The organism is Polaromonas sp. OV174, from assembly GCF_900112285.1.
GTDB lineage: Bacteria > Pseudomonadota > Gammaproteobacteria > Burkholderiales > Burkholderiaceae_C > Polaromonas.
Genome location: NZ_FOKZ01000024.1, coordinates 1 through 55,073, shown reverse-complemented (window position 1 = coordinate 55,073; position 55,073 = coordinate 1). Strand labels below are relative to the sequence as shown.

Annotated in this window: 57 protein-coding genes and 3 pseudogenes (1 of these 60 running past the window's edge); 42 read left to right on the top strand and 18 right to left on the bottom strand. The window is 61.7% G+C overall.

Annotated elements, in window-relative coordinates; all coding sequences use genetic code 11:
• Nucleotides 1-936: the 5' portion of a Fic family protein gene (locus BM160_RS18295; protein ID WP_092007609.1), read on the bottom strand. 192 nt of this gene lie to the left of the window's left edge; the window shows 936 of its 1,128 coding nt (coding positions 1-936); the start codon lies at nt 934-936; its stop codon lies beyond the left edge, outside the window.
• 242 nt (nt 937-1,178) lie between these two features.
• Nucleotides 1,179-1,751, bottom strand: a complete 573-nt coding sequence (locus BM160_RS18290; protein ID WP_092007608.1) for a flavin reductase family protein — start codon at nt 1,749-1,751, stop codon at nt 1,179-1,181.
• Between the two features lie 155 nt (nt 1,752-1,906).
• On the opposite strand from BM160_RS18290, the gene BM160_RS18285 reads away from it, so the two are divergent.
• From BM160_RS18285 to BM160_RS18275, 3 genes are all read left to right on the top strand, one after another.
• The gene (locus tag BM160_RS18285) at nt 1,907-2,287 is read left to right on the top strand and encodes a VOC family protein (RefSeq protein WP_092007607.1); all 381 of its coding nucleotides are present in this window, start codon (nt 1,907-1,909) and stop codon (nt 2,285-2,287) included.
• A gap of 97 nt (nt 2,288-2,384) precedes the next feature.
• On the top strand, nt 2,385-3,194 hold the full coding sequence (locus tag BM160_RS18280) for a tRNA-uridine aminocarboxypropyltransferase (RefSeq protein WP_092007606.1): 810 nt from the start codon (nt 2,385-2,387) through the stop codon (nt 3,192-3,194).
• Between the two features lie 196 nt (nt 3,195-3,390).
• Nucleotides 3,391-3,645, top strand: a complete 255-nt coding sequence (locus BM160_RS18275) for a hypothetical protein (protein WP_092007605.1) — start codon at nt 3,391-3,393, stop codon at nt 3,643-3,645.
• A gap of 25 nt (nt 3,646-3,670) precedes the next feature.
• Here BM160_RS18275 and BM160_RS18270 read toward each other — a convergent pair whose 3' ends face one another.
• Nucleotides 3,671-4,369: an aspartate/glutamate racemase family protein gene (locus BM160_RS18270; protein WP_092007604.1), complete on the bottom strand. Its 699-nt coding sequence runs from the start codon at nt 4,367-4,369 to the stop codon at nt 3,671-3,673.
• Nucleotides 4,370-4,437: 68 nt separating this feature from the next.
• On the opposite strand from BM160_RS18270, the gene BM160_RS18265 reads away from it, so the two are divergent.
• Entirely contained in the window at nt 4,438-5,004 is a 567-nt protein-coding gene (locus BM160_RS18265; protein ID WP_092007603.1) for a DUF1439 domain-containing protein, read from the top strand.
• Nucleotides 5,001-5,501 (top strand): GNAT family N-acetyltransferase, encoded by a 501-nt coding sequence (locus tag BM160_RS18260; protein WP_092007602.1) that lies wholly within the window; start codon nt 5,001-5,003, stop codon nt 5,499-5,501. The genes BM160_RS18265 and BM160_RS18260 overlap by 4 nt, the downstream gene beginning before the upstream one ends.
• 61 nt (nt 5,502-5,562) lie before the next feature.
• Here BM160_RS18260 and BM160_RS18255 read toward each other — a convergent pair whose 3' ends face one another.
• Entirely contained in the window at nt 5,563-6,009 is a 447-nt protein-coding gene (locus tag BM160_RS18255; protein WP_143093285.1) for a hemerythrin family protein, read from the bottom strand.
• 261 nt (nt 6,010-6,270) lie between these two features.
• Here BM160_RS18255 and BM160_RS18250 point away from each other — a divergent pair, with 261 nt between their 5' ends.
• A complete protein-coding gene (locus BM160_RS18250) occupies nt 6,271-7,254 on the top strand; it encodes a PDR/VanB family oxidoreductase (RefSeq protein ID WP_255368995.1) in 984 nt (327 codons plus the stop codon).
• 19 nt (nt 7,255-7,273) lie between these two features.
• On the opposite strand, the gene BM160_RS18245 is transcribed toward BM160_RS18250, so the two are convergent.
• Nucleotides 7,274-7,963 (bottom strand): Crp/Fnr family transcriptional regulator, encoded by a 690-nt coding sequence (locus BM160_RS18245; RefSeq protein ID WP_092007599.1) that lies wholly within the window; start codon nt 7,961-7,963, stop codon nt 7,274-7,276.
• Nucleotides 7,964-8,273: 310 nt separating this feature from the next.
• On the opposite strand from BM160_RS18245, the gene BM160_RS18240 reads away from it, so the two are divergent.
• The 11 genes and pseudogenes from BM160_RS18240 (at nt 8,274) to BM160_RS18200 (ending at nt 17,605) form a co-directional block, all read left to right on the top strand.
• Nucleotides 8,274-9,032 carry an SDR family NAD(P)-dependent oxidoreductase gene (locus BM160_RS18240; protein ID WP_092007598.1) on the top strand — a complete coding sequence of 253 codons (759 nt, stop codon included), beginning with the start codon at nt 8,274-8,276 and terminating at the stop codon, nt 9,030-9,032.
• Nucleotides 9,033-9,122: 90 nt separating this feature from the next.
• Nucleotides 9,123-10,148: a Bug family tripartite tricarboxylate transporter substrate binding protein gene (locus BM160_RS18235; protein ID WP_177219068.1), complete on the top strand. Its 1,026-nt coding sequence runs from the start codon at nt 9,123-9,125 to the stop codon at nt 10,146-10,148.
• Nucleotides 10,149-10,238: 90 nt separating this feature from the next.
• Nucleotides 10,239-10,374: pseudogene (locus BM160_RS23170) on the top strand (IS481 family transposase); the annotation flags it as partial.
• Between the two features lie 6 nt (nt 10,375-10,380).
• Nucleotides 10,381-10,633 (top strand): annotated as a pseudogene (locus BM160_RS23165) (IS481 family transposase); the annotation flags it as partial.
• Between the two features lie 321 nt (nt 10,634-10,954).
• On the top strand, nt 10,955-12,397 hold the full coding sequence (locus tag BM160_RS18230) for an NAD-dependent succinate-semialdehyde dehydrogenase (RefSeq protein WP_092007596.1): 1,443 nt from the start codon (nt 10,955-10,957) through the stop codon (nt 12,395-12,397).
• A 139-nt stretch (nt 12,398-12,536) separates the two neighbouring features.
• On the top strand, nt 12,537-13,832 hold the full coding sequence (locus tag BM160_RS18225; protein ID WP_092007595.1) for a cytochrome P450: 1,296 nt from the start codon (nt 12,537-12,539) through the stop codon (nt 13,830-13,832).
• A 19-nt stretch (nt 13,833-13,851) separates the two neighbouring features.
• Nucleotides 13,852-14,076 carry a ferredoxin gene (locus BM160_RS18220; protein ID WP_092007594.1) on the top strand — a complete coding sequence of 75 codons (225 nt, stop codon included), beginning with the start codon at nt 13,852-13,854 and terminating at the stop codon, nt 14,074-14,076.
• A 24-nt stretch (nt 14,077-14,100) separates the two neighbouring features.
• Complete coding sequence (locus BM160_RS18215; RefSeq protein ID WP_092007593.1) at nt 14,101-14,424, top strand: 2Fe-2S iron-sulfur cluster-binding protein; 324 nt, start codon at nt 14,101-14,103, stop codon at nt 14,422-14,424.
• Entirely contained in the window at nt 14,421-15,677 is a 1,257-nt protein-coding gene (locus tag BM160_RS18210; RefSeq protein ID WP_092007592.1) for an NAD(P)/FAD-dependent oxidoreductase, read from the top strand. Before BM160_RS18215 ends, BM160_RS18210 begins: the two co-directional genes overlap by 4 nt.
• A 381-nt stretch (nt 15,678-16,058) precedes the next feature.
• A complete protein-coding gene (locus BM160_RS18205) occupies nt 16,059-16,454 on the top strand; it encodes a GFA family protein (protein ID WP_092007591.1) in 396 nt (131 codons plus the stop codon).
• 5 nt (nt 16,455-16,459) lie between these two features.
• Nucleotides 16,460-17,605 carry a winged helix-turn-helix domain-containing protein gene (locus BM160_RS18200; protein ID WP_143093284.1) on the top strand — a complete coding sequence of 382 codons (1,146 nt, stop codon included), beginning with the start codon at nt 16,460-16,462 and terminating at the stop codon, nt 17,603-17,605.
• A gap of 282 nt (nt 17,606-17,887) precedes the next feature.
• Here the strand turns inward: BM160_RS18200 and BM160_RS18195 are convergent, their stop codons facing one another.
• From BM160_RS18195 to BM160_RS18180, 4 genes are all read right to left on the bottom strand, one after another.
• On the bottom strand, nt 17,888-18,256 hold the full coding sequence (locus BM160_RS18195; protein ID WP_177219066.1) for a LysR family transcriptional regulator: 369 nt from the start codon (nt 18,254-18,256) through the stop codon (nt 17,888-17,890).
• Nucleotides 18,257-18,490: 234 nt separating this feature from the next.
• A complete protein-coding gene (locus BM160_RS18190; protein WP_255368994.1) occupies nt 18,491-19,672 on the bottom strand; it encodes a Rieske 2Fe-2S domain-containing protein in 1,182 nt (393 codons plus the stop codon).
• Nucleotides 19,673-19,776: 104 nt separating this feature from the next.
• A complete protein-coding gene (locus BM160_RS18185) occupies nt 19,777-20,766 on the bottom strand; it encodes a Bug family tripartite tricarboxylate transporter substrate binding protein (protein ID WP_092007588.1) in 990 nt (329 codons plus the stop codon).
• Nucleotides 20,767-20,791: 25 nt separating this feature from the next.
• Nucleotides 20,792-21,658 (bottom strand): fumarylacetoacetate hydrolase family protein, encoded by an 867-nt coding sequence (locus BM160_RS18180; protein ID WP_092007587.1) that lies wholly within the window; start codon nt 21,656-21,658, stop codon nt 20,792-20,794.
• A gap of 265 nt (nt 21,659-21,923) precedes the next feature.
• Here BM160_RS18180 and BM160_RS18175 point away from each other — a divergent pair, with 265 nt between their 5' ends.
• Complete coding sequence (locus BM160_RS18175) at nt 21,924-22,937, top strand: porin (RefSeq protein ID WP_092007586.1); 1,014 nt, start codon at nt 21,924-21,926, stop codon at nt 22,935-22,937.
• 181 nt (nt 22,938-23,118) lie between these two features.
• On the opposite strand, the gene BM160_RS18170 is transcribed toward BM160_RS18175, so the two are convergent.
• Nucleotides 23,119-24,135, bottom strand: coding sequence for a formylglycine-generating enzyme family protein (locus tag BM160_RS18170; RefSeq protein WP_092007585.1), 1,017 nt, complete (start codon nt 24,133-24,135; stop codon nt 23,119-23,121).
• 81 nt (nt 24,136-24,216) lie between these two features.
• Nucleotides 24,217-25,116: a LysR family transcriptional regulator gene (locus BM160_RS18165; RefSeq protein WP_092007584.1), complete on the bottom strand. Its 900-nt coding sequence runs from the start codon at nt 25,114-25,116 to the stop codon at nt 24,217-24,219.
• A 125-nt stretch (nt 25,117-25,241) separates the two neighbouring features.
• Between BM160_RS18165 and BM160_RS18160 the strand changes: the two genes are divergently transcribed.
• A complete protein-coding gene (locus BM160_RS18160; protein ID WP_092007614.1) occupies nt 25,242-26,108 on the top strand; it encodes a pirin family protein in 867 nt (288 codons plus the stop codon).
• 124 nt (nt 26,109-26,232) lie between these two features.
• Here the strand turns inward: BM160_RS18160 and BM160_RS18155 are convergent, their stop codons facing one another.
• On the bottom strand, nt 26,233-26,880 hold the full coding sequence (locus tag BM160_RS18155; RefSeq protein ID WP_092007583.1) for a TetR/AcrR family transcriptional regulator: 648 nt from the start codon (nt 26,878-26,880) through the stop codon (nt 26,233-26,235).
• Between the two features lie 113 nt (nt 26,881-26,993).
• Between BM160_RS18155 and BM160_RS18150 the strand changes: the two genes are divergently transcribed.
• The 7 genes from BM160_RS18150 to BM160_RS18120 all read left to right on the top strand — a co-directional run bounded on the left by BM160_RS18150 (nt 26,994) and on the right by BM160_RS18120 (nt 32,292).
• Nucleotides 26,994-27,467, top strand: a complete 474-nt coding sequence (locus BM160_RS18150) for a VOC family protein (protein ID WP_092007582.1) — start codon at nt 26,994-26,996, stop codon at nt 27,465-27,467.
• Nucleotides 27,468-27,602: 135 nt separating this feature from the next.
• Nucleotides 27,603-28,040: a VOC family protein gene (locus BM160_RS18145; protein WP_092007581.1), complete on the top strand. Its 438-nt coding sequence runs from the start codon at nt 27,603-27,605 to the stop codon at nt 28,038-28,040.
• Between the two features lie 46 nt (nt 28,041-28,086).
• On the top strand, nt 28,087-28,572 hold the full coding sequence (locus BM160_RS18140) for a DUF1579 domain-containing protein (RefSeq protein ID WP_092007580.1): 486 nt from the start codon (nt 28,087-28,089) through the stop codon (nt 28,570-28,572).
• A 46-nt stretch (nt 28,573-28,618) separates the two neighbouring features.
• Entirely contained in the window at nt 28,619-29,332 is a 714-nt protein-coding gene (locus BM160_RS18135) for a DUF899 family protein (RefSeq protein ID WP_092007613.1), read from the top strand.
• A gap of 121 nt (nt 29,333-29,453) precedes the next feature.
• Nucleotides 29,454-30,404 carry an ABC transporter ATP-binding protein gene (locus BM160_RS18130; protein ID WP_092007579.1) on the top strand — a complete coding sequence of 317 codons (951 nt, stop codon included), beginning with the start codon at nt 29,454-29,456 and terminating at the stop codon, nt 30,402-30,404.
• Nucleotides 30,401-31,162 (top strand): ABC transporter permease, encoded by a 762-nt coding sequence (locus BM160_RS18125; RefSeq protein WP_092007578.1) that lies wholly within the window; start codon nt 30,401-30,403, stop codon nt 31,160-31,162. Before BM160_RS18130 ends, BM160_RS18125 begins: the two co-directional genes overlap by 4 nt.
• A 44-nt stretch (nt 31,163-31,206) precedes the next feature.
• Nucleotides 31,207-32,292, top strand: coding sequence for a pirin family protein (locus BM160_RS18120; RefSeq protein WP_092007577.1), 1,086 nt, complete (start codon nt 31,207-31,209; stop codon nt 32,290-32,292).
• An 83-nt stretch (nt 32,293-32,375) separates the two neighbouring features.
• Here BM160_RS18120 and dkgB read toward each other — a convergent pair whose 3' ends face one another.
• Together dkgB and BM160_RS18110 are read right to left on the bottom strand one after the other, a co-directional pair.
• Nucleotides 32,376-33,179 carry a 2,5-didehydrogluconate reductase DkgB gene (gene dkgB, locus BM160_RS18115; RefSeq protein WP_092007576.1) on the bottom strand — a complete coding sequence of 268 codons (804 nt, stop codon included), beginning with the start codon at nt 33,177-33,179 and terminating at the stop codon, nt 32,376-32,378.
• 27 nt (nt 33,180-33,206) lie between these two features.
• Nucleotides 33,207-34,409, bottom strand: coding sequence for an MFS transporter (locus tag BM160_RS18110; protein WP_092007575.1), 1,203 nt, complete (start codon nt 34,407-34,409; stop codon nt 33,207-33,209).
• A 110-nt stretch (nt 34,410-34,519) separates the two neighbouring features.
• On the opposite strand from BM160_RS18110, the gene BM160_RS18105 reads away from it, so the two are divergent.
• Together BM160_RS18105 and BM160_RS18100 are read left to right on the top strand one after the other, a co-directional pair.
• On the top strand, nt 34,520-35,410 hold the full coding sequence (locus BM160_RS18105) for a LysR family transcriptional regulator (protein WP_092007574.1): 891 nt from the start codon (nt 34,520-34,522) through the stop codon (nt 35,408-35,410).
• A gap of 36 nt (nt 35,411-35,446) precedes the next feature.
• Nucleotides 35,447-36,592, top strand: a complete 1,146-nt coding sequence (locus tag BM160_RS18100; RefSeq protein WP_092007573.1) for a DUF3616 domain-containing protein — start codon at nt 35,447-35,449, stop codon at nt 36,590-36,592.
• Nucleotides 36,593-36,620: 28 nt separating this feature from the next.
• On the opposite strand, the gene BM160_RS18095 is transcribed toward BM160_RS18100, so the two are convergent.
• Nucleotides 36,621-37,367, bottom strand: coding sequence for an IclR family transcriptional regulator (locus BM160_RS18095; protein ID WP_092007572.1), 747 nt, complete (start codon nt 37,365-37,367; stop codon nt 36,621-36,623).
• Nucleotides 37,368-37,547: 180 nt separating this feature from the next.
• Between BM160_RS18095 and BM160_RS18090 the strand changes: the two genes are divergently transcribed.
• The 10 genes from BM160_RS18090 (at nt 37,548) to BM160_RS18045 (ending at nt 48,302) form a co-directional block, all read left to right on the top strand.
• Nucleotides 37,548-38,327 carry an enoyl-CoA hydratase/isomerase family protein gene (locus tag BM160_RS18090; RefSeq protein ID WP_092007571.1) on the top strand — a complete coding sequence of 260 codons (780 nt, stop codon included), beginning with the start codon at nt 37,548-37,550 and terminating at the stop codon, nt 38,325-38,327.
• Entirely contained in the window at nt 38,324-39,946 is a 1,623-nt protein-coding gene (locus BM160_RS18085; RefSeq protein WP_092007570.1) for an acyl-CoA mutase large subunit family protein, read from the top strand. Before BM160_RS18090 ends, BM160_RS18085 begins: the two co-directional genes overlap by 4 nt.
• Nucleotides 39,943-40,359, top strand: coding sequence for a cobalamin B12-binding domain-containing protein (locus BM160_RS18080; protein ID WP_092007569.1), 417 nt, complete (start codon nt 39,943-39,945; stop codon nt 40,357-40,359). The genes BM160_RS18085 and BM160_RS18080 overlap by 4 nt, the downstream gene beginning before the upstream one ends.
• Nucleotides 40,356-41,483, top strand: coding sequence for a CaiB/BaiF CoA transferase family protein (locus tag BM160_RS18075; RefSeq protein WP_092007568.1), 1,128 nt, complete (start codon nt 40,356-40,358; stop codon nt 41,481-41,483). The genes BM160_RS18080 and BM160_RS18075 overlap by 4 nt, the downstream gene beginning before the upstream one ends.
• Before the next feature lie 31 nt (nt 41,484-41,514).
• Nucleotides 41,515-42,420: an ArgK/MeaB family GTPase gene (locus BM160_RS18070; RefSeq protein ID WP_092007567.1), complete on the top strand. Its 906-nt coding sequence runs from the start codon at nt 41,515-41,517 to the stop codon at nt 42,418-42,420.
• Between the two features lie 16 nt (nt 42,421-42,436).
• A complete protein-coding gene (locus tag BM160_RS18065) occupies nt 42,437-43,402 on the top strand; it encodes a Bug family tripartite tricarboxylate transporter substrate binding protein (protein ID WP_092007566.1) in 966 nt (321 codons plus the stop codon).
• Nucleotides 43,403-43,561: 159 nt separating this feature from the next.
• On the top strand, nt 43,562-44,809 hold the full coding sequence (locus BM160_RS18060) for an ABC transporter substrate-binding protein (protein ID WP_092007565.1): 1,248 nt from the start codon (nt 43,562-43,564) through the stop codon (nt 44,807-44,809).
• 70 nt (nt 44,810-44,879) lie between these two features.
• Nucleotides 44,880-45,971: an isopenicillin N synthase family dioxygenase gene (locus BM160_RS18055; protein ID WP_092007564.1), complete on the top strand. Its 1,092-nt coding sequence runs from the start codon at nt 44,880-44,882 to the stop codon at nt 45,969-45,971.
• A gap of 134 nt (nt 45,972-46,105) precedes the next feature.
• Nucleotides 46,106-47,539 (top strand): aldehyde dehydrogenase family protein, encoded by a 1,434-nt coding sequence (locus BM160_RS18050; RefSeq protein ID WP_092007563.1) that lies wholly within the window; start codon nt 46,106-46,108, stop codon nt 47,537-47,539.
• A gap of 10 nt (nt 47,540-47,549) precedes the next feature.
• Nucleotides 47,550-48,302 (top strand): SDR family oxidoreductase, encoded by a 753-nt coding sequence (locus BM160_RS18045; protein WP_092007562.1) that lies wholly within the window; start codon nt 47,550-47,552, stop codon nt 48,300-48,302.
• A gap of 187 nt (nt 48,303-48,489) precedes the next feature.
• On the opposite strand, the gene BM160_RS18040 is transcribed toward BM160_RS18045, so the two are convergent.
• On the bottom strand, nt 48,490-49,104 hold the full coding sequence (locus BM160_RS18040; RefSeq protein ID WP_092007561.1) for a helix-turn-helix domain-containing protein: 615 nt from the start codon (nt 49,102-49,104) through the stop codon (nt 48,490-48,492).
• A gap of 129 nt (nt 49,105-49,233) precedes the next feature.
• Between BM160_RS18040 and kbl the strand changes: the two genes are divergently transcribed.
• The 4 genes from kbl to BM160_RS18015 all read left to right on the top strand — a co-directional run bounded on the left by kbl (nt 49,234) and on the right by BM160_RS18015 (nt 54,210).
• Nucleotides 49,234-50,448, top strand: coding sequence for a glycine C-acetyltransferase (gene kbl, locus BM160_RS18035; protein WP_092007560.1), 1,215 nt, complete (start codon nt 49,234-49,236; stop codon nt 50,446-50,448).
• Nucleotides 50,445-51,449, top strand: a complete 1,005-nt coding sequence (locus BM160_RS18030) for an NAD-dependent epimerase/dehydratase family protein (protein ID WP_092007559.1) — start codon at nt 50,445-50,447, stop codon at nt 51,447-51,449. The genes kbl and BM160_RS18030 overlap by 4 nt, the downstream gene beginning before the upstream one ends.
• Before the next feature lie 638 nt (nt 51,450-52,087).
• Nucleotides 52,088-53,164 (top strand): NAD/NADP octopine/nopaline dehydrogenase family protein, encoded by a 1,077-nt coding sequence (locus BM160_RS18020; RefSeq protein WP_092007557.1) that lies wholly within the window; start codon nt 52,088-52,090, stop codon nt 53,162-53,164.
• Between the two features lie 65 nt (nt 53,165-53,229).
• Nucleotides 53,230-54,210 (top strand): Bug family tripartite tricarboxylate transporter substrate binding protein, encoded by a 981-nt coding sequence (locus BM160_RS18015; RefSeq protein ID WP_092007556.1) that lies wholly within the window; start codon nt 53,230-53,232, stop codon nt 54,208-54,210.
• 174 nt (nt 54,211-54,384) lie between these two features.
• Here BM160_RS18015 and BM160_RS18010 read toward each other — a convergent pair whose 3' ends face one another.
• Complete coding sequence (locus BM160_RS18010; protein WP_092007555.1) at nt 54,385-54,615, bottom strand: hypothetical protein; 231 nt, start codon at nt 54,613-54,615, stop codon at nt 54,385-54,387.
• 216 nt (nt 54,616-54,831) lie between these two features.
• A pseudogene (locus BM160_RS18005) lies at nt 54,832-55,073 on the bottom strand (group II intron reverse transcriptase/maturase); the annotation flags it as partial.

The window sequence follows — 55,073 nt, the reverse complement described above, 5'->3', positions numbered from 1 at the left end:
GTTCATGGGAGTGCCGGCCCAGCGTTGCCAAAACTGGGCCTTGTCCAATACGCCAGCCAGCAGGCCGTCTGCGCCCTGCACGGCGCGCAGCAGGCAGGCCAGAAACCAGCTCAGCCACGGCGTTACATCCAGCGTGCCGCGCTGAGTCGTTTCGAACTGGTCGTAGTAGTCCTTGCGTTCGCGCTGTATCTGGGCGCTAAAGCTGTAAAAGCGCTGGCGGCTTCCTTCGGCACGGGCCAGCGCCATGTCGCCCACGGCTCGGCTGACGCGGCCGTTGCCGTCGTCAAACGAGTGCAGGGTGACGAGCCACAGGTGGGCCAGCCCGGCGTGGATGAGTGCATCGCCCGCCACGGGGGCGTTGAACCAGTCCAGAAAGGCTCGGGTCTCGTGCTGCAGCGCTGAAGCAGGCGGGGCTTCGTAGTGCACCTTTTCGCAGCCCACCGGGCCAGAGACCACTTGCATCGGGCCTGCCGCGTCATTGCGCCACGCACCCACCTGAATGCGCAGTCGCCCGCTGTAGCCGGTGGGAAACAGTGCGGCATGCCAGCCGAACAGACGTTCGGACGTGAGCGCCTGGGCGTAGTGCTGGGTGGCGTCCAGCACCATGTCTACCACGCCGTCGACATGGCGGTCGGACGGGGCGAGCGCGCCAATGTCCACGCCCAGCCGCCGGGCGATGGAAGAGCGCACGGCATCCAGGTTCAGCGCTTCGCCCTCAATGGCGCTGGTAGTGATGACTTCTTGCGTAAGAGCCTGCAAGGTCGCTTGGTCGCGCTGTGCCAGCCCCAGCTCGGCCATGCGGCCCGCCAGATGACCCTGGGCGCGGTGCACCTGTGCCAGCGGCGCGGCCAGCGCAGCGGCGTCCCAGCGCCACTGGGGCCAGTCGGGGCGTTGCCAGAGGTAGGTGCGGTGGCGGGTTGGCTTTTCGGTCCACATGCGGTGATCATGGACTTATTCACCGCAAATTGTGCGGTGAATAAGCATCCCAATCGCCGCAAGGCTGCGCGCAGCTACTCGGGGCTGGATGCGTAGTGGACGGTGACGCGTCAGACGATACTCCTGATTTCATAGCTGCCAGCGCTCGCCCCATAAGCGCCAGAGGCCAATTTGATGTGGTTCCTTAGGCATACTCCGGCGTCGCGACTATGCGACATGAGCAGTATCCTGAAAAATGCGGCTCACACCTTCACCGACGCCCCTGTCGCATAAAACTGCCCGCCGGCCACGTAGTGCAGGGTGCGCAATGCCTCGGGTGCTTCGTCGAAATGCCAGTGGCCGTCTTTGAAGACGCGCTCATCGGCCCAGGCGGCCACCACTTCCCCGATAAACAAGTCATAGGCCTGCTGGTTGTGCGGCTCGGGGATGAGGCGACACACCAGCCAGGCGGCACAGCCGCGCACCAGCGGCACGCTGTGCTGGGGCGCGCGAAACAGTTCCACGCCGTGCTGGGCCAGCTTGTCGGGCAGGGTCTTGGCGCTGTCGGTGCCCACGGCAACGGTGAGCGCGGCCATGGGCACGGTAGGCAGTTGCAGGGCAAACAGGCCGCTGGCCTCGACCAGTTCGCGGGTGCGGGTGGCTTTGTCGAGCACCACAGTGACCTTGGGCGGGGTGAAGTCGAGCGTGCAGGCCCAGGCGGCCGACATGACGTTATCGACGCCGCCATGGCTGGCCGACACCAGCACGGTGGGGCCGTGGTTGAGCAGACGATAGGCTTTTTCGAGTGGGACGGGGGTGAAATGGCTGGGCTGCATGGTGTGAATGGGTGAGCTGAGTAAGGCTGATTCAAGGTGCCAGCTTAGGTGAAACTACGTGCTGCGGTTAGACCGGATGGTCAGGCGGTTGGCATCGCCGCTAACATGGGCCGGGACTTATTTCGCCCGATGTCGGGCTTTAACGGAGGATGAAAATGTTCAGTCATGTGATGCTAGGTGTGAATGATTTGGAAGTGTCGCGGAAGTTTTACGATGCGCTGCTCGGCACGCTGGGCATAGCCCCCGGGGTTGCCAACAAAAATCGCTATTTCTACCGCAGCGCGGGCGGCACCTTCGCCATCACCACGCCCATCAATGGTGAGGCTGCTTGCCACGGCAATGGCAGCACCATAGGGTTTGCCGCGCAATCGCCCGAACAGGCCGATGCCTTTCATGCCGCTGGCGTGGCCAATGGCGGCACCACTTGTGAAGACCCACCGGGCTTTCGCGAAGGCCCAGCGGGCAAGCTCTACCTGGCCTATGTGCGCGACCCCGACGGCAACAAGCTCTGCGTGCTGCACCGCCCGGCCAAATAAGGCGCTGTGGCCGCCATCGGCCGCGGCGGGCGGCAAAGGGCTGGCGGCTAAATTGAGCTTAGGCGTTAAAGTGCGTGTCCCGCCGCTGAATGACGCCATGCTCCACGCCTCTGCCCCCCAAGCCCCTCTCGCCCCTCAAGCCGTCCCTCACGCGCTGCCCCATGCGGTTTCCCGCCTGCGCACCACGCGCCTGGCGCGCAGCTCCAAACCCTTTCTGGCCCGTGGCGGCCCCAGCGGCGAGCGCTGCGCCGGTTGCCGCCTGCTGCCCAGCCACTGCCTGTGCGCCTTGCGCCCGGCCCTGCCGGTGCGGGCCGGGGTCTGCCTGATCATGGCCGACGTCGAGCCGCTCAAACCCAGCAACACCGGCTGGCTGATTGCCGATATGGTGGCCGACACCTTTGCCTTTGGCTGGGCGCGCACCGAGGTCGACCCGGCGCTGCTGGCCCTGCTGGCCGATCCGCAGTGGCAACCCTACCTGGTGTTTCCGGGGGAGTTTGTGGCGGCTGAGCGGGTGGTTACCGACACGCTGATCGCCTCAGCAAAAGGCCAGGCGGGCAAGCGCCCGCTGTTTGTGCTGCTGGACGCGACCTGGCCCGAGGCGCGCAAGATGTTTCGCAAAAGCCCTTACCTGGACAGCTTTCCGGTGCTCAGCCTGCAGAGTGAACAGCTGTCGCGCTACCGCCTGCGCCGCTCGCAGCGCGACACTCACTTTTGCACCTCGGAAGTCGCCGCCCTGTGCCTGGAGCTGGCCGGCGAGCCGCATGCGGCGCAGACGCTGGAGGCTTATCTGGATGTGTTCACCAACCACTACCTGCGGGCCAAGAACCAGCAGCCAGTGGACCTGGAGGACGCGGCGCACCAGCGCCTGAGCGGCTTGCGTTGGCCGGCTGCTGCCAGCCCCTTGTGAAGGCGAGCCCTGGGCGGCCCGCCAATGCTACTGTTTTTATAGCTGCCGCCGCATGCCAGTAGAGCGCCAGAGGTCGATTGGGTTTGTAACAACCAGGCCTCTAGCGAGCGGCGACAATCAGACTCAGGGCGCCAAGCGCCAACTCATCCAGGCATGGCCCAAGGGCCAGCCGCCACCCAACCCAAAGAGCCACCCCATGACCGACGACCTGAACCGACAGAACGAACTGAAGAAAATGGAGTTGTGCGATTCCTGCGCCGGCATCCAGCGCAACTGGCGCAAGGCCCCCGGCCACCCCGAGCTGGTGCAGGGCAACAACCGCCAGGAACGGCGCGGCGGCGCGCTGGTCACCGTCACCAGCTACCGCTGCGACCGCTGCGGCACCGCCTGGGACTACGAGAACGACAAGGCCAACCTCAAGGCCGGCTGGTCGGTGGTGGGGCGGCGCTAAACCGCGCTTGGCGGCGCTGCTTTATTTATGCCTGCGCCTGCACCGCCCGGCGCAAGGCCGCCCGCGCCAGCAGGCGGGTGGAATCCAGCGTCGGCAGCACGGCGTTGGCGTCGTTGATGATGAGGGGAATCTCGGTGCAGCCCAGGATGACGGCGTCGCAGCCTGCGCTCTTCATGCGGCTGATCAGCTGCTGAAAATAAACCACGCCCTCGGGCTTGATGAGGCCGCACACCAGCTCGTCCATGATGATGCGATTGATCTCCTCGCGCTCCGCCGGCTCAGGCCGCAAATAGGCCAGGCCCTGGGCGGCCAGCTTGTCCGGGTAGACCTCGCTGTTGACCAGCCAGCGCGTTCCGGTGATGCCCAGGCGGCGATAACCGCGGCTGGTGGCTTCTGCGGCCACCACTTCGGCGATATGCAGCCAGGGCAGCGGCGAGCGCGGCGCCACATGGGCAAAGGCCTGGTGAATGGTGTTGTCGGGGCAGATCAAAAAATCGGCACCGGCGCTGGCCAGCTTGTGGGCCGACGCCAGCATCAACTCGGCCACGCCCGGCATGTCGCCGCGCTCCAGGCAATCCACATAGTCGGCCAGCGAGGGCGTGTGCATGGAAACCTCGGGATGGGCGTGCGGGCCGAGCAGCTGCGCGCCTTCGATGCAAATGGTTTTGTAGCAAAGCGCTGCGCCTTCGGCGGAGCAGCCAACGATTCCGATGTGCTGGGTCATGGCTTGATCTTAGCTATACACGGCTGGCGCACAATGCACGGCTGCCACCCAACACAGGAATGAAACGGATGAAGCGTAGACGCTTGTTGACCCTGAGCTGCCGGCTGGCGCTGGCCGGTGCCGGCTTGTCAGCCCTGCCCGCCGCGCACGGCCAGCCCAGCTTCAGCGTGTCGGCCGAGCAGCTGCAGCAGGCCGTGGCGCGGCGCTTTCCGCTGCGCTACCCGGTCGGCAAGCTGCTGGATTTGACCCTGCAGGCGCCGCGTCTGCGCCTGCTGCCCGAGCTGAACCGGCTGGCTGCCGAGATGGCGGTGCAAGCCGCCGGGCCGGCGCTGCGGCGCAGCTATAGCGGCAGCTTCGATGTGGATTTCGCGCTGCGCTACGAGGCCAGCGACCAGACCGTGCGCGCCTACCAGCTGCGGGTGAAGGCCCTGAATTTTCCCGACCTGGCGCCCGGCCCCAGCGAGTTGCTCAAGGCCTACGGGCCGGCGCTGGCCGAGCAGGCCTTGCAGGAAGTCGTGCTGCACCAGCTGCGGCCGCAAGACCTGGCACTGCCCGACGCCATGGGCCTGCAGCCGGGCAGCATCACGGTCACCGACAAGGGGCTGGTGATTGACTTCGTCAACAAAGCGCCATGACGCCCCATCCATCGACCTCTGCTGGCACGGCCGGCTTGCGCATCCGAAACTTTCGCGCTGGCGATGAGGCGGCGCTGCGGGCCGTCTTTCATGCCTCGATTCACGGCCTGGCGGGCCGGGACTACAGCCCCGAGCAGCTCAACGCCTGGGCGCCGCTGGACTACGACGCCGCGCCGTGGGGCGAACGCATGCGCGCCAACCAGCCCTTTGTCGCCGAGATCGATGGCGAGGTGGTCGGCTACGCCGACCTGCAGGCCTCGGGCTATATCGACCACTTCTTTGTGGCCGCGACCCATGCCGGGCGTGGCGTCGGTGCGGCACTGATGGCGCACATCCACCAGGCAGCGGCGCGTGGCGGCATCACGCGGCTGTTTGCCGATGTCAGCCTGAGGGCCGAGCCGTTTTTCAGCCGCCATGGTTTTGTGCTGGAGGCGCGCCAGCAGGTCGAAAGGCGGGGCGTGGTGCTGCGCAATGCGCGCATGTACAAGCTTCTTTAGCTATGTCGGAATACGAAAACGACAAGGCCATGCCCAAGGCGGGCTGGTCGGTGGTGGGGCGCTAGGCGCCCGGCTTGCGCCGCAGCAACGTCATAGGAACGCCGCCAAATCGGGCCTTGCTGCGAACCGCCGCCAGGTTCGCGTCCATTTCACTCACATGCTCCGGCAGCCAGTGCAGGAGTTCGAGCGAAAGACTGGAGACCAGTCGCTGCGCGGTCGCCGGTGTCGTCGCCGTTTCGCCGAGGATGAGATGCACTTCGTCCAGGGACTTGAGGACTGCGGCATGCTCGTCCAGATGGCACTCGGCGTTGTTGCCGCCCAGGCGGCGCAGATCCGCATCCTCGCGGCCAAAATGCTCCCGCATCTCGGTGCGCAAGCTGTCCAGGGCCGCAACCGCCTCGCTGCTGGAGGCATCGAACAGCGCACCCACCAGACGGAACAGCTCTGCGTGCTCCCGGTCCAGATGGGCATCGCCCAGATTCATCGGCTGAAATGATTGGATATTCATGTCGACGAGATCCCCTAGCGGCCCAGATTGAAAGCGGTGTTCGTCATGTTGATCCTCGTGAAGTGAATCGGCTGTGACGCAGTATTGGCTGCGCACGGGCTTACAGCAAGCGGCGAAGTGAGGACATTGTTCTGTTTGTTGCCTTTGGCGTTTGGGGCTCGGAGGACGCCGTGCAGGCTCGATCGGCCAATTGCAACTTTGGAAACGGTTGCGCCCTGTCTGGGTTGGACTAACGACTTCGCGTCGCCAAGAATGCTACTCATGAACACACTTCAAGCAAGGCTGCATTCGATCGAATGGCTCGCCTCCGGAATCCTCGGCTTCGATTTCAGGCCGGTAGGTGAACATCGGTGGCCCACCGCTCCGGCGGGATCCCACATCGACGTGCACCTTCCCAACGGGCTGGTGCGCAGCTACTCACTGGTCAATGCACCGGGTGAACGCCATCGCTATGCGATTGCGGTAAACCGCGACGAATCCGGCAGAGGCGGCTCCAACTACATGCACGAGCAGCTGCGGGTCGGGCAGGTGTTGTCCATCTCTGAGCCGCGTGACAGTTTTCCGCTGAACGAAGCGGCTTCGCATTCGGTGTTCATCGCCGGCGGCATCGGCATCACCCCGCTGTGGAACATGGTCCAGCGCCTGTCGCAGATCGGGGCGCCGTGGACCTTGCACTATTCAACGCGAACGCCCGAAGGCACGGCGTTTGTCGACACGATCGCCGTGCTGGCGTCGCAGGCGGGGGGCCGGGTGCACATGAACTACGACGGCGGGATGAGCTGCAAGCGGCTGGACCTTGGGGCCATCGTCGCCGCTGCCCCGCCCGATGCGCATGTGTACTGCTGCGGCCCCATCCGTATGCTGGAAGCATTTGAATCCGCCTGCGCGCAGCGGGACCCTGCCCTGGTGCATCGCGAGTATTTTGCCGCGCCGGCGGCGGCGCAGCCGGCGGCGGCGCAGCCGGCGGGCGTCACGGACCAGGAATTTACCGTGAAGCTGACGAGGACCGGCAAAACGATTCCTATCAGTGCCGACATGTCTATCCTCGACGCGGTCCTGAAGGCCGGCGTGGATGTTTCCTACTCCTGCATGAGCGGCATCTGCGGGGCCTGCGTGACCAACGTCCTGGACGGCGTTCCGGATCACCGCGACCTGGTCCTGTCCGATGCCGAGAAAAACTCGGGGGAGACGATGATGATCTGCTGCTCCCGCGCGAAATCGCCGGAACTGACGCTGGACCTGTAAACGGGCGATATGAACGAGGCTAGTTCGAGTCCGGCGCCATCTGAGCCAGCTTGTCGTTGTCGAGGATAGAAATCCGGCCGTACTCGACCCGGATCACACCTTCCTCCGCCATGTCCTTCAGCGCCCGGTTAACGACCTGCCTTCGCGTGCCCAGCATGGTGGCGATTTCATCTTGCGACAGATTGACCGCGGAGCCGCTGCGCCCACTCACGCTGCGGGCGTCGATGGATTTCAGCAGGCCCGCCACCCTGGCCTGTATCGTCTCGACGGCGGCGCTGGCATGGAGCCTCAAGGCCCGAAAATGGCGCTTTTCCTGCGCGGCGAAGAGGGAGAACGACAAGCGCCCGTTGCTGGCGATCATCTCGCGCAGGAGTTCGGCGGGGATTCGGACCAGCACGGTTTTTTCCTTGCAGGTCGCGTTGAAAAAATGCGGAACATGGGAAAGAACTGGCCCCAGCCCGTGGAATTCACCTGCCAGATGGAGCCCCGCCGTGAAAGTGCGCCCGGAGGACATTTCCCGGGTTAGATACATAGAGCCCGCAACCAGGATGGTCAGGTACTTGGCCGGGTCCGCGGTGTGATGGACGCAGGTGCCGGGCTCGACCACCAGCACCTCGGCGTGGGCGATGAGACGGGCGATCGCTTCGTCGGGCCAGTCGGAAAAAAGTTCGGACTGTGTGATCGCCAGCCGTACCAGGGTGTCATTCATTGGGCCCGGCCTCCTCGCCGGTGCGATTCAAAAGCAGCCCACCCCGACGCGAGGAGGATTTTTACTTTTTAACACAGCGGCAAAGCGGTGGCTTTCTCCCCTCCGGCCACGCAGGCTTGCGATGGCCCCGAGATCTACCAAACCCCTATCACCACGCCTTGATAAGCCATTGATTTTGTTCAATTTTTAAGCGGACACTACTAATGCAATATTTGCAATTTACTTCGATTTCACCGGGCGCTACAGTCGTTTTCCAGCCTGAGCCATTGGGGCGCGGGGAAGTCTACGAAAGTAGAAAAGGAATGAACCGATGAACAATGTAAAAACAGACAGCAAGGGCGCGGTGGTGGTAACAGGTGCAGCGCAAGGCATCGGCTACGCGATTGCCGAGCGTTTTGCGGCCCTGGGCCAGCGTGTGGTGATTGCCGATCTGCGTGGTTCCGAAGCCGCGGCGAAGAAGCTGGGCCACGGTGCGCTGGGTTTCGATGTGAACGTGGGCAATGCCGAGCAGGTCGATGCCATGATGGCATTTGCGGCCGAACAATGCGGCGGCGTGTCGGTCCTGGTCAATAACGCGGGCATCTACACCTCGCTCACCAAAAGGCCGTTCGAGGACATCGATCCCGAGGAATGGAAGCAGGTTTTCAACGTCAACGTCGAAGGCGTGTGGTTCTGCTGTCGCGCCGCGTCGCGCTACATGAAACCGGCGGGCAACGGCAACATCGTCAATATCGCCTCTGCGGTCGTGTCCAAAGGCACTGCCGGTTTCCTGCATTACGTGGCCAGCAAGGCGGCGGTGGCCGCGATGACGCGCACCCTGGCGCGCGAACTCGGTCCGTTCGGCGTGCGTGTCAACACCGTGTCGCCGGGCTTTACGCAAAGCGATGGCGTCCTGGCGGGTGGCGCGGCGCGTGAAAAGCAGAGCGCGGACATCCGCCTGCAGCGCCTGGTGCAGCGCGACATTTCGCCGGACGATATCGCTGGCGCGGTGCTGTACCTGGCGGGGCCGGATGCCGGCATGTTGACCGGTCAAAACATAGTCGTCGATGGCGGCATGACCATGAACTGAAGGTAAGCGAAAAAGTAATGTGCTACGACTTTCGCCGTGTCGCTAGCGGCCCTGCGGCGCATGATATACGGCGATATTTTTGGAGACTCCATGTCTGATCGAATGACGACCGACTGTGACGCAAGCACAGCTCAAACTTCAACCCTTGCGCCTGCGGGAATGTCCCGTCGTGACCTCCTTGCCTTGGGGTCGCTCCTTGGCCTTGCTCCCTTCGCGGCATTCGCCGACACCTACCCAAGCCGCCCGATCGGCCTCATCGTCGGCGCCCCGCCCGGTGGGTCTGTCGACTTCGGTGCCCGGGTCCTGATGCGGCCGCTTTCGGAAGTACTGGGCGTGCCGATCATCGTCGACAACAAGCCAGGTGCCACGGGCGTCATCGGTGCGAAGTTCGTCGCCAAGGCGCCAGCGGATGGCTATACCCTGCTGATCGCCACGCCAACCAGCGTCCTCATCGGGCCGCAGACAATGCCTGGGGATTCCTACAATACCCTCAGGGATATCGTGGGCATCAACATGGTCGCGAAGAACCCCTTGGCCATCGCGATCAATCCGGCCTTGAAGATCGACAACCTGAAGGATCTGGTCGCGCTGTCCCGCACGCGCCCGGTCACGCTCGGCCAGTCCGGCTCCGGGGGCTCCTTCGATTTGTTGATCAAACAGCTGGCCAAGGTCACAGGCGGCAATTTCGACAGCATCCCTTACAAAGGCATGGGGCCCGCCATCACCGATGCGATTGGAGGCCAGCTCGATGGCGTGGCGTCGGACCTGGGCCCGTGTCTCCCCTTCCATCAGAGTGGGAAGCTCAAGCTCGTGGCGGTCACCTCGGACAAGCGTCTTGCATCGTTGCCGAACGTTCCCGCGGCCACCGAGAGCTATCCGGCCTTGGTCGCCTACAACTGGCTCGGCCTATTTGCGCCCGCGAAGACGCCCCCGGACATCATCAACAAGGTCAATGCCGCGCTGATGAAGATCCTCGCCCGCGACGACGTTAAGGCGCAATTCACTCAAGCCGCCAACATCGTCTCGTCGATGAAAGGGCCCGCTGAGTTCCAGGCGTTCGCCACGAGCGAGTACAAACGCATGGGGGCGATGCTGAAAGAGCAAGGCATGATCTAGAGCCAGGTGTAGTTGCCCAGGGGCTTGTTCACCCGAGGTGAAGGAGGATGGAGCTTCTGACCCCTCCCAAACCCCTTCAGGACACCCCGGATGAGCATCCACAAGAATGCCTCCATGACGCCTTGACGTCCAAAGGTCGAGCCCATTTGGCTCGATAAATTGATCGGATGGGGCACAAGTCAGCGGCTGCAGCTGCTGGCTTGTGCCCCGCACGGCTACCAAATGGCTATTGAAGCGAGCCAGTTCCGGTGAGCTGCTGCACACAAAAACCAAGAACCCGCACCGCGTTGACAGCCGGGCGACCTGATCCAGAACACGCCTAAGGCGGGATTACAGACCCTGCATGGGGCCATTGATGACTACTCGCAGCTAGGCTTTGGCCTGCTGCTGGCCGATGAGAAACCACCAGCGCCTGCGCTGTCCTGCTGGCTGCCTTGCGCTGCTACAAGGTGTTGGGCGTGCGCCTTGCCCAGATGATGACCGACAAGGTCATGCCAAATTTCACCGGCCACACTATCTACCCCCAGGGGTGCAGTCCAGCACCGGGAGTCTTTTGCCGCGCCAGCGTCAGCACAGACGGTGAAGGCCAGACCGAAAACCACGCCTCTGGAAGTAGTACTTATGGCTGACATTGAGGCAGACCGTCGCATCTTGGCTTCCTTCATTCATCGCCAATCAGGAATTCGCGCAGCAGCTTCCGAGAGTGGCGCCAAACCGAAACAAACCAGACAATCGCTCAATCTAGATCCTTGCAATGCTTGCAGGCGGTAGCAATACTAGCCTCCACAACTGCGAAAGAAAGCATCATGGACTTGACCTATCCTCGTATCGGGCTGCATATCGACGGCCAATGGATCTACGACCGCCCCGCCTGTACCGAGGTCGTCAATCCGAGCAACGAGATTGCCCTTGGTAGCGTACCGGGCGCGACGTCCGAGGATCTCGCGCTCGCGCTGTCCGCTGCGGAACGGGGATTTCGCGTCTGGCGCGACACACCGCCGCTGAAGCGGGCCCAGGTGATGCTGCGGGCTTGCGCACTGGTGCGCGAGCGTGCCGAGGCTATCGCACAAATCATCACCCTGGAGCAGGGCAAGCCCATCGCCGACGCACGCAATGAAGTGGCGCGTGCCACGGCCTTCATTGAATGGGATGCGGCGGAGGCGCAGCGCCTGTACGGCAGCATGGTTCCGGCCGGGCCGCAAATGCAGCAGATGATTCTGAAGTTCCCCATCGGGCCAGTCGCTGCCTTCACCCCCTGGAATGTGCCTCTGGGCTCTCCGGCGCGCAAGATCAGCGGCGCGCTCGCCGCGGGCTGCTCGGTGATCATCAAGGCCGCCGAGGAAACCCCGGGCACGGCCTGCGCCATCGTGCAATGCTTCATCGATGCCGGCCTGCCGCCCGGCGTGCTGAATCTCGTTTTCGGCAATCCCGCCTTGATTTCCTCGACGCTGATCGCCTCGCCGGTCATCCGCATGGTGACTTTCACCGGCTCGGTGGCTGTCGGCAAGCACCTCACCCAGCTGGCCGCTGCCGTCATGAAGCCCGTGCTGATGGAGCTGGGCGGTCATGCACCGGTGCTGATCGGCGCCGACGTGGATGCGGCGGCGCTGGGCCGGCTCGCCGGCAGCGCAAAAATGCGCCTGGCCGGGCAGGTCTGCGCTTCGCCAACGCGCTTCATCATTCACCGCAAGTCCTACGCCGCTTTCGTCGATGCATTTGCACGGGTCGCGAGCGATCTGCGCGTGGGCGATGGTTTCGAGTCCGGCGTTCAAATGGGACCGCTGATCAATGACCGGCGCCTCCAAGCCATCGACGCCCTGGTGCAGGATGCCGTGGCCTGTGGCGCACGCCTCGCTGCCGGTGGCAAGCGCGTGGGCGAACGTGGCTTCTTTTACGCACCGACCGTGCTCGCCGACGTGCCGGCCCAGGCCAAGGCCATGTCCACCGAACCCTTTGGCCCGCTGGCGCTGTGCGTTGCTGTCGACGACCTGGACCAAGCCATCGCGCTCGCCAACAGCCTGTCCGTAGGCCTTTCCGCCTATGCCTTCACCAATTCGCTGGAAGAGGCGGAGCGTCTGACGCGTGAGCTGGAGTGCGGCACCCTGTCGATCAACCACTTCGGCATGCCCGGCACCGACACGCCTTTTGGCGGCGTCAAGGAAAGCGGTATCGGACGCGAAGGTGGACCGCAAAGCCTGGAGGCTTACACCTCCACCAAAACGGTGTTGCAACGGACCGCGCGAGTTTGAGCGCAAGGGGCGCAAGGGAGGAAAAAACTTGCGCCGCCCATTCATGCCAAAGAAGAAGAAAGCAGAGCCGACGTTGGCAGACACAACGGTTTTGCTGCGAATCCCCCAGATCTGCTTGACCAGTTCGTCAAAGGCCTGATTGACCGCCGAGGCGGTTAACGCGGCATCGATGGTGTTAAAAAAGGAAATGAAAATGCTAGTACAAGGTTCCGAACCACAAACGACTTTAGGCCTCGACGACATCAATCTCGGGGATCCCGACTTCTGGCTTAGAGATGACTTCTATGGCGCGCTCGCGTTGTTACGCAAGGAACGGCCGATTTCGTGGCACGAGCATCCAGAGGCAGGCAAGGGCTTTTGGGCACTCCTTGACCATGAAGACATCTCCGAAGTTGACAAGGACTGGGAGGCATTCAGCAGCAAATATGGTGTGCGTGTGTACCATGATGCCGGCACCAAGGTCCGGCCTGGCACGGGCGCGTTGATCGAACTCGATCCACCCAACCATACCGTCAACCGCAAACGCGTGAGCAAGGCGTTTACGCCGCGCCAGGTGGGCAGCCTGGAGGGTTCCGTGCGGGAGCACGCTCGCCGGCTGGTGTCTCAACTGTCCGAAGGACAAGAGATCGATTTTGTCGACGATTTGGCGGCGATTCTTCCTTTCGAGATCATCTGTGACCTGGTTGGCGTCGACCCCGCAGACCGGTCGCATCTGCTTAAGTTGTCGACGATAGGCCGCTCCGAGCATGAACCGGAATATGTCGACAAACCTGAGATTCCACAGCAAGCCGTCAATGAGCTTCGCGAATACGGCGTCAATCTCGCAGCAAAGCGTTTGCTCGACCCCAAGGAAGATCTGATTTCAGAACTGGCTCAGGTTCAGGTCGACGGTAAACCGATCGACAAGGAAGAGTTGGGCGGATATTTCGGTCTGATGATCTCTGCCGGCAGTGGCACAACGCGTTCAGCGCTTTCGCACGGGATGCTGGCGTTCACGCAGTTCCCGGACCAGCGCCGCCTGTTCATCAGCGATCCTATGGGGCTCGAGAGGACGATGGCAGAAGAGGTCATTCGCTGGGCGACTCCGCTCAAGCATCAGGGTCGTGTTCTGACCCGGGACATCGACTTCAAAGGCGTCCAGATGAAGAAGGGGCAGAAGATCAGCATGTGGTTTGTCGCGGCAAACCGTGATCCAAGCCTCTTCACAGATCCGTTCAAATTCGACATCACGCGAGAAATCAATCTGCACCAGAGCTTCGGTGCAGGTGGCCCCCACTTTTGCATGGGTGCGCACATTGCACGCCGTGAAATCTGGGTGCTGTTCCAGGAGTTGTTTGCCCGCTTTCCCAACGCGGAGGTCATTGCAGACCCTGTTCGCGAACGGTCACTGCAATCGAATGGTTTCAAAAACATGAAAGTGCGTCTTTCGCGTTGAATCCGAGTAGGAGAAATATATGACCGAGCAAAAATGGACGGTGACCGTCGACCCCGAGATTTGCGACGGGTATGGCGTGTGCCAGCGCATCGAAAAATCGATCTTTCAGCCCGCTGAGGACGATGACGTCGTGCGCATTGTCTCTCAGCCTGAAACGCCGGAAATGCTCGAGCGTGTCAAGCTGGCCGTTCGCCGATGCCCAAAGCTGGCGCTGAAACTACTGCCGCGCGATAGTGCGGAGTAATTAACTTCATGGAAGTGAAATATCATGCCTAACGTAATTTTTATAGATGCCAGCGGCAAGTCGAAAACCATCGATTGCACGGTGGGAACCAGCCTGATGAAGTCCGCGCAACTCAACGGGGTCTCGGGTATCTATGCCGAATGTGGTGGCCAGCAGATGTGTGCGACATGCCATGTCTACGTTGCCGAAGATTTTCTGCATACTCTGCCAGAGGTATCCGTCGATGAAGACGAAATGCTCGAAGCCACGGCATCGGATCGACTGCCCAACAGCCGGCTGTCGTGCGCGATCATCGTCAAGCCGGAGCATGAGAACATGGTCATTCATCTTCCCAAGTTTCAGCGATGAACACCGTCCTTATCGTCGGCGGCGGGCATGGTGGCGTTGACGTCGCATTCGGCCTGCGCGAACGTGGTTACACAGGGCCCATCACCGTGCTGGACAAAAGTGGCTTTGTCCCCTACGAGCGCCCCCCCATGTCCAAGTCATGGCTCAACGGGGACGGCGGTCCGGCCGAGCTTATGTTGCGTGGCCATGACGCTTTCTCGGATGCCAATATCGAACTGATGCTTAACTGCGAGGTGTTGAGCATCGACAGGGATCGAAAGGTCGTAAAGACCAGCCATGGAAGCCTCGAATATTCGACGCTGGTGCTGGCTCTTGGCTCCAGTCCGCGACAACTCCGGCTTTCGGGCGCCACACTGGCTGGCATGCACCACCTGCACACGCTAGAGCAGGCCAGCGCGCTCAGAGACGAGCTTGCGTCCGCCACCAGCGTGGGCGTCATCGGTGCCGGTTTCATCGGGCTGGAAATCGCGTCATCCGTGGCAAAACGTGGGGTTCCCGTGACGGTCATAGAGACTGCGGGACGCCCGATGCCCAGAACCGCGAGCGAGGTCACCTCAGCTTACATGCGCGCCCAGCACGAAGATGCCGGCACGGCTTTCCGCTTCAACGCGTCTGTTCAGGAAATAGTCGGCCCATCAGGTCGAGTTTCTCGGGTCAAGCTATCGGATGGGACGCACGTAGAGGCAGACCTGGTGGTGATGGGTATCGGCGCCCTCGCAAATGGCGGATGGGTGACAGATTTCGGCCTCGATTTTGACAACGGAATCGTCGTAGACCGCACCCTGCGCACCAAGGATCCGGACATCTTCGCGATCGGCGACTGCGCGCGCTTCCTGGATGATGAAGGGGGCGCCACGCGGCTGGAATCCATCGGCAATGCCGCCGACCATGCGCGGCGAGTCGCAGCAAGCATTGCAGGCACGCCCGTGCCCGTACCGGATGTCCCATGGTTCTGGACCCTGCAAGCCGGCGTTCGGCTTCAGATGGCCGGCCGAGTCGACCGTGTGGAGGAATGGTTGCTGACGGGTTCTATTGAGTCGAACTCGTTCAGCGTGCTGGGTTGGAGGAACAGCCAACTGGTTTATGGCGAATCCATCAACAGTCCAAGCGATCACGTCACCATCCGCAAGCTCCTTGCCGAGAATACGGCCCCAACGCTGTCGGAACTGCGGCCTATCGCTGAAATGGGCTTGAAGGCTGCGATCAAGTCCTTGGCAAAAGATAAGGTAAGTCCTCCCCAAATGGCGCGTTAAACGCTTACCAATCCGGGCGACCCGTCCGGCCAGAAACGCCCGATGAAGCTCATCGGGCGCTTTCAATTGTGGGATTGGTACGGTCTTTCCTGGTTCTAGTACTGCAACCCGGAAGTAGCGGAACAAAATGAAAGTGATGGATTCGTGCCCAGGGCAAGCCGCAGCGAAGGCTACCATCGGCTATTTCTTGGCGTGTCGCCCATAAAGGAAAAATGCGGCCAAATCCGGCCGGTCGGTGTCGCGGCTTAGTAGCGGCCACTCGGCGCCGCTATCGACCCAAAGCAGAAATTCGTTCGCGTGCAAGAACTCTGAAAAGAACATTGGGCATTCTTGATGTACTGTATTAATATACAGTGCCGCATTCAAGATGAAAGATAAGCCATGTTTAAAGGTAGCTGCTGCTGTGGAGAAGTGAAATTTTCGGTCACCAGTCCACCAACCATGATGGGTACATGCCATTGCAGCCGCTGCCGAAAGATAGGAGCCAGCACCTTCGTGTTCGTCAAGCGTGACACCTTCACATTGCTTTCTGGCGCAGACTCCATCACCACATTCAAGCCGCAAGCCCCTTACAAATACAGCCGCTGCTTTTGCTCGCGCTGCGGCTCTGCGCTGGGCGAAGTGACCTCAAGCAGCGAGTCGTTCCCTGTTGCCGCCAATTGCTTTGACGACGAATTGCCGCTTAGCAACCTGTTCCACGAATTCGTCCAGGAAAAGCCCAACTGGTACGACATATGTGATGACGCTAAACAGTTCCCAGGACACCCTCACCAGTAAAAAGCGTGGCAACTCCATCATTGCAAATGCGCTGGCGATACCTTGCGCTCGCCTCTCAGGGGCTGGGGTCGCGCAAGAGGTTTAGCAAGGGCCTTGCTGGTACCTTGGCTGCGGTTGAGCATCTAGGCTATGTGCAGATAGACACGCTATCCGTTGTGGAGCGCGCACATCACCATGTTCTCTGGAGCAGGGTGCCTGGCTATTCACTCCAGGACCTGAACCAGCTAACCAGCGCCGGAAAAATTTTTGAATACTGGTTCCATGCTGCGGCTTACCTGCCTATGCGTGACTACCGGTATGCGCTGCCACGCATGCTCTCTTTTCGACGTGGTGAGAGTCCCTACTTCAAGAGCGTCGACAAGGAGCTAATGGCAGAAATTCTTGCTCGTGTGCGAGGCGAAGGTGCGCTGAAAACACGCGACCTGAAAGAAAGCACTAAAGGCAAAGGCGTGTGGTGGGACCATGGCCCGGGTCGGCGAGCGCTCGACAAATTGTTCATGCAAGGCGACTTGATGATTCGCGAGCGTAACGGTATGGAAAAGCTTTATGTCCTGCCGGAACAACTGCTACCCCCAAGCGTGAATCAGCAAGAACCTACCGTCGAGGAAATGGCTGCTTATCTGCTGGATAGCGCCATGCGTGCGCATGGTGTTTTTACCTTGGGTCAACTCCTTCATTTGCGTACCGGAAAGCCCTTGCGCAATGCGATGCGGGAACTGCTGCGAGCTCGTCTGGAACAAGGTGCTGTACATAAATTGGATGACCCAGCTCAGCCAGATACCTATGCCGTGGTGGGCGAGCCTCGAGCAGACCGCCATTCGCCAGCAGACGCTGAGGTACGCCTGCTATCGCCCTTTGACAACGCCGTGATTCATCGTGAACGTTTGATGCAGATGTTCAACTTTGAGTACCGGCTTGAGAGCTATGTGCCAGCGACCCAGCGCAAGTACGGTTATTTCTGTTTGCCCATTCTGTGGCAAGGAGCCTTTGTAGGCCGCATCGACTGCAAGGCAGACCGGGCAGCTGCTCGTCTTCATGTGCATAACCTGCATCTGGAGCAGGGTTGGGTGCCTGATGCACTTTTTCATCTGCGGCTGCAGGATGCCATCAGCGAGCTGGCACGCTTTTGTGGCTGCATTGATGTGCAGTAACAGGTTGCGCTGAAATTGTTTCATCTGCTTGTAGACGTTTCATCAAGCCTTGGACGTTGAAAAATGAACGCCCGGTTGAATCCAAGGCCCAAAGGAGACGTCGATTCTTCTCCGAAGCCGACATTTGATGGTCAAGACCAGCGAAGTGGTCAGCGTCTACCGGAATGATGGTCAATGATTATCAGCATCTGCAACGAGGACCGAGATCGCAAAGTCGGCCTCGCCGCGCAGCATCGCCGCGCGGATTTCGATGACGCAACGCGGTCGAGAACCTGGATGTTATTACTCGGCTAGCGCCGACCATGCTCGCGCGCGATTCCCGCGAGTCGACTGGCCGCGATCATTGGCAGGGCAGCCCATGACGACCTCGTCGGAATCCTGCGTGGCCTTGATTTTCAATTCGTCCAGAGCGCTGGCCAGCTCGCGCACAATGCGGATGGCCTTGGGCAGGAACTCCATGCCGACGCGCGTCACCGTCATCGATCGCGTGGTGCGCTCGATCAGCGGCAGCCCCAATGTGGCCTCCAGCTTCTGCAGCCGGCGCGTCAGCGCCGTCGGAGAAATGTAGAGATGGTGCGCGGCAACATTGAAGCTGCCGGCCTCGGCGATGCTGATAAAGGCTTGTACACCGAGCAGGTCTAGACGTTGCATACGGAAAGTTCCATGTGAAGTAGCCTCCTTGTCAAGCGCTGCGACAAAGTGCATCTCCGAGGTGTCAGGGTTCGTAAAGCACACATCGACAGGGTTGCCGATGCGCGTGTGGACAAGGTTTTCAGCGCCGTTCATAGGAAGCCTCTCGTTGCCGTAAAAAGCCTGCCTCACAGACGGGCACGGTGCCGCTCGACAAGCGGCGCCAACCCGTGCTGTGGGTACAGGCTTGTTTCCTCAGTCAGCGGCTACTGCTGCCGTGTGCTGAATGAGCGTGGACGCCTGGTTGATGCGGCTCCATTCCTTGGTCGGCGCCTCTGTGCGGATCGCCTCCAGCTCGCGCGCAATAATCCGGCGCAGCATCGCGATGCCCAGGTCGGACGCACCTAGCCGCTCGTGCACGCGGTCGGCGATCGCGCCCTGGCCTATGAGTGCCACGTAGTCCTGGGCACTGGTCAGACGCACCAGGGGATCGTCCGGGTAGTTGCCGGCGAACAGTTCGTCGTGGTAGTCCGTGGCGCAGTAGTCGTCGCAGCCGTCAAAATATTCCTGGAGCTTGGTATCGGCCTCCGGATTGGTCGATGGCGCTGCGCGCAGCGAGACCCGCAGGGTGTGCGTGTCATCAATGGGCACCATCCAGTTCGCGCTTTCCATCCACGGTCCGCCTTCGTACACCGCGGGCATGGCAACGTGGTTGCCATAGGGGAAAGTCCAGTCGCTCACCCGGACCTGGGACTTGCCGCCAGAAACACGCACGGCGGTCTGCTGGATGCCGGCGGAAGTTTCTTCGTATTTCAAGGTTGGGATATCGCTGGTGATGGCATCGCCGAAGACCCCGACCTTGCCCATCTGGTGGGCAAAGCTCACGTGCACGGCATCCAGGGAGTTTTCCGCATGCTGGAGCCAGTTGCAAGGCCAGATTTCCTGGCGCGGGAACAGCATGACGCCTGCCTCCTCGAACCTGGGCTTGCGCGGCAAGTCGAACACCGGCGCCTCACCCTCTCCCAGGTAGGCAAAGATGATGCCGCAGTACTCGTGGACGGGATAGGCCGTCACACGGATGCTGCCGTGGCTGCCGGGCCGCTCGGCCGGCCGTTCGACGCACTGGCCGCGGGCGTCGTACTTCCAGCCGTGGTACATGCAGCGCAGCTCGTCCCCCTGGACCCAACCGGTGTGCAGCTTGGTCAGCCGGTGAGCGCAGCGATTGGCCAGCAGGTGGGCGCTGCCGCCCTCGCCGCGGTAAAGCGCCAGGTCCTCGCCCAGCAGGCGAACTTCACGCGCCTTCCCAGGGGCGACGCTCTTGGAAAGAGCGATGGGATGCCAGAATTTGCGCAGTAGCTTACCCATGGGGGTGCCGGCCGAAGTTTCGGCCAGTTGAGCCATCCGGGCGGTCAACTGCTGGTGACGATCCTGTTCCATGGATGACTTTTGGATGTCATCCTGGACCGATTGATTCGATAGTGCGTTTGTCATGGTGATCCTCGTGTTGTGTGTGATGCTGTGCCGCGGCAGGGCAATACTCTTTACTTCAGGGAGATTTTTGATTCATTGACCACATTGGCCCATCGGACGATCTCGCTCGTCATCAGTTCGCGCGCCTGCGCCGGTGTTCCCCCAGGCGCCCTGATGCCCATGTCCGCGAAGCGCTTCACCACGTCCGGCTGGCGCAGAGCCCGAACCACCTCCTGGTTCAGGCGCTGGACCACGGGGCCGGGTGTCTGCGCCGGCGCTACGAACATGCCCCAGGACGACACATTGAAGTCGCTAACGCCCTGCTCGGCGACTGTCGGGACATTGGGAAGCACCTCGGAGCGCTTCGCATTGGCGATGGCCAGGGCCCTGAGCTGGCCGCTCCTGATCAGCGCCAGCGCGGGTGGAACGTACTCGAACGCGAGGTCGATGTCCCCTGCGGACAGGGCGGTGGTCACTGCGGAGGCCGTCTTGAAAGGCACGATGGTGAAGTCAACCTTGGCGCGCAGCTTGAGGAGCTCCGCACTCAAGTGCTGGGTGGTTCCCAGCAGGCTGACCCCGACCATCAAATCGCCTTTTTTCTCCCTGGCTTCGCGGATGAAGTCTTCCATCCGGGCGAATCGGGAGTCCTTGCGCACCAGAAGAAGGACGTCATTGCTGCTGACGGTGCATACCGGCGCGAAGCTCTCCAGCATGTCGTAGGGCTGGGGTTTGAACAAGGCCTGGCTGATGGCCACCCCGGCGCCGATGTAGAGCAGGGTATAGCCGTCCGGCTTCGCGCCTGCGACCAGTTTGACGGCGCCCACGCCACCAGCGCCAGGACGGTTATCGATGATGACCTGCTGCCCCAGGAAGCCACTCAGATGATGGGCCACCAGGCGTCCAATGGTGTCCGCTGCATTGCCGGCCCCGAACGCCAACACGAGGGTGACCGGCTTGCTGGGGTAGCCGTGGCTCTGCGCAGACGCAGTCAGGGGCGCGACCCCAGACCACGCGAGCGGCAGGGCGCCTGCGGCCTTCAGAATATCTCGTTTGTTGAGCATGTTCTTGTCTCCGCTTCTGGGTGCCTTAGCCGACCTTGACGCTCAACGCATCGAGGCCGCTGACCTGGATCTCCAACTGATCGCCGGTGGTCAGAAAGCGGTTGCGGGCCACGCCGACACCCGCTGGGGTGCCGGTGGCGATGACGTCGCCGGGCAGCAGGGTCATGTAAGAAGACAGCGTGGCGATGATCTGCTCGGTCGAGAAGATCATTTCCTTCATGCTCTCGTTCTGCACCTGCTCACCGTTCAGCCGCGTGGTGATCCTCAAGCTGCGCTCGCGCAGCGCCGTGAGGATGTCCGGTCCGCAAGTAATGGTGGGGCCCAGCGCGGAGCCGCCATCCAGGCCCTTGTTGGCGGTCCAGTCAGGCCAGAGGACGGTCGCGGTCTCGGGATTTCCGAGTGCGACTTTGCTGAGGTCGCGCGCACTGCCGTCGTCCAAGGCGCAGACGCCGGCCACGAAGCTCAAGGCATTTTCCAGCGTCGCGTTCTTGCAGGTGCGGCCTATCACCACAGCGATTTCGCCCTCGTAGTCGAACTTGGCGGTCATCTGCTTGTTCGGGTTGAGGGTTTCGCCATGGCCCACAAAGTTCGAAGGCGCTTTATAGAACATCAGGGGCCGCGAGGGCGGCAGCGCCTTGGCTTCGGCGCCGTGGGCGTGGTAGTTGATGGCGATGGCGAAAACGCGGGCGCGCGGATCAAGCGGCGCCAGCATCTTGGCACCGCCGGCCGGGATACGCCGGATGGCAGCAGCGGCGGCGGATTCCGGCGAGGCCAGCATGCGCGGAAGATCGTCGTTCTCACTCACGATGTCGATGGCGTCCTTGTCGGGGCGCCCGATAACGATCTTGCCATCGAACAGGTAGCGGCCAAGGTTGAAATTAGCATTCGTCACGTGGATCCTCTGGTGGTGATTGATTAGCGGCAAGTGTCATCTGCGCCACCACGCCAGGCAACGCTTAAAGCGCGGCGATTGTTGCGTTTGTTGCTATGCGCTGGCCTTGCCCCAGCACGTGGCCGCCGAGCCCCTCAAGCGCAGCATCTGCCACCGTGAAAAGCCGCCGGATTGTTCCCTTTGTTGCTATGGAAGTCAGAGCGTCGTTGTACGCGTCCCTGGTGAACCTGAGAATTCCGTCACAACAACATAAAGTGCAAAAGTAGTGACAAATCAACTTTTTTCGGGTGCCATCGGCATCCTGCTGCTCGCCAGCTCCATCCCACCGGCCGCCGCGCAATCCACAGTGCAGGTCTACGGCAGGATCATCACCTCGCTCAATCACACCAAGACCGGGAATGGCGCCAGCAAGATCGACGTGGAAGAAAACGGATCGAAACTGGGATTCCGCGGCAGCGAGAACCTTGGCGAAGGCTTGTCCACCCTGTTCGGCCTGGAGATGGGCTTCGACGCTTCCTCGGGTGCCGCCATCAGCCCCGCATACCGGAACAGCTATGTCGGGCTGAAAGGGGGATTCGGCACCGTGGCGCTGGGGCGCCTGGACTCGGGCACGCCGGTCCGCTCACCGATTTTTTCGCAAGCCTTGTCTATCATCAACCTGGCGCCCAACGATGCCGGAGCCACCCAGATCGGCCCCAACTACCTGAACTTGCGCAACCGGACCTCGAATGCGATCGGCTACGCCAGTCCGAACCTGGCCAACTTCGTCGTTCGCGCGCGCTACTACCTGCGCGGGCAGCCAGACAATGTGAACCTGGAGAGCGGCGGCAAGTCGCTCGATCTGGGAGTGACCTACGCCAACGGCCCCTGGCGCACCGGTCTCAGCCATGGTCGCGATTCCCGCCCGGGCGGACTCCTGCCCAACGAGTTTTCCAGCAAATGGCAGACCGGCCTGCGCTACGACATCGGTTGGGTCGCACCTTATGTCCTGGTGGGGCGTGACAGCTATGCGAACACGCCCGCCAGCCGGCGCAATGTGGACTACTGGGTGCTGGGCGTCAAGTTTGCGCACAAGGCGCACGCCGTGGTGCTCAACGTCATGAACCGCGACCTGCAGACTTCACTCACGGCCGACCGCCCAAAGCAGCAACTGGCCTACACCTACGCGCTGTCAAAACGCTCCGAACTGCAGGCCTTCTACGACCATGACAAAGTCGACTCCAGCAAGCCCGGCATGGACAAGCGCGTCTTCGGCGTCGGCCTGCGGCACGACTTCTGACAGGACGGGATGCGGCAAAAGCGGGGTGGCGCCGCAAGCGCGCCAACAGCTTGAAAGGCGGGGCGTGACGCTGCGCAATGCGCGCATGGACAAGCTTCTCTAGCTCTTTTTTTAGCTATTGTTTTAATAGCTTATTGCGCCCGTCCACCATGGGCTAGCGCCCTGTTTGGCCCTCAAACCATCAATTCCCCGCGGCATCGGCCTCGCGCAGCAGGCGCATGCCGACCAGGGTGTAGCGGGTCTGCGGCGAGTTCCAGTTGCGGTAGCTGCAGCGCGCATACAGCGCCCAGGTGTGCCAGGAGCCACCACGGCGCACGCGCACGCTGCCGTCGGCCGGTCCGGGCGGGTCGTTCAGCGGGGCTTTGGCGTAATAGTTTTCATCGTGCCAGTCGGCCGTCCATTCCCAGGCATTGCCCAGCATGTCGTAAAGCGCAAAGGCGTTGGGCTCAAAGCTGCCTACCGGTGCGGTGAAGGCATAGCCGTCGCGGCCCGGCAGTGCATAGGGCTGCCAGGCCGGCCAGTTTTTGGCGGCATCGGCATCAAAGGTGTTGGCGCTTTGCAGCAGCGCGCTGGGGGCGTTGCCGCCAGGGTAGCGCGTGGTTGAGCCGGCGCGGCAGGCGTATTCCCATTCGGCCTCGGTCGGCAGGCGGTAGGTCTTGCCTTCCTTCTGGCTCAGCCAGCGGCTCATGGCGACGGCGTCGTTCCAGGTCACATTGAGCACCGGATGCGTGTCGTCCTGCGCAAAGCCGGGCTGGCGCCAGGAATACTTGGGGTCGCGGCCTTCAAAGGCATCGCCGCGCTGCGACTTGGCCGGGTCGTAAGCCGGGTTGTAGCCATAGCCGCCAGTGCCGTCGGCAATGGATTCCGGCGTGTAACCCGAGGCCGCCAGGAACTGGCGAAACTGCCCTACCGTGACCTCATGCTGGCCCAGATAAAAAGGCCGGCTTATGCGCACCTTGTGCACCGGAGCCTCGTCGGCCAGCTCGACAAAACGCTTGCGCTCATAAGCCGGGTAGTCACTGGCCAGGGCCTCGGGCGACTCATTGCTGCCCATCAGGAATTCACCGGCCGGCACCCGCACAAACTTCATGCCCAGCGAGTTTTCAATCACACGGGGCGGCGCAGCGCAGCCCGACAAAAACAGCGCCAAGGCCAACAAAGCGAGTAGAGAAAGCCGGCGGCGTAGAGGTAGTGGCATGGTGTGGGTGAAATGAGGTTGGGGTAGCCACACTCTAAGGCTGAATCGGTGCCGTCAAGAAACCGTCAAGCTTGTGGCCGGTCAGGCCGGTTTGGCAAATTCGGCCGCCAGAAAATCGATCAGCTCCCGCACCGCCGGCAGCAAGCCCCGGCGCGAGGGAAACACGGCATGCACGACACCGGGCCGTGGCCGCCACTGCGGCAGCAAATCCACCAGCCGGCCCTGCTGCACATCGTGTTGCACCATCATGGTCGGCAGTTGCACCACGCCCACGCCTTGCAGCGCGGCCAGGCGCAGCGCCAGCCTGTCATCACTGATCAGGCGCGGGCTGTGAGGCACCACAGCGGTGGCGCCGTCCGGGCCTTGCAGCTTCCAGGCGTGCTCGCGGTGCGGCGGCCCTTCATCCAGGCTGGGCAGGTGGCCCAGGTCGGCCGGCACCAGCGGCGCGCTGATGCTTTTGAGCAGCTGCGGGCTGGCGACCAGGCATTGCGTGCTGTCGCCCAGCACGCGCATCACCAGGCCGCTGTCTTCCAGCGGCGGAAAGCGCACGCGTATGGCGATGTCAAAGCCCTCGCCAATCACGTCGACGCGGCGGTTGGTGCTTTCCAGCTGCAGCTGCACGCGCGGGCAGGCGGCCATGAAGCGCGCCAGCATCTCACCCAACTGGTAGTCGAGCAAGGCGGTGGGGCAACTGATGCGCAGGGTGCCTTGCGGCTCGGCGCTGACGCGGTCAATCACCTCTTGCGCCGCCTGGGCCTCGACCAGCATCGCCAGGCAATGGCGGTAGTACTCCTGACCGACCTCGGTGACGGCAAAGCGGCGCGTGGAGCGCTGGATCAGGCGCACGCCCAGGCGTTCTTCCAGCAGAGCGATGCGCCGGCTCAGCTTGGACTTGGGCGTGTTGAGCGCACGGCCCGCGGGCGCAAAACCCTGGTGCTCGACCACCTGCACGAAGTAATAAAGGTCGTTGAGGTCTTGCATGGCGTCATTGTTCCTCAAATAGAACGCTGATGGCAAATTTGCCGGACTACCGGCTTCAGCGTTCCAGCCTTATCTTTGAGCCATGGCAGTTTTTCTCTGCCACCACGTTTGAAAAGGAGCTGATCATGAAGAAGGTTTTGGGCATTTACGGCAACCCTAATGCGCATTGGGTGGGTGACGGTTTTCCGGTGCGTTCGCTGTTCAGCTATGACAGCCTGGGCCAGCACGCCAGCCCCTTCTTGCTGCTGGACTATGCCGGTCCGGCGGAATTCAAACCCGCCAAGACACCGCGCGGCGTGGGCCAGCACCCGCACCGCGGTTTTGAGACCGTGACCATCGTCTACAAGGGCGAGGTCGAGCACCAGGATTCCACCGGCGGCGGCGGCGTGATTGGCCCGGGCGACGTGCAGTGGATGACGGCGGGCGCCGGCATTTTGCACAAGGAATACCACTCGCCGGCCTACACGCAGCAGGGCGGCCCGTTCGAGATGGTGCAGCTGTGGGTGAATCTGCCGGCCAAGGACAAGATGACGGCGCCGCATTACCAGGGCATTGTCGATGCGCAGATTCCCGCCGTGGCGCTGCCCGATGCGGCCGGCAGCCTGCGCGTGATTGCCGGCGACTACGACGGCCAGCGCGGGCCGGCCCAGACCTACACGCCCATCAATGTCTGGGACGTGAAACTGGGCCAGGGCAAGCAGGCCAGCCTGGCGCTGCCCGAGGGCCACACCGCCATGGTGGTGGTGTTGCACGGCACGGTGCTGGTCAACGGTAGCGAGGTGGTGCGCGAGGCCCACATGGCGCTGCTGGACCGCGCCGGCGACCGGCTGACGCTGGAGGCCAACGGCGACGCCACGCTGCTGGTGTTGAGCGGCGAGCCGATTGATGAGCCGATTGTTGGCCATGGCCCGTTCGTGATGAACACGCGCAGCGAAATCGTCCAGGCCATGGAAGACTTCAACGCCGGCCGCTTCGGCCAGATGGCGCAGTAAGCGCCGCGATCCGGCCTGCCACGGCAGGCTGGATCGCTCCTGTTTTGATAGCTTTTTGCGCCCATCCAGCATGGGCTACAACCACTTTTTTCATATAAACCGGGCGTTGGGCAGCCAATCACCGTTACAGCCCCTTTTCCACCATGTCCAGCAAACGCTGGCCGACCTGCTGCATCTGCGGCCCTATGACCGGGCCCAGCGGGCCGTCTATCACCAGCATGGCCAGGCCGTGCACCGCCGACCAGGCCAGGAACTCGGCGCCGGGGCGGCGCTCGGCGGGCATCAGGCCGGCCGCCACCAGCTGATCAAGCGCGGCCGTCAGCAACTGAAAGGGGTTGAGGCCGCTCTCGCCAGCCCGGGCCGGATCGGGCGTGGACTCTTTCAAATCGTTGGATGGGCCAAAGGCGGTGCGGAACAAACCGGTCTCGGCCTGGGCAAAACGCAGATAGCCGGTGCCGACCGCGCGCACGCTGGCGCGGGCCAGCTCGGCGGGCGGCAGGCCGCTGGGCAGGGCCGCCAGTTCGGCTTCCATGGCCCCGGCCACGGCCGACAGGGCGGCGGCGCGCACCGCCTGCAGCAAGGCCTGGCGGCTGGCGAAGTGACGGTAGGCGGCGTTGGGCGCCACACCGGCGCGGCGCGTGGCTTCGCGCAGCACCACGGCATCAGGCCCGCCGCTGCGCGCCAGCTCTATGCCGGCCTCTAGCAACACGCGCCGCAGGTCGCCGTGGCGGTAGGTGCTGCGGACGGCGGACGGCCGGGATGCATTTGTCATGACTACTTACTTCTTGATGTGGACACTGTCCATTGTCTTTGTTATTCTATTGTGGACGGTGTACACAATACCTTGGCACTTCCCCTCAGGCAAGCCACCCCAGGAGACTTTTGATGCAAAAGATCACCCCGTTTCTGACCTTCGGCCAGCAGGCCGAAGAGGCTTTTCACTTCTACATCTCGGTGTTCAAAAACGCCAAGGCCGGCGAGATCCGCCGTTACGGCGACACCGGGCCGGGCGAAAAGGGCTCCTTCATGACCGGCAGCTTCGAGATCGAAGGCCAGCAGTTCATGGTGCTCAACGCCGGCGCGGACTTCGGCTTTGCCCCCGGCCTGTCCCTGTTTGTTGACTGCCAGACGCAGCAAGAGGTTGATGAGCTGTGGGAAAAACTTTCCGCCGGCGGCACCATCCAGCAATGCGGCTGGCTGCAGGACAAGTATGGCGTGAGCTGGCAAATCGTGCCCAGCATCCTGGGGCCATTGCTGAGCGACCAAGACCCGGTCAAGGCCGGGCGTGTCATGAAGGCCATGATGCAGATGGTCAAGCTGGACATCCAGCAACTGCAGCAGGCCTATGAGGAGGCCTGAGGACCCGCCAGGAAAACCCATGAAACTTTCTTTTCAAACGCTCTGAGTGCGCGCCTAAACGAAACGGCGAAATGGCTCAGAGCCTCCAAGCGATCACTTGCTTCCCCAACCCCCTGTGTAAAAAAGGAGATTCCCATGCTAGTTCAGCCCTATTTGTTTTTTGATGGCCGCTGCGAGGAGGCCCTGAATTTTTACAAGGCCGCCATAGGCGCCGAAGTGACGGCGATGATGCGCTACAGCGACAGCCCGGAGCCGCCGTCGCCGGAGATGTGCGCGGGCGGTTCAGGCGCCAGCAAGATCTCGCCCAATCACATCATGCACGCCAACTTTCGCGTCGGCGACACGCAGGTGATGGCTTCGGACGGCATGGCAGAGGGCAAGGCCGAGTTCAAGGGCTTTTCGCTGTCCATCACCGCCAGCGATGACGCGCAGGCGCAGCGCCTGTTCAAGGCCCTGGGCGACGGCGGCCAGGTGCAGATGCCCATGACGGAGACTTTCTTCGCCACCAGCTTCGGCATGGTGGCCGACCGCTTTGGCGTGTCGTGGATGGTGATCAACCCGAAACCCATGTGAGGCCGCTGGCAAGCCAGCAGTTTCAAACCAAGCGGAAAGATGTCTGATGGAAACCGACAAAGCGCAAAAAGAGCATGTCTGGCTGCAGCAGCTGCTGGGCCAGTGGACCATGGAGGGCGAGTGTGACGGCCCGCCCGGCGAGCCGCCCATGAAGAGTTCGGGCACGGAAAGCGTGCGCGGCCTGGGCGACTTGTGGGTGGTCTGTGAAGGCAAGGGCACCATGCCCGGCGGCGGCCCTTGTGAAATGTTGATGACGCTGGGTTATGACACGGCGAAAAAAGCCTTTGTCGGCCACTGGGCCGGCTCCATGATGAGCGGCATGTTTGTCTACCGCGGCACGCTGGACGAAGCGGGCAAGGTGCTGACGCTGGACACCGAAGGGCCTAGCTTCAAGGGCGACGGCAGCACGGCGCATTACCAGGACGTCATCACGATCAAAAGCAAAGACGAGCGCACCCTGCATTCACAGGCCAAGCAGCCCGACGGCTCCTGGCAGCGCTTCATGACGGCGACCTACCGCCGGGTGAAGTAAGCCCTGCGGCCTAAGCAGTGGATGAAACACCTGTTGGAGAATGAGCATGAGCGCCCATCAGCAACTCACGCCGGCGAGCGAACTGGCGAAGAAAAACGGGGTTCGTTTCCCCAACGAAAGTGACGACTACCGGCGCGCGCGGGATGCGCTCCTGGTGGAGGAAATCGAACTCAGGCGCCACATCGAGCGGGTGGCGCAGCAGCGCCGCGCCCTGCCGGCCGGAGGCGTGGTGCCCAAGGAATACCGCTTCGAAGGCGAGAACGGTCCGGTGACCTTCTCCGAGCTGTTTGGCGACAAGCAGACGCTTGCTGTCTACAGCTACATGTACGGGCCCAAGCGCGAGCGGCCCTGCCCGATGTGCACCTCGCTGCTCTCCGCCTGGGACGGCGAATCTGCCGACGTCGAGCAGCGCATAGCGCTGGTGGTGCTGGCCCGCTCGCCCATAGCACGCCTCCTGGCATTCAAGAAAGAGCGCGGCTGGCGCCATCTCAGGCTGTATTCGGACACCATCGGCGACTACACCCGCGACTATGTGAGCGCGGACGACGCGGATATCCCGGCCTTCAATGTCTTCACCCGGCGCGATGGCAGCATTCGTCATTTCTGGAGCGGCGAGATGGGAGCTGTGACCGCCGACCCCGGCCAGGATCCGCGCGGCGCACCTGACCTGATGCCGCTCTGGACCATCCTCGACAGCACACCCGAAGGGCGTGGAAGCGACTGGTATCCCAAACTCAACTATCCGATGCAAGGCCTATAGTCCGATCGCCAGTCCGCGCTGTCATTGACGGCTTGCTGGTTCGGCGTCTTTCGCACATTGACGTTAAAGTGAGGCAGGCAGATACCCTTTCATCTGCCCCTTCACGACATCAGGACACCGAGTGCCAGTCATTATTTCCATTCACCAGCTCAGCAAAACCTACGCCTCGGGCTTTCACGCACTCAAGTCGGTCAATCTGGACATCCAGCAAGGGGAAATCTTCGCCTTGCTCGGTCCGAACGGTGCCGGTAAAACGACGCTGATCAACATCGTCTGCGGCATCGTCAAGCCGAGCTCGGGCAGCGTGACGGCGGACGGTCACGACATCGTTGGCGACTACCGGGGGGCGCGCGCCAAAATCGGGCTGGTGCCGCAAGAGCTATCGACCGATGCCTTCGAAACCGTGTGGTCCACCGTGAGTTTCAGCCGCGGCCTTTTTGGCAAGCCGCCCAACCCGGCCTACGTCGAGAAGGTGCTGCGCGATCTGTCGCTGTGGGACAAGAAAGACAGCAAGATCATGACCCTCTCGGGCGGCATGAAGCGCCGCGTGTTGATCGCCAAGGCCCTGTCGCACGAGCCGACCATTCTGTTCCTCGACGAACCTACCGCAGGCGTCGATGTCGAGCTGCGCCGCGACATGTGGCAAATGGTGCGGGATTTGCGCAGCAGTGGCGTCACCATCATTCTGACCACGCACTATATTGAGGAAGCCGAGCAAATGGCGGACCGCATCGGCATCATCCGCAAGGGCGAGCTGATTCTGGTCGAAGACAAGGCCGTGCTGATGCGCAAGCTGGGAAAAAAGCAGTTGACGCTGCAACTGCAGGCGCCCTTGCAGCGCATTCCGGATGCGCTGGCCGGCCTGCCGCTGGAACTGGCCGGGGAAGGCCACACCCTGGTCTATACCTTCGATACCCAGACCGAGGAAACCGGTATTGCAGCGCTGCTCAAACGGCTGGTCGAGCATGGCATTGGCTTCAAGGATCTGCATTCGAGCGAGAGTTCACTGGAAGACATATTCGTCAGCCTGGTCCACGCAGGCAAGCCGGCGATAGCGAAGGAGAACGCATGAACTGGCACGCCATCCGCGCCATCTACCGCTTCGAAATGGCGCGTACCTTTCGCACGCTGACCCAATCCATCGCCTCGCCGGTGCTTTCAACGTCCTTGTACTTCGTGGTGTTTGGCGCGGCCATCGGTTCACGCATGGGCGACATCGACGGCATCAGCTACGGCGCGTTCATCATTCCAGGCCTGGTCATGCTGGCGCTGCTCAACGAAAGCATCTCCAACGCCTCCTTCGGCATCTACATGCCGAAATGGTCGGGCACGATCTACGAGCTGCTGTCCGCTCCGGTCTCGTTCATCGAGGTGGTCATTGGCTACGTCGGTGCTGCGGCGACCAAGTCGCTCATGCTCGGCATCCTGATTCTTGCGACTGCCCGCATTTTTGTGCCCTACGAGATCGCCCATCCTTTCTGGATGCTGTGCTTTCTGCTGCTGACGGCGCTCACCTTCAGCCTGTTCGGTTTCATCATCGGACTTTGGGCCGACGACTTCCAGAAACTGCAGGTTATCCCGCTCATGGTCGTGACGCCGCTGACTTTTTTGGGCGGCGCCTTTTACTCCATCACCATGCTGCCGCCCCTGTGGCAGAAGATCACCCTGTTCAATCCGGTGGTGTACCTGATCAGCGGATTCCGCTGGAGCTTTTACGGTGTGGCGGACGTCAATGTCGGCATCAGCATCGCAGCCATTCTGGGTTTCCTGAGCTTGTGCATTGGCACGGTGTGGTGGATCTTTCACACCGGCTGGAAGTTGAAGGCTTGAGCCCCTGCGATGCGCCCTCATCTCTAGCTTTTGAAAGCACCACCATGACCCGACCTGCGACCCATCCCATCGTTCAGATCAAGCCCCTCGGGTTTCCCTGGGAAACCCTAGACCCGTTTCTCTTTTGCGTCTATCACGACGACGCCTATCCAGCGGCCAACGCCGACATGGGCCCGGCCGCCTCGCTGGCCGGCCGCGATATCGGCCAAGATTTCAGCCGCAAGGACGGCTGGAGCATGTACCACGGTGAGCAGGTGCCGGGTTTTCCGCCGCACCCGCACCGCGGTTTTGAAACCGTGACGATTGCCCGCAAGGGCCTGATAGACCACGCCGATTCGCTGGGCGCCCAGGCGCGCTTTGGCCAGGGCGATGTGCAGTGGCTCACCACCGGCAAGGGCATTGTTCACTCCGAAATGTTTCCGCTGCTCAAGCAGGACACGCCCAATCCGCTGGAGCTGTTCCAGATCTGGCTGAACCTGCCGGCGCGCAGCAAGATGGCCGAGCCCTACTTCACCATGTTCTGGTCGGAAAGCATTCCGCGCCGGGTCGACAGCGACGCACATGGCCGCACGACCGAAGTCACCGTGATCGCCGGGCGTCTGCAGGATGCTGGCCAGGAAGCGGACCAGCAAGCGCTGACGCCGCTGGCGCCGCCACCCGACTCCTGGGCCGCACAGCTGGATGCCGACGTGGCGATCTGGACCCTTCGCATGGAACCCGGCGCCCAGTGGACGCTGCCCCCAGCACTGGGCCAGGGCACGCGGCGCAGCCTGTATTTCTTCAAGGGCCAGTCGGTCAGCATCGCCGGCCAGGACGTCAGCATCGCCTCGGCCATAGAACTGCGCGCCGATGCCGAGGTGCTGCTTGCCAACGGCAATGAGGTCGCCGAGTTTTTGCTGCTGCAGGGCAAGCCCATAGGCGAGCCGGTGGTGCAGTACGGCCCGTTCGTGATGAACACCCAGGCCGAGATCGCGCAGACCCTGGCCGACTATCGGCGCACGCAGTTTGGCGGCTGGTCGTTTGACAGCGCAGCCCCGGTGCACGGGCGCGACCCGGCCCGCTTTGCCATACATCCGGGTGGGCATGAGGAAAGGCCGGGGGCCGAAGCCAGCCAAACCGCTCCTGAATAAATAGCAGCTTGCGCATACACCTAGGTCGTTACAGCCCTGTTTGGCTTAAAAACCAGAGCGGCTAAACGCCCCAGCCGCTCAACTCAATCCCACTGCGGCGCCAGACCTTGGGGATCGACCAGGCGCTCATTGCGCTCCAGCGCCGCGATCTGCGCCATGTCGGCTTCGCTCAGGCGCAGCTGTGCTGCCTGCAAATTGCTTTGCAGGTTGGCGCGCTGGGTCGATGAGGGAATCACCGCGTAGCCCAGCTGCATGGCCCAGGCCAGCACTACCTGCGCGGTGGTGGCTCCGTGCTGCCGCGCGATGGCTTGCAGCACCGGGTCTTGCAGCGCCTTGCCGTAGGCCAGCGTCATGTAGGAGGTGATGTGAATGCCCTGGCTGCGGACGAAGTCGGCCACCTTGCGATTCTGCAAATACGGGCTGAGTTCGATCTGGTTGGTGGCGATGTTGGCCGCGCCCACGATGCTGATCGCTTCCTGCATCAGGGCGATGTTGAAGTTGGAGATGCCAATCTGTTTCGTCAGGCCTTGTGCCTTGGCCTGCATCAGCGCGGCCAAGGTGTCGGCCAGAGGCACGGCGCCGCCCGGTGACGGCCAGTGGATCAGCGTGAGGTCGACATGGTCGGTGCGCAGCTTGGCCAGGCTGTCTTTCAGGCTGGGAATCAGCTTGTCGGCCGCCAGGTTTTCCGTCCAGATCTTGGTGGTCAGAAACAGCTCGCTGCGCGCCACGTTGCTGGCTTCTACGGCCTGACCGATCTCGGCTTCGTTGCCGTAGATTTGTGCGGTGTCTATGGCGCGGTAGCCGAGCTCAAGCGCGTTGCTGACGGAGTCAATAACGACCTGGCCTTTGAGGCGGAAGGTGCCTAGGCCGAATGCGGGAATAGTCATAGTGATGTCCTTCTTGATGGTTAAAAATTAGTGAATGGGCACGGGACGCTGGCTGGCAGCGCGGGCCGGCAGGCCCTCACGCTGATCCAGGCGACCGCTCCAGTAAGTCAGGGCCAGCGCGCCCAGCACCACCACTGCGCCTATCCAGGGTGTGTGCATCAGGCCCAGGTGGGTCACCACCAGGCCGCCGGCCCAGGCCGCAAAGGCAATGCCCAGGTTGAAGGCGGCGATGTTCAGGCCAGAGGCCACGTCCACCGCCTGCGGCGTGTGGCGCTCGGCCTGGCGCACCACATAGACCTGCAGGCCGGGCACGTTACCGAAGGCGACGGCGCCCCACAGCAGCACGGTGGCCACGGCCAGGTAAGGATGAGGCGCGGTGAAGTTAAACACCAGCAGCACGGCGGCAAGCAGCGCAAAAATGAGCTTGAGCGCGGCGATGGGCCCTTTGCGATCGGCCAGCTTGCCGCCCCAGATGTTGCCGGCCGCAACCGACACGCCATACACCAGCATGACCCAGCCGACGGCGCCCGCGCTGAAGCCCGACTGCATCAGTATGGGCGCGAGAAAGGTGAAGGGAATGAAGCTGCCGCCGTAGCCGACGGCGGTGGTGGCATAGACCAGCAGCAGGCGCGGCTGGGTCAGCACCTTGAACTGCTGCGCCAGCGAGGCCGGCGCCTGGTGTTTGATGTTGTTGGGGATAAACAGCAGGCTCACCACAAAGGCGATGGCACCGAGAACAGACACGGCCAGAAAGGTTTCGCGCCAGCCGAAATGCTGACCAATGAAAGTGCCCAGCGGCACGCCGGTGACCAGCGCCACCGTCAGGCCGGTGAACATCAGGGCAATCGCACTGGCGGCTTTGTCTTTGGCCACCAGGCCGGTGGCAATCGTCGAGCCTATGGAGAAAAACACGCCATGTGCCAAGCCGGTAAGAATGCGCGCCGCCGCCAGCGAGTTGTAGCCCGGCGCCTGCCAGGCCAGCAGATTGCCCAGGGTGAACAAGGCCATCAGGCCCAGCAGCAGGGTCTTGCGCGGCAGCTTGCCGGTCAGGGCGGTGAGCACCGGCGCGCCTATGGCGACGCCGAGCGCATAAAGGCTGACCAGCAGGCCGGCCGATGGCAGGCCTATCTGCAGGTCGGCGGCGACGGTGGGCAAGAGGCCAACGATGACGAACTCTGTCGTTCCTATGGCGAAGGCGCTGATGGTCAGCGCGAGAAGGGCAATGGGCATACGGGGCTCCGGGTTTCAGTAAGCCGGAAGTTTGCGCGCTTTGTCTTTGCAGAAAAACCCTGTGTCATGCAGAATATATTTGACTCACAAGCAACAATCAGAGAGCAGATATGAAGACCACCCTGGAAGAACTGCTGGCGTTTCGCGCCGTGGTCGACAGCGGCTCCATCACGGCGGCGGCCGACCAGTTGGGGCAGACGGTGTCCGGCATCAGCCGCGCCCTGAGCCGGCTGGAGAAAAAGCTGGCCACCACCTTGCTGCGCCGCACCACCCGGCGGCTGGAGCTGACCGAAGAGGGCCAGGGCTTTCTGGCCCGCACGCGCAGCATCCTGGACGCCATGGACGAGGCCGAGGAGGAGCTGGCGGCGCGCCGGCAAGCGCCCGCCGGCCTGCTGCGGGTGAATGCGGCCTCGCCCTTCATGCTGCACGCCATCGTGCCGCGCTTGCCGGAATTCAGCCGGCTCTATCCCAAAATCCAGCTGGAGCTCAATACCGATGAGCTGAATGTGGACCTGCTGGAGCAGCGCACAGATATCGCCATACGCATAGGGCCGCTGCGCGACTCCACCCTGCACGCCAGGCCGCTGTGCAGCAGCCGGCTGCGCGTGCTGGCCAGCCCCGCTTATCTGCAGGCGCACGGCCGGCCCAGGCGCGTGGCAGATTTGGCCCAGCATGCCTTGATCGGCAACAGCCAGCTGCCCTCGCTCAATCAGTGGCCACTGCGCGGCCCCCAGGGCGACAGCTACGCCGCCGCGCTGCAGTTCAGCGCCTCCAGCGGCGAAACCATGCGCCAGCTGGCGTTGGCCGGCATGGGTGTGGTTTGCCTGGCGGACTTCATGACCGAAACCGACCGCGCCAACGGCAGCTTGGTGCCAGTACTGGTGCGCAGCACCGTAGAGGTGCGCCAGCCCGTGAACGCGGTGTACTACCGCAACACGGCGCTGTCGTCACGCATCACGGCGTTTCTGGATTTCATGGCGGCGCGGCTGGCGGAGCCATGAAGCACAAGGCCCAACTCGCTTTGCTACAGTGCTGCGATGCACACCACCCGCCACACTGCTTCGTCCCGACTTGTCCGGCTGGCCCAGTTCTTTGCCGGCTTGGCCGTGAGCGCTGCTGCCTGCGCGCAGCTGCCGCCCCCCAGCATCAAGCCCGACAGCGGCCTGTGGCATAGCGGCGCAGGTTTTCACTTTGACCTCGGCAAGAAGAAGCTGCAAAAGACCCGGCAGTCCCTCAGCGGTATGGCCTGCAACCTCGACGCCAAACAGCAGCGCATTTGCCTCATGGTTTTTGATGAAGGCAGCGAGGCGCGCTACGCCTATGTGGGCCAGCAGGCATTGCGCATCGACGAGGAGCCCGTGGTGTTGCGCGCAGGCAAGGACGAACTCGATGCCGAAGCTGCTGCCACCGACGGGCGCTATTTTTACGTCGCCGGCTCGCACTCGGCCAAACGCGGGGACTGCGCCAGCAACCCCGCCAGCCGGCATGTGCTGCGCTTCAAACTGGACCCGGCCACCGGCCGCGCCTTGCGCTCACCTGCGGGCAGCGCCCAGGGAACGCTGGTGGACTATGCCGACAGCGGCAGGCTCTGGTCCCTCATGCAGGCGCAGCCCGAACTGGCGCCCCATGTGGGCGAGCGCAAATGCCTGGGCTCCGAAGCACCGCCCAAGGCGCCCACCTTGGCCGGGCAGCAGGGTGTGAACATAGAGGGCCTGGCGGTGCGCGATGGGCAGCTTTACTTTGGCTTTCGCGGCCCGGTGCTCAATGGTGTGGCCAAGGTGCTGGCCGTCGATGCCGACGCCTTGTTTGGCAGTGAAACGGCCCCTCTCCCCAAGGCAACGGTGAGCAGTCTTGCGCTGGGCCAGCGCCGCGGCATTCGCGACATGGTGGCCGTCAAAACAGGGTTTTTGCTGTTGGCCGGGCCAGACGACAGCAGCGCCAGCCAGAGCGTGGGCTGGACGGTATCGTGGTGGGATGGCAAGGCCGGAGCGGGCGGCGGCGTGGTTCAGCCCCAGCTATTGGCGGCGCTGGATTTGAGCGATGTCAAGCTGCGCCAGTGCGACAAAGAGCTCAAGCCAGAGGCCATCACGGTGCTGGAAGAAACGCCCGCGGCCTACAAGCTGCTGGTGCTGTCGGACGGCATGTGCGATGGCGGGCCGCTGAGCTTCACGCTGGCGCGCTGAATCAAAGCGGCAGCCCGGCGATGGCCGCTTAGCTTCGTACCAATTGCCGCGATAAAAAGCTGCAAGTCGCCACCAACAAGTTGGCACATTCGGCGACGTTGCCTTCGATGCGATGCCTCGGCCCGGCGACGGCGACGGCCAGGGTTTCATTGTTGATGGTGAGAAAGGTCGCGACCGCCCAAACGTCGCTGACGTTCTCGCCTCGCGTCACGAAATAGCCGATCCTTCGGCTTTCCAGGATGTCCTGGATCAGCGCCTCGTGCTCGGTTTTCGTGGCGGGGGTGATGGAACTCAGTTGCCGGCCTTCCAACCAGGTGCGCAGCTCGGACTCCTTGAGGCTACCCAGCAAGGCCTTGCCTATGGAGCTCGAATGCAGCGGCTTGAACTCGCCGGGCTTGGCTGAATAGCGGATCGAGTGAGACCCTTCTATGACCTGCAGGTAGATCACCGATTCCCCCTGGCGCTTGCCAAGAATGACGGTTTCGCGCGTGGAGTCGCGCAGCCGCTCCAACACCGGCGTGGCATGTTCGATGAAGGGGTCCTTGGCGAGGATGTCGTGCGCCACGTCGTACATGCGCTTGGTCGGATAGAGAGCGCGCGGCCGGTTCAGTGTGTAGAGATAGCCGCGCGCTGTCAGCGTCGCGACGATGGCGTGGCAGGTGCTCTTGGGCATGTCCACCGCCTCGGCCAAATCGGTCAGCGACAGCGGCCGCTGGCTCGCCTGGAAGGCCTCAAAGATATCTATCACTCTTTCGATCGCAGTCACGTTGGACATCGCACTTCCTTTCATGAACGTTTTCTCGGCCTAAGTTCGGCCCGCTGAACAAATCGACCCCATCCGTTTGATTTTCATCTTATTTTTTAATTATGTTCGTAATGCTGAACACATGTTCTTGTTTTTGAACATTTAAGTCCATAGCATGAACACGCAACACATTGATGGAGACTCAAAAACGTGCAAACAAGCAAGGACATCTCAGTGGAGGAACGTGCCGGTGGCGTCGTGTGGATCACGATAGACCGGCCGCAAAAGCACAATGCACTCGCCCGGGGCGTACTCCGCGATCTGGGGCAGGCCGTGGCCGCAGCCGGGACCAAGCCGGACGCACGCTTCATCGTTCTGACCGGCGCCGGTGATCGCTTCTTCGCCGCCGGCGGCGATCTCGTCGAGCTGTCCTCGGTACGCGACGAGCCCGCGACGATAGGCATGGCCGAGCAGTCGCGAGCAGCGCTAGACGCCGTGCGCTCATGCCCGGTGCCGGTGCTGGCCTACCTGAACGGAGACGCGATTGGCGGCGGCGCCGAACTGGCCCTGGCCTGCGACATGCGGATGCAGGCGAAACACGCGCGCATAGGCTTTATTCAGGCGCGGCTGGCCATCTCGTCGGCATGGGGCGGCGGACCTGACCTGTGCCAACTGGTGGGCGGCGCACGGGCCATGCGCATGATGGGCCGCGGCGAGCTGATCGACGCAGCGCAGGCGCTGCAGTGGGGCCTGGCCGATGTGGCGGTCTCGGACGGGCCGGCCGGCGAGGACGTGCAGGCCTTTCTTGAGCCGCTGCGCGCCTGCGCCCCCCAGGTGTTGCGCGGCATCAAGGCGCAGACCACCGCCTGGCGCCAGGGCGCTTCCTACGAGGCACGGCGCGCCATCGAGCGCCAGCAGGTGCTCAACACCTGGCTGCATGAGGACCACTGGCACGCATCAGACAAATTTCTTGCTAGGAGCGCTAAATGAGCGACGACGTGAAATCAGCCGTGCTTGATCTGGAGCCGCAACTACGCCCCGTCAGCCCGAGCGGCATCGAGGTGCCGACCAGCGTCGGCCCCGAGGCCGTCCAGTCCGCCAACATAGGCGCGCCTGGCCAGTACCCCTTCACGCGAGGCATCTTTCCCGATGGCTATCAGGGCCGGCTCTGGACCATACGCCAGTACTCGGGCTTTGGCACCGCCGAAGAATCCAATGAGCGCTACAAATTCCTGCTGGAAAAAGGGCAGACGGGCTTGTCGGTGGCGCTTGATCTGCCAACCCAATGCGGCCTCGATCCGGTTCATCCCATGGCGCGGCCGGAGATCGGCAAGGTTGGCGTGTCGCTGTCCAACCTGAGCGAGGCTGAGATACTGTTCAAGGACCTGGACCTGTCGAAGATTTCGACTTCGTTCACCATCAACGGCACGGCCGCCATCATCTATGCGATGTACCTGGCCGTGGCGGACAAGCAGGGCGTGCCGCGCGACAAGCTGACCGGAACGATACAGAACGACATCCTCAAGGAGTACGTTGCACGTGGCACCTGGATCTTCCCGGTGCGCCCCTCGATGCGCCTGATCGCGGACTCGATTCTTTATTCCAACGATGTTTCCCCGCGCTTCAATCCGATCAGCATAGCCGGCGCACACGTGCGCGACGCCGGTGCGACGGCCGCCGAAGAGATGGCCTACACCCTGGCCAACGGCCTGGCCTATGTCGACGAATTGCAGACACGCGGCGGTGATGTGGAGAAGTTCGCCAAGCGCCTGTCCTTCTTCTTCTACGTGCACATGGATTTCTTCGACGAGATCGCCAAGTTCCGCGCCGGCCGCAGGCTGTGGGCGCGCCTGATGAAGGAGCGCTACGGCGTGCAGGATCCCAAGGCACAGCACTTTCGCTTCGGCGTGGTCTGCGGCGGCTCGTCGCTGGTCGCGCCCCAGCCCTATAACAATGTGGTGCGCGTGGCGGTGGAAACCATGGCGGCGGTGCTGGGCGGCGCGCAGTCCATCTTCACCTGCGCGTTCGACGAGGCCTTTCAGATTCCAACCGAGTCCTCGGCCGAGCTGGCCGTGCGCACGCAACAAATCATCGCTTACGAAAGTGGCATAGGGCGCACGGTCGATCCCCTGGGCGGCAGCTACTTCCTGGAGCAGCACACCGACCGGATGGAGCAGCAGATCACCCAGGTGATGGGCGAGATCGATGCCTACGGGGGCGTGGTCCGGGCCATCGAGGACGGCTGGATCCAGCTGCGGCTGGCCGAGCGCGGCCTGGAGCGCAAGCTGGATACCGATTCGGGGCACAACGTGATCGTCGGCCAGAACCACTTCAAGAAGGCGGACGAGGAAATCAAGGTCGGCGAGGTGTTCAAGCTCGATCCGACGGTGGCCCAACGCGCGCTCGAAAAATTCCAGCGAGTGCTGGACACGCGCCAGCAGTCGGAGGTTGATCGCTCGCTGGCCAGGCTGTCCGCTGCGGCGGCCCAGGACAAGGAAAACATCATGCCCTACCTCGTGGAGTGCTGCCATGCCTACGCCACCGTCGGCGAAATGGTGGCGCGCCTGAAAGAGCAATGGGGCGAATTCAAGGAGCCGGTGAATCTATGAGCGCCCTACAGACTTCGGCCGCACTGGCGGCAAAACGGATCCTGATCGGCAAGCCCGGTCTGGACGGTCACGACATCGGCGCCAAGATCATTGCGCTGACGCTGCGCAACGCCGGCGCGGAGGTGATCTACACCGGCCTGCGTCGCAGCCCGCTGCAGATCGCGCAGGTGGCGGTGGACGAAGGAGTCGACGCGGTGGGCCTGAGCATTCTGTCGGGCAGCCACAAGGAGCTGGTCGCCGAAGTGATCGCACAGCTGCGCGAACTTAAGGCGCACGGCATCAAGGTCTTTGTCGGCGGCACCATCCCGGCCGAGGACCAAGCCTATCTGCGCGAGCTGGGCGTAGCGGCGATCTTCACCGCTGACATGCCGCTGGACGCTGTCGTCAAGTCACTGGCGAAGAGTCTGAAATGAACGCGCCGCTCGCGGGAATCCGGATTGTGGAAGTTGGCCACATGCTGGCAGGCCCGTACTGCGGTCTGATGCTGGCCGACATGGGCGCTGAAGTCATCAAGATAGAGACGCCCGAAGGCGACATCGCTCGCACCGTCAGCCCCCACTTTGTGGGGCCACACAACGCCTACTTCGCGAGCCTCAACCGCAACAAAAAGAGCGTCGTGCTCGACCTGGCCAGCGACGAGGGGCGCGCGGCGCTGGGCCGCATCGTCGAGACCTCACATGCGCTCATAACGAACCTTCGGCCCTCGGCGATCCGCAAGCTAGGCCTCACTTACGACGCGCTCAGGCGATGGAACGAGCGCCTGGTCTGCGTGGCCCTGACGGGCTACGGCCTCGACGGGCCGTATGCGGACAACCCGGCTTACGACTATGTGATTCAGGCGATGACAGGCGTGATGGCCTTGACAGGCGACCCCGAAGCGCCGCCCACCAAGGCCGGCTATTCAGCGGTCGACAACTCGGCGGGCTTGGTGGCTGCGGTAGGTTTGCTGGCCAAGATCGTGCAAGGCCAGGGCGGCCAGGTCGACGTCGCGATGTACGACGTGATGCTGTCGCAGCTCAACTACCTGGCGGGCGCCGCGCTCAACGCCGGCGAAACCATAGAACGCCTGGCGGATTCGTCGCACCCCTACGTTGTGCCGGCGCAGATCTTCGCGACCAGGGATGGCTGGCTCACGCTGTTCATCACCCACGACAAGTTCTGGAAGATCTTTTGCGACGAGATCGATCACCCCGAATGGGCCGTGGACCGTAAGTTCGCCACCATGGCCGGACGCCGCACGAACCGGACCGAAGTCATCAGCGCCGTGTCTGGCGTGCTGCGCCAGGCCTCGGCGGCCGATTGGGTGCGCCGCTTGAGCCCGCTAGGCGTGGTGGTGGCCGAAGTCGGTACCCTGAACGCGGCCCTGCGCAGCGACATCGCCAAGGCACGCTCGCTGGTCGTGCCCTTGGGCGACGGCCGCCTGCCCCTGCAGGCGGTGGCTTGCCCTATCCGTTTCCAGGGCTTCTCGCCGGTCTACAGCTTGCCGCCCCTGCTGGACGAGCACGGCGACGAAGTGCTGGGCAGGGTGACGACATGAACGCCGCAGCGCCCAGCGCGGAGCTTATCCAATGAGCACAGCACCGCTGGACCGCTGGACGCTGAGTCGTGCGCTGACGCGCATGGCCAACGCCAGCACGGCGGAGCTGGCGCAAGCTGCACCACGTGAACGGCCGGCGCATGCGGCCCGCCGCATCGGCATCACCGGGGCGCCGGGGGCCGGCAAGAGCACGCTGGTCGGGCATCTGGCGCTGGAACGCCTGTCCAAAGGGCGGCTGGGGGTGCTGGCCGTCGATCCCAGCAGCCCCAAGAGTGGCGGCGCGATCCTGGGTGATCGTGTTCGCATGGACGATCTGGCCGGATCCGCCGAGCTCTACATCCGCTCACTCGGCTCGCGTCGTACCTGCGACGGCCTTGCCGACAACCTGCCCGAGATGCTGGACATCATGGACGAGTTCGACTTCGACGAAGTGGTGCTCGAAACGGTCGGCATCGGTCAGGCCGAGTACGCGGTGCGTGCGCAGGTTGACACGCTGGTGCTGGTGCTGCTGCCTGAAAGCGGCGATACCGTGCAAGCTATGAAGGCCGGGATCATGGAGATGGCCGACATCTTCGTGGTGAACAAGTCGGACCTGCCGGGAGCGCAAAGAATGGCAACCGACATCCAGCGCATCGCCGCAGTGACCAGCCAGCCCGAGGGCGCATGGCGGGCGCCCATCTTGCTGACCTCGGCGTCGCAACCGGCCTCGATTCGTGCGCTGTCGCAAGCGATAGACAGCCATCAGGCCTGGCGCAGCGCCGACCCACAGCGGTCTCAGCACTTGCGCGCCCAGCGGGCCCGCTATCGGCTCAAGCGGCTGCTGGAGATGCGCGTCGCGGAGGCGATCGCCGTTCAGGCCGATGATTTTTTTGACGCCCCTCTTCAGCAGCAACTGGCGACTGTGCTGACTGCGGTGCGTACGGCACACGATCTCTGACTTACGCGGAGCTGTCATGTTCAAACGTCTTCTCTGGTCAACGCTTTTAGTCTGCACCGTCGCAGCGCCACTTGCATTTGCGGACACGGCCTTCCCGAGCAAGCCGGTCAGAATCATCGTGCCGCAGACGCCAGGCGGCGCATCCGACGCGCTGGCGCGTATCGTGGGTCAAAAGCTGGGCGAGAAATGGGGCCAGCCTGTCATCATCGAGAATCGTCCCGGCGCTGGCGGCAATGTGGGCATGGAAGCCGTGATCGCTTCGGCGCCCGACGGCTACGTGCTGCTCATGAGTTACGTCGGAACCCAGGCCATCAATGGCGCCTTGTATCGAAAACTGCCCTTCGATCCGGTCAATGATTTCGCACCGGTCGCCACGCTGGCCACCCTGCCCTTTGTCATGGTCGCCAAGGCGGACGCGCCATTCAGGACCGTTCCCGAGCTGATTGATGCCGCGCGTAAATCCCGTATCGCCTATGGCTCAGCCGGCAACGGTTCGGTCAATCACCTGCTGGGCGAGATGTTCAATGCCGCCGCCAACGTCAAGCTGGCGCACATCCCCTATCGCGGTGCCGCGCCGGCACTGCAGGATTTGATGGGCGGACAGATTCAGCTGGTGTTTACCAGCCTGCCTTCGGTCGCTGGTGCCCTCAAAAGCGGCGGCCTGCATCCTATTGCGGTGACGAGCGCGCGCCGGGCTTCGGCGTTCGCCGGCATACCCACCATCGCGGAAGCCGGTTTCAAGAATTTTGATGTCAATCCATGGTTCGGCCTGATGGCGCCCAAGCGCACGCCGCGCGAGCTGATTTTGAAGATCAACAAAGACGTGAACGAGATACTGCGGTCGCCTGAGATTGTGGCCAGCTTTGCGGCACAGGGTGCCGAGCCCTATGTCACGCCGCCGGACGACTTCGCACGCGTGCTGCAGGCGGACGCGGTGAAATGGGGCGAGGTAGTCCGTGCGTCCGGCGCGCAGGTGGATTGAGCCATGTCGCACGCACCGATCAAGTCGCTGGAAAAAACCCTGCGCCGCAACGTCGCGCACCAGGCGGCGGGAGGCTCGGGTCCGGGGCCGCCGAATGGCTTGATTCGCGCATAGTCGGTCGAGACAAGAATCATTTAAATAGAACATAAGGAGACAAAAATGAGGAATTCTTTCAACAGCGCTTTCTTGAAAAAATGGTCCGATTTGAGAAGCGGCGTAGCCGTGGCGGGCGCCTTGATTTCAATCGCGGCAAGCGCGCCGGCATGGTCGCAAATCAATGACGATGTGGTGAAGATCGGTGTTCTCGCGGACATGTCCGGCATTTATGCCGACATGGGGGGCAACGGAATCGTCGAGGCGGTGAAGATGGCGGTTGCCGATATGGGCGGCACGATCAACGGGAAGAAGGTAGAGATCGTGACGGGCAATCACTCCGCCAAGCCCGACATCGCGGCAACCCTGGCACGCGAGTGGTTCGATACGCGGGGCGTGGACATGATCATCAGCGGTCCCAGTTCGGGTACCAGCCTGGCCATCGCCAAGGTTGCCGCCGAGAAGAAAAAGATCGTTATCGTGACGGGGGGCGTGGCGGCCCAGCTGACCAACGAAGAGTGCTCTCCCTATACCGTCCACTATCTATACGACACCGTAGCGCTGGCGCGTGGAACCGGCGCGGCCATGACCCGGCAGGGCGGCAAGAACTGGTACTTTCTGACGGTCGACTATGCCTTTGGCCATTCCCTGGAAAAAGAGACCACCCAGGTGGTCAATGCAAACGGCGGAAAAGTCCTGGGCAGCGCTCGCCACCCGCTGGCAGCCTCCGATTTCTCTTCCTTCCTGTTGCAGGCCAAAGCCTCGGGGGCAGATGTCCTGGGCCTGGCGAACGGCGGCGGTGACACGATCAATTCGATCAAGGCGGCCAGCGAATTCGGTATTTCCAAGTCGATGAAGATCGCCGGCCTGATGTTGTTCATCACCGACGTGCATGCCCTTGGCCTCAACCTCACCAAAGGCATCAATCTGACCGAAGCCTGGTATTGGGATTCGGACGACAAGTCGAGAAAGTGGGCTGGCCGCTTCCAGGAAAAAATGAAGAAGATGCCCACCAGCATGCAGGCGGCCAGCTATTCGGCAGCGTTTCACTATCTGGGTGCGGTCAAGGCGCTGGGATCGGATCAGCCGGATGCAGTGATGACGCAGATGAGGAAGGCAAAAATCGACGACATGTATACCCAGAACGGCTACATCCGGCCCGATGGCCGCATGGTCCACGACCTGCGGCTCATGGAAATCAAGAGTCCTGCCGAATCCAAGGGCCCCTGGGACTACTACAAGCAGGTGCGGATGATTCCGGGCGATCAGGCCTTTGCTTCCAAAGCGGAGTCAATGTGCAAATCTTGGAACTGACGGGAACGCCATTCAAGCGTTTGAAGAGCAGATGATTTTTTCGGTAACCACTATTCAGGAGACATGAATCATGACGACTTCAGTAAGCGCAGAGATCGAGAAAAAAGTGGCGGCTTCCGCAGGTGTTCGGGCTTCCATTGCGGATGGCAAGGAGTTGCCCATTCTTGATGTGGGCCCTTATCTGGCGGGCGTGCCTGGCGCGCTCGAACAATTGGGGGCGGATGTGAAGTGCATCCAGGAAAACCTGGGCTTCTTCGCGATCATCAACCACGGCATTCCGCAGGCCCTGATCGACGAGTCTTTCCGTCAGACCGCGAAGCTCTTCGAGATTTCGATGGAGGAGAAGAACAGGCACCGAGTCGGCTTCCACCACCAGGGTTATCTTCCTCCCAAATCGTCCATTCTGAAATCGACCGCCATCGCCGAGAAAATCGCGGTTAACACCAAGAAAGATACCAACGCCGCCTGGCTGTTCATGCGCAACCGCACGGCCGACGATCCCAAGGTGCTTGCCAATGTCCGGCATCGCGGGCTGAACCAATGGCCTGAGAGTCTTCCCGAGTTCAAGAAGGCACTGTACGAGTACCAGACGTCAATGGAGAAGCTCTCCCTCAAATTGCTGCCAATCTATGCACGTGCGCTGGGCCTACCGGCCGACTACTTCGACAGCATGTTTAAGGCACCGGAGTACTACCAGCGCTGTGCCTACTACCATCCCGAAGAACACATGGAAGAGGGCCAATACGCACTGGCGCCGCATTCCGATGGCAGCTTTCTGACGCTGCTGCCCATGACACCAGTACCGGGGCTGCAGGTGATGACACCGTCGAAGGAGTGGCTCAAGGTCAGCTACGTGAAGGACGCGCTGATCGTGAACACCGGGCAGATCCTGAATCGCCTGTCCAATGATCGCTTCATCGCCACGCCGCACCGGGTGGTCAATCCGCCTATGAAGCGTTACGCGATGACCTTCTTCTTCTATCCGGACGACGATGCCAATGTGGGACCCATCCCGGCGTGTGTTGCTCCGGGCGAGAAGGCGAAGTACGACTCTCGCTCCTTCTACGACTTCTTCATTCCTTATCTGGACGATCTCTACCACTACAACGATCCCAACTTCATGAAAGAGGTCGAGCCTGCAGGGGCCACTTCCAAGGCTTGAAGCGTCGTCACTGCTGAAGGTATTTCGTTCGGACGAGACGCGCAAGGCGTCCCGCCTCCGGCGGTCCTGCGCGCTCCCGTCGCCGCAGGCCCGGGCGGACGCCATGCCATAGGCCCAACTTGAAGGAGCAACGCGTGAGCAAATTGTTGATCGATGGTCTATGGGTCGATGCACTGGATGGAGAAACCATCGACGTCATCGATCCATGCAGCGGACAGGTGTTCGCGAAAATCGCAAAAGGCCGGGCCGCAGATGTCGACCTGGCGGTCGCGGCGGCGCGCCGTGCGCTGGATGGCCCCTGGGGCCGCATGACAGCAACCGAGCGGGGCCGCATTCTGCAGCGCCTCGGGCAAATCATCATTGACCATGGAGAGGAACTGGCCGAGCTGGAGGCCCGCGATACCGGCAAGCCCATGTCCGTGGCCCGCGCCGACGCCAAGGCGGTGGCGCGCTATTTCGAGTTCTATGGCGGTGCGGCCGACAAGATTCACGGCCAGACCATTCCCTACCTGAACGGCTACAACGTGAGCGTCGTTCGCATTCCGCACGGCGTCACGGCCCACATCATCCCGTGGAACTATCCCGCGCAGATGATGGGGCGCACGCTGGCTCCGGCCCTGGCCATGGGGAACGCGACCGTGGTCAAGCCCTCGGAGGATGCCTGCCTGACCGCCCTGAAGCTAGGCGAGCTGGCGATGCTGGCCGGGCTGCCGCCCGGCGCGCTGAACATCGTCACCGGTTATGGCGCCGAGGCCGGCGCGGCGCTGACTGCGCATCCTGGCATCAACTTCGCGACCTTTACAGGTTCGCCCGAGGTCGGTATCCAAGTGCAGCAAGCCACGGCGCGCCACCATGTCCCCTGCGTTCTTGAGCTTGGGGGTAAATCGCCCCAGATCGTTTTCGACGACGCGGACCTGGCCAAGGCCGCGCCCATCATCGTCCGGGCGATTGTCCAGAACGCCGGCCAGACCTGCTCCGCCGGCAGCCGCCTGCTGGTTCAGAAAGGCATTTACGACCGCTTCGTCGCCACGATTGCCGCCAGCTTTGCGGCGCTCAAGGTCGGGACGCCGGAGATGGATCTGGACTGCGGTCCGCTGATCAACGCCAGGCAATATGACAAGGTGAGCTCCTTCATCGCCGAAGCCGCCGCCATGGGGGTGCCCAAGCTGGCCGAAGGCAGCCTGGCGCCGGGGATTCCGCGCGAGGGCTACTTCGTCAAGCCCGTGCTCTTTGGCCCGGTGCCGCGCGGGCATCGCCTGGCCTGCCAGGAGGTGTTTGGCCCGGTGCTGTCTGTCATGTCTTTCGAGGATGAAGACGACGCGGTGCAACTGGCCAATGCCACGGAATACGGCCTCGTCGCCGGCGTCTGGACCGAGAACGGAAGCCGCCAGGCGCGTATGGCGCAGCGCATCGCCAGCGGCCAGGTTTTCGTCAATTGTTATGGCGCTGGCGGCGGGGTCGAGCTGCCCTTCGGCGGCGTCAAGAAAAGCGGTTACGGCCGCGAGAAAGGCTTCCTCGCCCTGGAAGAGATGAGTACCACCAAGACCATTGTTCAGCACTACGAATAAGGAAATCAACATGTCCAGATTGAGCAACAAGATCGCCATCGTCACGGGCGCAGGCAGCGGATTCGGCGCCGCGATTGCCCGTGCCTACATCAAGGAGGGCGCCCGTGTCGTCCTCGCCGACCTCAACCTGGCGGCGGCCAAGGAGGTCGCCGCCGGCTTGGGCGACAACGCCAGCGCCGTGGCTTGCGACGTGAGTCGCGCCGACCAGGTGCAGGCCATGGTGCGCCACTGCGTGGATCGCTTCGGCGTTCCCGATGTGGTGGTCAACAACGCGGGCACTACCCACCGCAACCAGTCTATGCTGGAGGTCGACGAAGAGACCTTCGATCGCGTATTCGCGGTCAATGTCAAATCGATTTATCACATGACGCGCGCCGTGGTCCCCCTGATGAAGGAAAAGAAGGACGGCGTGATCATCAACATCGGATCGGTAGGCGGTATACGCCCGCGCCCCGGCCTCACCTGGTACAACAGCTCCAAGGGCGCGGTCAAGGTCATGACCAAGTCGATGGCCGTGGAACTGGCGCCGGATGGCATTCGCGTCAATCTCATTTCCCCGGTCATGGCGCCCACCGGCCTGCTGCAGGATTTCATGGGCGTGGCGGACACCGCCGAGAACCGGGCCCGCTTCGTTTCGACCATTCCGCTGGGCCGTATGTGCGATCCGTCCGATGTGGCGAACGCTGCTTTATTCCTGGCCAGCCCGGAGGCCAAATTCCTGACCGGCGTCGAAATGCCGGTGGATGGCGGCCGCTCCATCTGACAGCAAAAAGACCTGGCTGGCCCCGTATTCCCGGGGCCGGCTTACTCAAAGCGCCTGTGGCACGGAAACGCTAGGCCCCAGAGTGTTGCCATGGGGTACAGGCGAAGGACTTGCTACACACAAAGCCAGAAAACGGTCATGCGGGAGCGCTGGAAGAAAGGCGTACCTCTCGTCTGGAGCCGAGCACTTAGTCGGGGTGCATGACCACCAATAGCCCAGAGCCGGCAGTGCGGCCTATGTTCCGAATGCTGTGAGCAACGTCAGCCGGGTAACGGGCCGTTTCCCCCACCGACACCTTGGTCGATACAGTGCCTGCACTGACCTCGAAGCTGCCCGACAGCACTGTGAAATGTTCTTTGGTTCCAGGTTCGTGAGGTTGGGAAATCAAGCCACCGCCGGGCTTCATCTGCAGTTGATACCACTCAAAATGACCAGCGGTTTCTATCGGCCCCAAGATCTGTAGCTCGCCCAGCTCATCGCTCGTTCTGAGGGTTGGCGTCTGAGCAGCCGGGACCACAAGCACCTTGGGTTGCGCGTTCTGCACGTTGCCCGGCTCCAGCAGCTCCAGCAGCGGCACGCCCAGTGCATTGGCAAGACGCCAGACGACGGCGACCGTCGGATTGGCTTGGCCTCTTTCAATTTGCGACAGCATGGACTTCGAAACCCCGGCTCTTTGCGAGAGCGATTCCAACGACCAGTTGCGCCGCTCTCGAAGTTTTGAAAGCTGCTCGCCTACTGCTGGAGGTGCCTGAAGACCACCGGCTTCTTGCGGACTGGGGGCGGCTGATGTGGCGCGGGTCATTTTTGTAACTTGGTACCGAAAAATTTGTTTGGCGCAAATGCCAAAGCATGCTTGCTCGCTTCAAAAAAGTTCGATATAGTGCAAGTCATGTTCGATATGTTGGAAATTTCCAGCTAAAAGAGAGTTTACATGACAGCCACTGTATCCACAACCAGCACTTTCTATGCGTCCGTACGTCAGCAGCTTGACGACATCAAGGCGAGCGGCCTGTACAAGACCGAGCGGATCATCGCCAGCCCCCAGGGAAGTCAGATCCGCACCGCTGACGGAAAAGAGGTGATCAACCTCTGTGCCAACAACTATTTGGGTTTGTCTTCGCACCCGGAGGTGATCGCTGCCGCCGGCGAAGCCTTGTCTCAACGAGGCTTTGGCCTGAGCTCCGTTCGCTTCATCTGCGGCACTCAAGATATTCACAAAGAGCTGGAACAGCGCCTATCTCGGTTTCTGGGTACCGAGGACACGATTCTTTATGGCTCCGCTTTCGATGCGAATGGCGGTCTTTTCGAGAGCCTGCTTGACGCGCAGGACGCCATCATCAGTGATGAACTCAATCATGCCTCCATCATCGACGGCATCCGCTTGAGCAAAGCCAAGCGTTTTCGCTACAAGAACAATGACATGGCCGACCTGCGTCTGCAGCTTCAGGCGGCCCGTGAGGATGGCGCAAGGTTTGTCCTGGTCTTTACCGATGGTGTGTTCTCCATGGATGGCAGCATCGCAAAACTCGATGAAATGCGTTCCATCTGCGACGAGTTCGGCGCCTTGCTGGGCGTCGACGATTGCCATTCCACCGGATTCCTGGGAGCCACCGGGCGCGGCACCCATGAGCACCACGGCGTCTTCGGAACAATTGATTTGATCACGGGAACGCTAGGCAAAGCACTGGGCGGCGCATCGGGTGGATTTACCAGCGGCAGATCCGAAGTGATTTCCCTGCTGCGCCAAAAGTCCCGGCCCTATTTGTTCTCCAACACCATTGCGCCTGCCATCGCCGGAGCCAGCATCAAGGTGCTGGATTTGCTGGAAGCCGACACCAGCATGCGAGACAAGCTGGAAAACAACGCCAAGCATTTCCGCAGTGGGCTCGAGAAATTGGGTTTCGACCTCAAGCCTGGTAGCCATCCGATCATTCCCGTGATGGTGTACGACGCCGACAAGGCGCAGGAGCTATCCCGGCGTCTGCTCGAACTCGGGGTCTACGTCATCGGTTTCTTCTACCCAGTCGTGCCCAAGGGGCAAGCCCGGATTCGCGTGCAAATCAGTGCGCAACACACCACAGAACAGTTGAATTTGGCTATAGCCGCTTTTGCAAAAGCGGGCACAGACCTTGGAATCCTGAAATGAATGCAATACCGAAAATCCTGATCATCGGCTCCAACGGCCAGCTGGGGACAGAACTCGCAGCCGTGCTGGCTGAGCGCTATGGTGCAAAAAACGTCATCACCAGCGACGTCGCACCCCATGGACGCCATGAGCATCTCACGCATGAGATGCTAGACGTCACCGACGTTGGTCAGTTGAAGGCCGTCGTTGAACGTCATGGCATCACGCAGATTTACCACTTGGCCGCCGCGCTTTCCGCGACTGGCGAGCGCGCACCGGCATGGGCCTGGAATCTCAACATGACTGGCTTGCTGAACGTCCTGGAGTTGGCAAGGCAAAAGAAACTGGATCGAATCTTTTGGCCAAGCTCGATTGCAGCATTCGGCCCTTCGACCCCTCCCGATGACACCCCTCAACGTACTGTCATGGAGCCTACAACCATTTACGGAATCTCCAAGTTGGCTGGTGAGGGCTTGTGCCGCTGGTACTTTGAGAACCATGGCGTGGACGTCCGAGGCGTGCGCTTCCCGGGCCTCATCTCTTACAAGACAGCGCCAGGTGGAGGCACCACCGACTATGCGATCGACATCTTCCATTCCGCGCTCAAGGGAGAAGAATATGCGTGTTTCCTCAAAGAGGACGAAGCACTTCCGATGATGTACATGGATGACGCGGTTCGAGCCACCATCCAATTGATGGAAGCGCCAGTTTCCCAAATCTCCGAGCACGGTAGCTACAACCTGGCAGGCATCAGCTTCACGCCTGCTCAGCTCGCCGCCGAGATCGCGCAACGTGTCGCCGGTTTTCGCATCTCCTATGCGCCTGACTTCCGTCAGGAGATTGCACAAACCTGGCCCAACTCAATCGACGATTCTCTGGCACGCCGCGACTGGGCGTGGGCTCCCGAGTTTGGATTGGCTCAGATGACAGCCGAGATGTTGGTGAACTTGAAACGTTTGAAGGCGGCCGAGAGCAAGATGAGCGCCGCAGAATCGAGACTTGAGCATGCGCTCCAATCGTGATCAAAGAGGTGCCTATGTTCAAAACATTGCAATCGAATAGTGCGGAGCGCCTGGTGGCTTCGGTAGTGCCAATGGAGGAGGGCTACCACTTGATGTTAAGCACACGGAACGCGCTAGGGAAAAGCGGCGAGGAGTTCGTGCGTTTTCAACGCCAAGTCACGGCGACGGAGCTCAGGGAATTGCGGGACTTTCTCGATGAGGCTTGTCCGGCCAAGGGGTCGCCGGGATTCCCGGACTCGCATTGCCGTGCGTCACGCCGTCATAGCTTTAAGTAGGCTATTTTGCAGCGCTTGATTTCCTTGGCCCGACGAGCAAACAACAGCACAGCGAAATGGCTGAGATCAAACGTATTTGAGGCCTCTAGTACTTAAAAAGAGCCGCGTAAACCCTAGCTCCAACGCCCTATTTATTTCGATTTAGTGAAATAAAATTCGATTTACAGGAATTTTATTTCGCACCCTATGCGTTCGATTCTGTGCAAAGAATAAGTCCTCGTGTCGTCTGCCTCGTTGCTTTGCACTTAGGGTCACAAGCGATGAATATCGCTGACAAGGGCTGGCATTGAGCAACAGCTTGATCGTCTAAGTGATCACGTATTTTTTGATTTTCTTCTAACAACACCGACTAGAAAGGTCGATATGAATGTGAGTATTCTTGGCGCTGGCGGCGTCGCATTTGGCACCGCAGCTTTTCTACAGCAGGCAGGCCACACGCCAACGCTGTGGTCTCCTTCTGGAAAAGGTACGGCCCCGTTTCTGGCGGGTGAGCCGCTGGTCGCCGAAGGTGCCATTCAACTTGAATTCTCACCTCGCATCGCCAGTGATTGCGCGCAAGCTGTTTCGGACGCTGATGTCGTCATGATCTGCCTGCCGGGCTTTTGCCACAAGGCCACCATGGATGCCATGGCGCCCCACATCCGCAATGGTCAGCCAGTCATCATTAGTTCGCACAGTTCATTCGGCGCGCTGTATCTTTCCAAGCTCTTGGCCGTCCGCGGCATACGTGCACCCATCATTGTCTGGGGCACGACGCTCACCACGGGGCCTAAGAATGCCAACAAGGTCAAGGTGGGGACTGTCAGAAAGAAGATTGATGTTGCCGCAGTGCCTGAGAGCGAAACGGCGGCAGCTGTCGCGCTTTGCACAAAGCTTTTCGGAGACCGCTTTGTTGAACGCGATGGGCTCTTGGCGATTGCCTTGAGTAATCTCAATCCCCAGAACCACCTCGCCATTGCCTTGATGAACCTCACGCGCATGGAGCGTGGAGAGGTTTGGGGGCAAGGTGAGAATGTCACGCCAGCCGTCGGAAGATTGATTGAGGCTTTGGACCTTGAGCGGATTGCTATTGCGCAAGCATTAGGCCTCAAGGTAAGAACCGTGCAGGAGCATTTCTCATTGTCCTTCCACGTTCCACAGGCGAGCGTTTCAGAGATGAATCAGGAAATGCATCGCAACGGCAATGGCGGCTTCGGGCCCAGGACCGCGGAATCTCGTTACATCCTTGAAGATGTTCCATTTGGCCTGGAAGCAACGGCTCAACTCGGGCGCCTGGTTGGCGTTCCCGCCCCACTCCACGAAGCAGGCGTCGCGCTGTTCTCTGGCGCCTATGGACGTGACTTCACAAAAGAGAATGATCTCTTGCCTGCCATTGCCATGGAGTCGCTGTCTCTTGAGCAATTGAAGGCCTTGTGCCGAAACGGTGCGGCTCTCGCCTGATTGTCAGCAAGCGCTCGTGTCAGTGACACGAGTGAAGCGTGTTTTCCCCCCAACTAAAAGGACTCATGATGTATCGTCGATCACTATTGGCTATCGTTTCCGCATTCGGATTTTCGGCGCTGGCGGCGCAGGCCCAGACGGCCCCCTGGCCCAACGGACCCGTTCAGGTGATTGTTCCTTTTGGTGCAGGAGGGGGGACCACGGACCCGCTCGGTCGAATGGTCTCCGAGGAGCTTGGCAAGCAGCTAGGAGCAAGCTTTGTCGTGACCAATAAGCCCGGAGCGAATGGCAACCTGGGTGCAGTTTTTGTCAAGCGCTCAGCGCCCAATGGGCAGACTTTCCTGTTCACCGGTGCCGGCACACTGGCGACCAATCCCGCCATGTACAAGGATCCCGGATTCAACACAAAGGCAGATTTTGAACCGGTGGTTGTCGTTGGCAGCGTTGCCAATATCCTGGTTGTGAATCCATCGCTGCCGGCAAAAAACGTCAAGGAATTCGTCGACTATTTGAAGAAAAATCCGGACAAGGTGTCATTTGGCTCCACTGGAAACGGTAGCTCAATGCATACGGCTGGCGAACTCTTTCGGCAAAAGACTTCGACGTCCATGACCCATATTCCCTACAACTCCGCGGGGCCTGCGACCACTGACTTGCTGAGCGGCAATATTCAAGCCATGTTCCAGCTGTTGCCTGGAATCTCTCAGTTTGTTGGCAACAAAAAGGTGACCGCACTGGCGGTCATGTCGCCACGACGCTCGCCAACGCTTCCAGATGTGCCAACCATGGCTGAAGCCGGTTTTCCCGGTATGGAGTCCTACACCTGGCTATGTCTGATGGCGCCGAAAGGAACGCCAAAGGCAATCATTGATCGCATGAACGAGGCCGTGAACAAACTGCTTGCTCAACCAGCCTTTCGGGAGCGCTTGATTGCAATGGGCGTCGAGCCTATGGGGGGCACACCCGCAGAGTTTTCTACATTCCTCGATTCGGAAATCAAAAAGTGGGGTGATGTTGTGAGAAGTGCCCACATTTCGGTTGATTAAAACCGGCGCAACACACCCTGGGGCGCCGCAAGGGTAGCGACGCGCCCCGCCTTTCGAGGCGATCATTTGCTTGTAGTCGGGCCGCCACCCTGGCGGTCTGACTGGCGGTCTGACTGGCGAGTTGACCTTGTCCCTGAAAAGGGGATTTCTTGACCTTCAGGCTTGCACGCGGAATCAAGGTTGCAGCCCGGCGCTGATCAGCGCCTCATCCAGAACGGTAAACGTCATGTTGTGGCGCTCGGTCAAAGGGCCACCGCCCGGAACCAGGGCACCGTTTTCGTCATGGCCAATGGCCTTGAATTTCCATACGCCGCCAATCAGCTTGAGATTGCCTACATGCTCACCTTGGCTTGAGATCACGGCAAACACCTGGTCATTCACGCGTTGCAGGGTCAGTGGTTTCAAGGCGATTACTCCGGTTTTCAAAAGCAGGACAGCACGGGAATTATCTCCAGACATTTTGCGTCTTCTTCCCGGCACGGATTTCCTTCGGCGCGGCGTGGATGCGAAGCCCTGCAAAAGTGGTCACAGCATCGGCATAGGGGGGCCTCCATTCTTGGAGGCACCCCTGCCACACCACCCGGCATGCGGGTCCGCACCGGGCGATTCGAGCGCTTGAGGTCAGGACAGTCTTGGCACCCCCAGCCCATTGAAGTACGCAATCGTCAGCACGATCTTGATGACCCCATTGCTGTTGCGCCACCAACGGTGGCAGTTTCCCGCCACCTGCTTGGCAACGTCTTCGCTGGCACCCATCGCCTTAAGCCCCCGGTAAATCGTCCTCGGCCGCTTCCAATGCCACAGCTGGATCGCCCTCAGGCGGTGGCGCAACCATTTTTCCAACGTTCGCCAGACTTTTGGCG

What these genes read in the sequence shown, in the direction of transcription:
- BM160_RS18120 (WP_092007577.1), top strand. Translation starts at nt 31,207, where the DNA reads ATGACCCGACCTGCGACCCATCCCATCGTTCAGATCAAGCCCCTCGGG.
- kbl (WP_092007560.1), top strand. Translation starts at nt 49,234, where the DNA reads ATGACAGCCACTGTATCCACAACCAGCACTTTCTATGCGTCCGTACGT.
- BM160_RS18210 (WP_092007592.1), top strand. Translation starts at nt 14,421, where the DNA reads ATGAACACCGTCCTTATCGTCGGCGGCGGGCATGGTGGCGTTGACGTC.
- BM160_RS18150 (WP_092007582.1), top strand. Translation starts at nt 26,994, where the DNA reads ATGCAAAAGATCACCCCGTTTCTGACCTTCGGCCAGCAGGCCGAAGAG.
- BM160_RS18140 (WP_092007580.1), top strand. Translation starts at nt 28,087, where the DNA reads ATGGAAACCGACAAAGCGCAAAAAGAGCATGTCTGGCTGCAGCAGCTG.
- BM160_RS18195 (WP_177219066.1), bottom strand. Translation starts at nt 18,256, where the DNA reads ATGCAACGTCTAGACCTGCTCGGTGTACAAGCCTTTATCAGCATCGCC.
- BM160_RS18020 (WP_092007557.1), top strand. Translation starts at nt 52,088, where the DNA reads ATGAATGTGAGTATTCTTGGCGCTGGCGGCGTCGCATTTGGCACCGCA.
- BM160_RS18270 (WP_092007604.1), bottom strand. Translation starts at nt 4,369, where the DNA reads ATGACCCAGCACATCGGAATCGTTGGCTGCTCCGCCGAAGGCGCAGCG.
- BM160_RS18285 (WP_092007607.1), top strand. Translation starts at nt 1,907, where the DNA reads ATGTTCAGTCATGTGATGCTAGGTGTGAATGATTTGGAAGTGTCGCGG.
- BM160_RS18015 (WP_092007556.1), top strand. Translation starts at nt 53,230, where the DNA reads ATGATGTATCGTCGATCACTATTGGCTATCGTTTCCGCATTCGGATTT.
- BM160_RS18125 (WP_092007578.1), top strand. Translation starts at nt 30,401, where the DNA reads ATGAACTGGCACGCCATCCGCGCCATCTACCGCTTCGAAATGGCGCGT.
- BM160_RS18100 (WP_092007573.1), top strand. Translation starts at nt 35,447, where the DNA reads ATGCACACCACCCGCCACACTGCTTCGTCCCGACTTGTCCGGCTGGCC.
- BM160_RS18045 (WP_092007562.1), top strand. Translation starts at nt 47,550, where the DNA reads ATGTCCAGATTGAGCAACAAGATCGCCATCGTCACGGGCGCAGGCAGC.
- BM160_RS18065 (WP_092007566.1), top strand. Translation starts at nt 42,437, where the DNA reads ATGTTCAAACGTCTTCTCTGGTCAACGCTTTTAGTCTGCACCGTCGCA.
- BM160_RS18095 (WP_092007572.1), bottom strand. Translation starts at nt 37,367, where the DNA reads ATGTCCAACGTGACTGCGATCGAAAGAGTGATAGATATCTTTGAGGCC.
- BM160_RS18170 (WP_092007585.1), bottom strand. Translation starts at nt 24,135, where the DNA reads ATGCCACTACCTCTACGCCGCCGGCTTTCTCTACTCGCTTTGTTGGCC.
- BM160_RS18250 (WP_255368995.1), top strand. Translation starts at nt 6,271, where the DNA reads ATGAACACACTTCAAGCAAGGCTGCATTCGATCGAATGGCTCGCCTCC.
- BM160_RS18290 (WP_092007608.1), bottom strand. Translation starts at nt 1,751, where the DNA reads ATGCAGCCCAGCCATTTCACCCCCGTCCCACTCGAAAAAGCCTATCGT.
- BM160_RS18185 (WP_092007588.1), bottom strand. Translation starts at nt 20,766, where the DNA reads ATGCTCAACAAACGAGATATTCTGAAGGCCGCAGGCGCCCTGCCGCTC.
- BM160_RS18110 (WP_092007575.1), bottom strand. Translation starts at nt 34,409, where the DNA reads ATGCCCATTGCCCTTCTCGCGCTGACCATCAGCGCCTTCGCCATAGGA.
- BM160_RS18215 (WP_092007593.1), top strand. Translation starts at nt 14,101, where the DNA reads ATGCCTAACGTAATTTTTATAGATGCCAGCGGCAAGTCGAAAACCATC.
- BM160_RS18275 (WP_092007605.1), top strand. Translation starts at nt 3,391, where the DNA reads ATGACCGACGACCTGAACCGACAGAACGAACTGAAGAAAATGGAGTTG.
- BM160_RS18160 (WP_092007614.1), top strand. Translation starts at nt 25,242, where the DNA reads ATGAAGAAGGTTTTGGGCATTTACGGCAACCCTAATGCGCATTGGGTG.
- BM160_RS18220 (WP_092007594.1), top strand. Translation starts at nt 13,852, where the DNA reads ATGACCGAGCAAAAATGGACGGTGACCGTCGACCCCGAGATTTGCGAC.
- BM160_RS18190 (WP_255368994.1), bottom strand. Translation starts at nt 19,672, where the DNA reads ATGGAACAGGATCGTCACCAGCAGTTGACCGCCCGGATGGCTCAACTG.
- BM160_RS18165 (WP_092007584.1), bottom strand. Translation starts at nt 25,116, where the DNA reads ATGCAAGACCTCAACGACCTTTATTACTTCGTGCAGGTGGTCGAGCAC.
- BM160_RS18255 (WP_143093285.1), bottom strand. Translation starts at nt 6,009, where the DNA reads ATGAATATCCAATCATTTCAGCCGATGAATCTGGGCGATGCCCATCTG.
- BM160_RS18145 (WP_092007581.1), top strand. Translation starts at nt 27,603, where the DNA reads ATGCTAGTTCAGCCCTATTTGTTTTTTGATGGCCGCTGCGAGGAGGCC.
- BM160_RS18260 (WP_092007602.1), top strand. Translation starts at nt 5,001, where the DNA reads ATGACGCCCCATCCATCGACCTCTGCTGGCACGGCCGGCTTGCGCATC.
- BM160_RS18030 (WP_092007559.1), top strand. Translation starts at nt 50,445, where the DNA reads ATGAATGCAATACCGAAAATCCTGATCATCGGCTCCAACGGCCAGCTG.
- BM160_RS18060 (WP_092007565.1), top strand. Translation starts at nt 43,562, where the DNA reads ATGAGGAATTCTTTCAACAGCGCTTTCTTGAAAAAATGGTCCGATTTG.
- BM160_RS18085 (WP_092007570.1), top strand. Translation starts at nt 38,324, where the DNA reads ATGAGCGACGACGTGAAATCAGCCGTGCTTGATCTGGAGCCGCAACTA.
- BM160_RS18265 (WP_092007603.1), top strand. Translation starts at nt 4,438, where the DNA reads ATGAAGCGTAGACGCTTGTTGACCCTGAGCTGCCGGCTGGCGCTGGCC.
- BM160_RS18280 (WP_092007606.1), top strand. Translation starts at nt 2,385, where the DNA reads ATGCTCCACGCCTCTGCCCCCCAAGCCCCTCTCGCCCCTCAAGCCGTC.
- BM160_RS18155 (WP_092007583.1), bottom strand. Translation starts at nt 26,880, where the DNA reads ATGACAAATGCATCCCGGCCGTCCGCCGTCCGCAGCACCTACCGCCAC.
- BM160_RS18105 (WP_092007574.1), top strand. Translation starts at nt 34,520, where the DNA reads ATGAAGACCACCCTGGAAGAACTGCTGGCGTTTCGCGCCGTGGTCGAC.
- BM160_RS18080 (WP_092007569.1), top strand. Translation starts at nt 39,943, where the DNA reads ATGAGCGCCCTACAGACTTCGGCCGCACTGGCGGCAAAACGGATCCTG.
- BM160_RS18135 (WP_092007613.1), top strand. Translation starts at nt 28,619, where the DNA reads ATGAGCGCCCATCAGCAACTCACGCCGGCGAGCGAACTGGCGAAGAAA.
- BM160_RS18070 (WP_092007567.1), top strand. Translation starts at nt 41,515, where the DNA reads ATGAGCACAGCACCGCTGGACCGCTGGACGCTGAGTCGTGCGCTGACG.
- BM160_RS18040 (WP_092007561.1), bottom strand. Translation starts at nt 49,104, where the DNA reads ATGACCCGCGCCACATCAGCCGCCCCCAGTCCGCAAGAAGCCGGTGGT.
- BM160_RS18230 (WP_092007596.1), top strand. Translation starts at nt 10,955, where the DNA reads ATGGACTTGACCTATCCTCGTATCGGGCTGCATATCGACGGCCAATGG.
- BM160_RS18205 (WP_092007591.1), top strand. Translation starts at nt 16,059, where the DNA reads ATGTTTAAAGGTAGCTGCTGCTGTGGAGAAGTGAAATTTTCGGTCACC.
- BM160_RS18235 (WP_177219068.1), top strand. Translation starts at nt 9,123, where the DNA reads ATGTCTGATCGAATGACGACCGACTGTGACGCAAGCACAGCTCAAACT.
- dkgB (WP_092007576.1), bottom strand. Translation starts at nt 33,179, where the DNA reads ATGACTATTCCCGCATTCGGCCTAGGCACCTTCCGCCTCAAAGGCCAG.
- BM160_RS18240 (WP_092007598.1), top strand. Translation starts at nt 8,274, where the DNA reads ATGAACAATGTAAAAACAGACAGCAAGGGCGCGGTGGTGGTAACAGGT.
- BM160_RS18075 (WP_092007568.1), top strand. Translation starts at nt 40,356, where the DNA reads ATGAACGCGCCGCTCGCGGGAATCCGGATTGTGGAAGTTGGCCACATG.
- BM160_RS18055 (WP_092007564.1), top strand. Translation starts at nt 44,880, where the DNA reads ATGACGACTTCAGTAAGCGCAGAGATCGAGAAAAAAGTGGCGGCTTCC.
- BM160_RS18245 (WP_092007599.1), bottom strand. Translation starts at nt 7,963, where the DNA reads ATGAATGACACCCTGGTACGGCTGGCGATCACACAGTCCGAACTTTTT.